This window comes from Streptomyces sp. NPDC003247 (assembly GCF_042888135.1).
Classification (GTDB): domain Bacteria; phylum Actinomycetota; class Actinomycetes; order Streptomycetales; family Streptomycetaceae; genus Streptomyces.
On the sequence record NZ_JBIAPF010000013.1, the window covers coordinates 1 to 57,671 of the forward strand.

The 57,671-nt window shown below is 73.0% G+C and carries 46 protein-coding genes (1 of these 46 running past the window's edge); 20 read left to right on the forward strand and 26 right to left on the reverse strand.

All coding sequences use genetic code 11. The features are described 5' to 3' along the window. The coding region (locus ACFYWQ_RS34410; protein WP_389522050.1) for a hypothetical protein at positions 1–250 on the forward strand (250 nt) is incomplete at its 5' end. Positions 251–426: 176 nt separating this feature from the next. On the opposite strand, the gene ACFYWQ_RS34415 is transcribed toward ACFYWQ_RS34410, so the two are convergent. Next, a complete protein-coding gene (locus tag ACFYWQ_RS34415) occupies positions 427–1,431 on the reverse strand; it encodes a stage II sporulation protein M (protein WP_389522052.1) in 1,005 nt (334 codons plus the stop codon). A gap of 126 nt (positions 1,432–1,557) precedes the next feature. On the opposite strand from ACFYWQ_RS34415, the gene ACFYWQ_RS34420 reads away from it, so the two are divergent. Beyond that, on the forward strand, positions 1,558–2,487 hold the full coding sequence (locus tag ACFYWQ_RS34420; protein ID WP_389522054.1) for an RDD family protein: 930 nt from the start codon (positions 1,558–1,560) through the stop codon (positions 2,485–2,487). Positions 2,488–2,505: 18 nt separating this feature from the next. On the opposite strand, the gene ACFYWQ_RS34425 is transcribed toward ACFYWQ_RS34420, so the two are convergent. The 9 genes from ACFYWQ_RS34425 to ACFYWQ_RS34465 form a co-directional block, all read right to left on the reverse strand. After that, entirely contained in the window at positions 2,506–3,120 is a 615-nt protein-coding gene (locus ACFYWQ_RS34425; protein ID WP_389522056.1) for a hypothetical protein, read from the reverse strand. 191 nt (positions 3,121–3,311) lie between these two features. Next, positions 3,312–4,772 (reverse strand): adenosylhomocysteinase, encoded by a 1,461-nt coding sequence (gene ahcY / locus ACFYWQ_RS34430; protein WP_389522058.1) that lies wholly within the window; start codon positions 4,770–4,772, stop codon positions 3,312–3,314. 369 nt (positions 4,773–5,141) lie between these two features. Beyond that, a complete protein-coding gene (locus tag ACFYWQ_RS34435) occupies positions 5,142–6,122 on the reverse strand; it encodes a cation diffusion facilitator family transporter (RefSeq protein ID WP_389522060.1) in 981 nt (326 codons plus the stop codon). A 135-nt stretch (positions 6,123–6,257) separates the two neighbouring features. Next, the gene (gene manA, locus ACFYWQ_RS34440) at positions 6,258–7,409 is read right to left on the reverse strand and encodes a mannose-6-phosphate isomerase, class I (protein ID WP_389522062.1); all 1,152 of its coding nucleotides are present in this window, start codon (positions 7,407–7,409) and stop codon (positions 6,258–6,260) included. A gap of 161 nt (positions 7,410–7,570) precedes the next feature. Further along, on the reverse strand, positions 7,571–8,704 hold the full coding sequence (locus tag ACFYWQ_RS34445; protein ID WP_389522064.1) for an SIS domain-containing protein: 1,134 nt from the start codon (positions 8,702–8,704) through the stop codon (positions 7,571–7,573). 70 nt (positions 8,705–8,774) lie between these two features. Continuing rightward, positions 8,775–8,945, reverse strand: coding sequence for a Trm112 family protein (locus ACFYWQ_RS34450; protein ID WP_078936097.1), 171 nt, complete (start codon positions 8,943–8,945; stop codon positions 8,775–8,777). A gap of 594 nt (positions 8,946–9,539) precedes the next feature. After that, positions 9,540–10,904, reverse strand: a complete 1,365-nt coding sequence (locus ACFYWQ_RS34455; protein WP_389522066.1) for a phosphomannomutase/phosphoglucomutase — start codon at positions 10,902–10,904, stop codon at positions 9,540–9,542. 149 nt (positions 10,905–11,053) lie between these two features. Continuing rightward, on the reverse strand, positions 11,054–12,670 hold the full coding sequence (locus ACFYWQ_RS34460) for an L-lactate permease (protein WP_389522394.1): 1,617 nt from the start codon (positions 12,668–12,670) through the stop codon (positions 11,054–11,056). 189 nt (positions 12,671–12,859) lie between these two features. Next, positions 12,860–13,282, reverse strand: coding sequence for a DUF3499 domain-containing protein (locus tag ACFYWQ_RS34465; RefSeq protein WP_389522068.1), 423 nt, complete (start codon positions 13,280–13,282; stop codon positions 12,860–12,862). A 295-nt stretch (positions 13,283–13,577) separates the two neighbouring features. On the opposite strand from ACFYWQ_RS34465, the gene ACFYWQ_RS34470 reads away from it, so the two are divergent. Beyond that, positions 13,578–14,027, forward strand: a complete 450-nt coding sequence (locus tag ACFYWQ_RS34470; RefSeq protein WP_389522070.1) for a metallopeptidase family protein — start codon at positions 13,578–13,580, stop codon at positions 14,025–14,027. 111 nt (positions 14,028–14,138) lie between these two features. On the opposite strand, the gene ACFYWQ_RS34475 is transcribed toward ACFYWQ_RS34470, so the two are convergent. The 3 genes from ACFYWQ_RS34475 to ACFYWQ_RS34485 all read right to left on the reverse strand — a co-directional run bounded on the left by ACFYWQ_RS34475 (position 14,139) and on the right by ACFYWQ_RS34485 (position 19,834). Beyond that, entirely contained in the window at positions 14,139–15,704 is a 1,566-nt protein-coding gene (locus tag ACFYWQ_RS34475; RefSeq protein ID WP_389522074.1) for a DUF5719 family protein, read from the reverse strand. Then, positions 15,701–19,369, reverse strand: coding sequence for a glycosyltransferase (locus ACFYWQ_RS34480; protein ID WP_389522076.1), 3,669 nt, complete (start codon positions 19,367–19,369; stop codon positions 15,701–15,703). Before ACFYWQ_RS34480 ends, ACFYWQ_RS34475 begins: the two co-directional genes overlap by 4 nt. A gap of 201 nt (positions 19,370–19,570) precedes the next feature. Next, the gene (locus tag ACFYWQ_RS34485) at positions 19,571–19,834 is read right to left on the reverse strand and encodes a WhiB family transcriptional regulator (RefSeq protein ID WP_030792866.1); all 264 of its coding nucleotides are present in this window, start codon (positions 19,832–19,834) and stop codon (positions 19,571–19,573) included. A gap of 711 nt (positions 19,835–20,545) precedes the next feature. On the opposite strand from ACFYWQ_RS34485, the gene ACFYWQ_RS34490 reads away from it, so the two are divergent. The 4 genes from ACFYWQ_RS34490 (at position 20,546) to ACFYWQ_RS34505 (ending at position 24,683) form a co-directional block, all read left to right on the forward strand. Next, entirely contained in the window at positions 20,546–21,064 is a 519-nt protein-coding gene (locus ACFYWQ_RS34490; protein ID WP_389522078.1) for a cysteine dioxygenase, read from the forward strand. Between the two features lie 234 nt (positions 21,065–21,298). After that, positions 21,299–22,258, forward strand: a complete 960-nt coding sequence (gene cofD / locus ACFYWQ_RS34495; protein WP_389522080.1) for a 2-phospho-L-lactate transferase — start codon at positions 21,299–21,301, stop codon at positions 22,256–22,258. Then, a complete protein-coding gene (locus ACFYWQ_RS34500) occupies positions 22,255–23,565 on the forward strand; it encodes a coenzyme F420-0:L-glutamate ligase (RefSeq protein ID WP_389522081.1) in 1,311 nt (436 codons plus the stop codon). Before cofD ends, ACFYWQ_RS34500 begins: the two co-directional genes overlap by 4 nt. 107 nt (positions 23,566–23,672) lie before the next feature. Beyond that, on the forward strand, positions 23,673–24,683 hold the full coding sequence (locus ACFYWQ_RS34505; RefSeq protein ID WP_389522083.1) for a DNA-3-methyladenine glycosylase family protein: 1,011 nt from the start codon (positions 23,673–23,675) through the stop codon (positions 24,681–24,683). A gap of 202 nt (positions 24,684–24,885) precedes the next feature. Here the strand turns inward: ACFYWQ_RS34505 and ACFYWQ_RS34510 are convergent, their stop codons facing one another. Then, entirely contained in the window at positions 24,886–25,968 is a 1,083-nt protein-coding gene (locus ACFYWQ_RS34510; protein WP_389522085.1) for a sugar phosphate nucleotidyltransferase, read from the reverse strand. A gap of 217 nt (positions 25,969–26,185) precedes the next feature. Beyond that, positions 26,186–27,694: a peptidoglycan recognition protein gene (locus tag ACFYWQ_RS34515; RefSeq protein WP_389522087.1), complete on the reverse strand. Its 1,509-nt coding sequence runs from the start codon at positions 27,692–27,694 to the stop codon at positions 26,186–26,188. 128 nt (positions 27,695–27,822) lie between these two features. Between ACFYWQ_RS34515 and ACFYWQ_RS34520 the strand changes: the two genes are divergently transcribed. The 4 genes from ACFYWQ_RS34520 to ACFYWQ_RS34535 all read left to right on the forward strand — a co-directional run bounded on the left by ACFYWQ_RS34520 (position 27,823) and on the right by ACFYWQ_RS34535 (position 34,386). After that, positions 27,823–28,581, forward strand: a complete 759-nt coding sequence (locus tag ACFYWQ_RS34520) for a TIGR03089 family protein (protein ID WP_389522089.1) — start codon at positions 27,823–27,825, stop codon at positions 28,579–28,581. Between the two features lie 656 nt (positions 28,582–29,237). Further along, positions 29,238–30,431, forward strand: coding sequence for an LCP family protein (locus tag ACFYWQ_RS34525; RefSeq protein WP_389522091.1), 1,194 nt, complete (start codon positions 29,238–29,240; stop codon positions 30,429–30,431). A 390-nt stretch (positions 30,432–30,821) separates the two neighbouring features. After that, positions 30,822–32,582 (forward strand): LCP family protein, encoded by a 1,761-nt coding sequence (locus ACFYWQ_RS34530; RefSeq protein ID WP_389522092.1) that lies wholly within the window; start codon positions 30,822–30,824, stop codon positions 32,580–32,582. A gap of 91 nt (positions 32,583–32,673) precedes the next feature. Next, positions 32,674–34,386 carry an LCP family protein gene (locus ACFYWQ_RS34535; protein WP_389522095.1) on the forward strand — a complete coding sequence of 571 codons (1,713 nt, stop codon included), beginning with the start codon at positions 32,674–32,676 and terminating at the stop codon, positions 34,384–34,386. A 219-nt stretch (positions 34,387–34,605) separates the two neighbouring features. Here the strand turns inward: ACFYWQ_RS34535 and ACFYWQ_RS34540 are convergent, their stop codons facing one another. After that, entirely contained in the window at positions 34,606–35,640 is a 1,035-nt protein-coding gene (locus ACFYWQ_RS34540) for a glycosyltransferase family 2 protein (protein WP_389522097.1), read from the reverse strand. A gap of 132 nt (positions 35,641–35,772) precedes the next feature. On the opposite strand from ACFYWQ_RS34540, the gene ACFYWQ_RS34545 reads away from it, so the two are divergent. Next, positions 35,773–37,242: an LCP family protein gene (locus tag ACFYWQ_RS34545; protein ID WP_389522099.1), complete on the forward strand. Its 1,470-nt coding sequence runs from the start codon at positions 35,773–35,775 to the stop codon at positions 37,240–37,242. Between the two features lie 42 nt (positions 37,243–37,284). On the opposite strand, the gene ACFYWQ_RS34550 is transcribed toward ACFYWQ_RS34545, so the two are convergent. Further along, the gene (locus tag ACFYWQ_RS34550; RefSeq protein ID WP_389522101.1) at positions 37,285–37,842 is read right to left on the reverse strand and encodes an acyl-CoA thioesterase; all 558 of its coding nucleotides are present in this window, start codon (positions 37,840–37,842) and stop codon (positions 37,285–37,287) included. 120 nt (positions 37,843–37,962) lie between these two features. On the opposite strand from ACFYWQ_RS34550, the gene ACFYWQ_RS34555 reads away from it, so the two are divergent. Further along, positions 37,963–39,258 carry an LCP family protein gene (locus tag ACFYWQ_RS34555; protein WP_389522103.1) on the forward strand — a complete coding sequence of 432 codons (1,296 nt, stop codon included), beginning with the start codon at positions 37,963–37,965 and terminating at the stop codon, positions 39,256–39,258. Next, positions 39,251–39,880 (forward strand): HAD family hydrolase, encoded by a 630-nt coding sequence (locus ACFYWQ_RS34560; protein WP_389522105.1) that lies wholly within the window; start codon positions 39,251–39,253, stop codon positions 39,878–39,880. Before ACFYWQ_RS34555 ends, ACFYWQ_RS34560 begins: the two co-directional genes overlap by 8 nt. Positions 39,881–40,017: 137 nt before the next feature. Here ACFYWQ_RS34560 and ACFYWQ_RS34565 read toward each other — a convergent pair whose 3' ends face one another. Further along, entirely contained in the window at positions 40,018–40,395 is a 378-nt protein-coding gene (locus ACFYWQ_RS34565; RefSeq protein ID WP_389522107.1) for a four-helix bundle copper-binding protein, read from the reverse strand. Between the two features lie 409 nt (positions 40,396–40,804). Here ACFYWQ_RS34565 and ACFYWQ_RS34570 point away from each other — a divergent pair, with 409 nt between their 5' ends. Next, complete coding sequence (locus ACFYWQ_RS34570) at positions 40,805–43,696, forward strand: hypothetical protein (RefSeq protein WP_389522108.1); 2,892 nt, start codon at positions 40,805–40,807, stop codon at positions 43,694–43,696. A gap of 201 nt (positions 43,697–43,897) precedes the next feature. Here the strand turns inward: ACFYWQ_RS34570 and ACFYWQ_RS34575 are convergent, their stop codons facing one another. Beyond that, positions 43,898–45,070 carry an acyl-CoA dehydrogenase gene (locus ACFYWQ_RS34575; protein ID WP_389522110.1) on the reverse strand — a complete coding sequence of 391 codons (1,173 nt, stop codon included), beginning with the start codon at positions 45,068–45,070 and terminating at the stop codon, positions 43,898–43,900. 205 nt (positions 45,071–45,275) lie between these two features. On the opposite strand from ACFYWQ_RS34575, the gene ACFYWQ_RS34580 reads away from it, so the two are divergent. Further along, complete coding sequence (locus ACFYWQ_RS34580) at positions 45,276–46,619, forward strand: UDP-glucose dehydrogenase family protein (protein ID WP_389522112.1); 1,344 nt, start codon at positions 45,276–45,278, stop codon at positions 46,617–46,619. A gap of 298 nt (positions 46,620–46,917) precedes the next feature. Further along, a complete protein-coding gene (locus ACFYWQ_RS34585; RefSeq protein ID WP_389522114.1) occupies positions 46,918–47,313 on the forward strand; it encodes a VOC family protein in 396 nt (131 codons plus the stop codon). 159 nt (positions 47,314–47,472) lie between these two features. Here the strand turns inward: ACFYWQ_RS34585 and ACFYWQ_RS34590 are convergent, their stop codons facing one another. Genes ACFYWQ_RS34590 through ACFYWQ_RS34600 form a run of 3 tightly spaced genes read right to left on the reverse strand, consistent with a single transcriptional unit; the run spans position 47,473 to position 50,326 of the window. Beyond that, complete coding sequence (locus tag ACFYWQ_RS34590) at positions 47,473–48,660, reverse strand: dipeptidase (protein ID WP_389522115.1); 1,188 nt, start codon at positions 48,658–48,660, stop codon at positions 47,473–47,475. 5 nt (positions 48,661–48,665) lie between these two features. Then, positions 48,666–49,190, reverse strand: a complete 525-nt coding sequence (purE, locus tag ACFYWQ_RS34595; protein ID WP_389522117.1) for a 5-(carboxyamino)imidazole ribonucleotide mutase — start codon at positions 49,188–49,190, stop codon at positions 48,666–48,668. Beyond that, positions 49,187–50,326 (reverse strand): 5-(carboxyamino)imidazole ribonucleotide synthase, encoded by a 1,140-nt coding sequence (locus ACFYWQ_RS34600; RefSeq protein WP_389522119.1) that lies wholly within the window; start codon positions 50,324–50,326, stop codon positions 49,187–49,189. The genes purE and ACFYWQ_RS34600 overlap by 4 nt, the downstream gene beginning before the upstream one ends. 246 nt (positions 50,327–50,572) lie before the next feature. Here ACFYWQ_RS34600 and ACFYWQ_RS34605 point away from each other — a divergent pair, with 246 nt between their 5' ends. After that, complete coding sequence (locus ACFYWQ_RS34605) at positions 50,573–51,097, forward strand: GtrA family protein (protein WP_389522121.1); 525 nt, start codon at positions 50,573–50,575, stop codon at positions 51,095–51,097. Positions 51,098–51,183: 86 nt separating this feature from the next. On the opposite strand, the gene ACFYWQ_RS34610 is transcribed toward ACFYWQ_RS34605, so the two are convergent. Both ACFYWQ_RS34610 and ACFYWQ_RS34615 read right to left on the reverse strand, forming a co-directional pair. Then, positions 51,184–52,458: an ATP-binding protein gene (locus tag ACFYWQ_RS34610; RefSeq protein ID WP_389522123.1), complete on the reverse strand. Its 1,275-nt coding sequence runs from the start codon at positions 52,456–52,458 to the stop codon at positions 51,184–51,186. A 159-nt stretch (positions 52,459–52,617) separates the two neighbouring features. Then, entirely contained in the window at positions 52,618–53,295 is a 678-nt protein-coding gene (locus tag ACFYWQ_RS34615) for a response regulator transcription factor (RefSeq protein WP_135787585.1), read from the reverse strand. Between the two features lie 513 nt (positions 53,296–53,808). Between ACFYWQ_RS34615 and ACFYWQ_RS34620 the strand changes: the two genes are divergently transcribed. Then, positions 53,809–55,305, forward strand: a complete 1,497-nt coding sequence (locus ACFYWQ_RS34620; protein WP_389522125.1) for an oligopeptide:H+ symporter — start codon at positions 53,809–53,811, stop codon at positions 55,303–55,305. Between the two features lie 458 nt (positions 55,306–55,763). On the opposite strand, the gene ACFYWQ_RS34625 is transcribed toward ACFYWQ_RS34620, so the two are convergent. Further along, the gene (locus ACFYWQ_RS34625; RefSeq protein ID WP_389522127.1) at positions 55,764–56,246 is read right to left on the reverse strand and encodes an ATP-binding protein; all 483 of its coding nucleotides are present in this window, start codon (positions 56,244–56,246) and stop codon (positions 55,764–55,766) included. A 429-nt stretch (positions 56,247–56,675) separates the two neighbouring features. Further along, the gene (locus ACFYWQ_RS34630) at positions 56,676–57,053 is read right to left on the reverse strand and encodes an STAS domain-containing protein (RefSeq protein WP_389522129.1); all 378 of its coding nucleotides are present in this window, start codon (positions 57,051–57,053) and stop codon (positions 56,676–56,678) included. A 236-nt stretch (positions 57,054–57,289) separates the two neighbouring features. Here ACFYWQ_RS34630 and ACFYWQ_RS34635 point away from each other — a divergent pair, with 236 nt between their 5' ends. After that, positions 57,290–57,671 carry the 5' end (the start) of an RNA polymerase sigma factor SigF gene (locus ACFYWQ_RS34635; protein WP_389522131.1) on the forward strand. Its footprint extends 566 nt past the window's final position, so the window shows 382 of its 948 coding nt (coding positions 1–382); it begins with the start codon at positions 57,290–57,292; its stop codon lies beyond the right edge, outside the window.

A 57,671-nucleotide genomic window follows, 5' to 3' on the forward strand; every position in this document is an offset into this window, starting at 1 on the left:
GGCGTTGATTTTTGGCACGCTGTTGAGTTCTCAAGGAACGGACGCTTCCTTTGTACTCACCCGAGAGACTCTCTCAGGCTTTCCTCCGGGCTTTTTCCCTTCGGCCTTGCGTTTCCGACTCTATCAGATCTTTTCTCGATCCGATTTCCTCGGTGCTTTCCAGGTTTCCACTCTCGCGGTTTCCTTTCCGGCGGTTCCGACTTTATCAGAAGTTCTGAGCCGGTCTGACCGGCCATTCATTTCCGATTAATCGGGGGTGGCTTCTATGGAAGAAGTGTTCCGAGAGGCCTTGTAGATTCTAACTCGTTGCCGACCGGACCCTGTCCAGTCCAGGCAACTGTTCGAATCTACCTCCCCACGCGCTCCGTGTCAACGGCTCTTGTGGGGCGAAGAGGAGACTAGCAGCTCTGCGGGGCCCGTCGCACATCACGCGGCCGTCGGCGCCGTGGCGCTGCGCTCGGCGTCGTCGAGGTCGCCCGTGTCCCCGGCGCGGACGGCCCTGGCGCCGAGGACGTAGACGTAGGCGAGGAAGGCCAGCTCGGCGGTGATGCCGATGGTGATGCGGGTCCAGGTGGGCAGGCCTGAGGGGGTGACGAAGCCTTCGGCGGCGCCCGAGACGAAGAGGACCAGGGCGAGGCCGATGGCCATGGCCACGGCGGCTCGGCCCTCCTCCGCCAGGGCCGTGCGTCGCGTGCGGGGACCGGGATCGATCAGTGTCCAGCCGAGCCGCAGGCCGGTGCCGGCGGCGACGAAGACCGCGGTGAGTTCGAGAAGGCCGTGCGGGAGGACGAGGCCTAGGAAGGTGTCGAGCCGGTCGGCCGAGGACATCAGGCCGATGCCGATGCCGAGGTTGAGCATGTTCTGGAAGAGGATCCACAGGACCGGCAGGCCGAGGAAGACGCCCAGGACCAGGCACATCGCGGCTGCCTGGGCGTTGTTCGTCCAGACCTGGGCGGCGAAGGAGGTGGCCGGGTGGCTGGAGTAGTAGGTCTCGTACCGGCCACCGGGCCGGGTGAGCTCGCGCAGCGCGGCGGGGGCGGCTATGGAGGACCGCACTTCGGGGTGCGTGGCGATCCACCACCCCAGTAGGGCGGCGACGGCGGTGGAGACGAGTGCGGTCGGGACCCACCAGTGGCGCGTCCGGTACACCGCGGCGGGGAAGCCCCGGGTGAGGAAGCGCGTGGCGTCGCGCCAGGAGGCCTGTCGGGTGCCCGTCACCGTGCTGCGCGCGCGGGCCACCAGGTGGCTGAGCCGTCCGGTGAGCTGTGGGTCGGGAGCGCTGGACCGGATCAGCGAGAGGTGGGTGGCCGTGCGCTGGTAGAGGGTGACGAGTTCGTCGGCCTCGCTGCCGGTGAGGCGGCGCCGGCGCAGGAGGGCGTCGAGGCGGTCCCATTCGGCTCGGTGCGCGGAGACGAAGACGTCGAGGTCCATCGGTGTCCCTGCTCCTCGGCTTCGTGGGCGGCCGGTCGTGTACGTCGGCTTGTCGTACTGCGGTGCGGTGGGTTCTCAGCTTGGCAGACTGGCCGTCGTCGGGGCGGGTCGGGAAGGGCGGCGGGCGTGAGTGAGCTGGTGACGGGCGAGGCGGTGGCGCTGGAACTGGAGCCTGCCAGGCTGCCCAGCAGGTCTTTGGCCGCGTTGCTTGATCTGACCGTGGCCGTGGTGGGCTACGTCGTCGTGAGCATCGCCCTGGTGGCGGCTACGGCGTCCCTGGACGAGGCCGCGCGGACGGCGGTGTCGATCGCCGCGTTCCTGCTGGTGCTGGTGGGTGGGCCGGTCGCGGTGGAGACGCTCACTCGGGGGCGGTCCTTGGGAAAGCTGGCGTGCGGGTTGCGGGTGGTGAGGGACGACGGCGGGCCGATCCGGTTCCGGCACGCGCTGGTGCGGGGCGCGCTCGGGGTGGTGGAGATCCTGCTGACGGCGGGGGTGGTGGCCTGTGTCGCCTCGCTGGTGTCGGCGCGCGGGCGGCGGCTCGGGGACGTGTTCGCCGGGACGCTGGTGGTGCGGGAGCGGGTGCCGGCGGCGCGGACCGGGGTCCTGCCTCCTCCGCCGCCGTGGCTGGCCGGGAGGTTCGCCGGGCTCGATCTGTCGGCGGTGCCGGACGGTCTGTGGCTGGCGGTACGGCAGTACCTGGGGCGCGTGGAGCAGTTGGATGCGCAGGTGGGCCGGTCGATGGCGGAGCGGCTGGCCGCGGATCTCTCGGCGCGTACGGGGGTGCCGGTTCCCCAGGGGGTGCCGTCGGCCGCGTATCTGGCGGCTGTTCTGCAGGAGCGGCAGGTGCGGGAGGCGCGGCGGGTGTACGAGTCCGGGGGCGGGAGGGGTGGGAGGGGTGGGAGTGGGGGTGGTGCCGGGCCCGGTGTGGTGCCGTCCGTACCTGAGGGTGGTGGCCGGGTGGCGCCGGAGGCGGGGGTGGGGGGCGGGTCGGCGTCGGCCGGGGAGGGGGTGCCGTCGGTGGAGCGTCCGGCGACCGGGTTCGTGCCGCCCGCGTAGGTGCCTTCCCGGTGGGGTTCAGGGGAAGGTCGACGGGGGTGAGGCGAGGTCTTCCAGCTCGACTCCGGGTGCCGCGAGGACCACGTCCCCGGCGATGTGGACGGTGTGCTGTTCCCCGGTGTCCAGGGCTGTGACCTGGTATTCGTCGACGATCAGGGGGCCGTTGTCAGTGGCGTGTGCTTCTCTGTCGACCAAGGCCCAGGACTGGTCCACGGTGCGCGGGGCGAGGACCGGGTCCGTGAAGGCGACGAGACGGACGCGGGTTGCGGAGGGGGGAAGGGTGAGACGCAGGAGTCGGGCGGTGGCGACGAGGAAGGCGGGGGAGGTGCCGGTGAAGGCGTGGGCCTGGACGTTGCCTTCCGTGGCGTGGGTGCCGGTGGGGTCGGTGCGGACCCAGGTGACGCCGTCGAGGGCCGCGCCGCGTACCTGCCAGCCGCCCGCGTGGAGTTCGAGTCGGAGAGGGCGGCCCAGGTCGTCGAGGGTGAGGTCGACGGAGCCGCTGTGATCGCCGGTGGGGGTGGTCAGCCGGGAGACGTAGCGCCAGCCGGAGGGACCGGGGGCGCACTGGAAGTGCTCATGGGCGAGGGGGGTGTGATCGTGCGGGTCGTGGAGCGCATAGCGGCCGCGGGGCATCGGGGTCCTGGGGGGTGACGGGCTGGTCCGGGCACCTCGCCGAGGTGGCCGGCACGGGACGGCCGGTGCGGCCGGAGACCGAAGGGGCAGGCCCCCGACACGGGGGTGCGGGGGCCTGCCTCGGAGGATCTGTCCGGTGCCGGGGGGCGCGTCGGTGCTCGGCTGCGCTCCCCGGCGGTGGGGCTGCGGACTCAGTAGCGGTAGTGGTCCGGCTTGAAGGGGCCCTCGACGTCGACGCCGATGTAGGCGGCCTGCTCCGGGCGGAGCGTGGTGAGCTTGACGCCCAGCGCGTCCAGGTGGAGGCGGGCGACCTTCTCGTCGAGGTGCTTGGGCAGGGTGTAGACGCCGGTCGGGTACTCGTTCGGCTTGGTGAACAGCTCGATCTGGGCCAGGGTCTGGTCCGCGAAGGAGTTGGACATCACGAAGGACGGGTGGCCGGTGGCGTTGCCCAGGTTCAGCAGGCGGCCCTCGGACAGGACGATGATCACCTTGCCGTCGGGGAAGGTCCAGGTGTGGACCTGCGGCTTGACCTCGTCCTTGACGATGCCGGGGACCTTGGCGAGGCCGGCCATGTCGATCTCGTTGTCGAAGTGGCCGATGTTGCCGACGATGGCCTGGTGCTTCATCTTGGCCATGTCCGAGGCCATGATGATGTCCTTGTTGCCGGTCGTGGTGATGAAGATGTCGGCCTTGTCGACGACCTCGTCGAGGGTCGTGACCTGGTAGCCGTCCATCGCGGCCTGGAGGGCGCAGATGGGGTCGATCTCGGTGACGATGACGCGGGCGCCCTGGCCGCGCAGGGACTCGGCGCAGCCCTTGCCGACGTCGCCGTAGCCGCAGACGACGGCGGTCTTGCCGCCGATGAGGACGTCGGTGGCGCGGTTGATGCCGTCGATGAGGGAGTGGCGGCAGCCGTACTTGTTGTCGAACTTCGACTTGGTGACGGCGTCGTTGACGTTGATCGCCGGGAAGAGGAGGACGCCGTCGCGCTGCATCTCGTACAGGCGGTGGACGCCGGTGGTGGTCTCCTCGGTGACGCCGCGGATCTCCGAGGCGAGCTGGGTCCACTTCTGGGAGCCCTCGGTGATGGTGCGGTGGAGGAGTTCGAGGATGACCCGGTGCTCCTCGTTCTCGGCGGTGTCGACGGCGGGGACCTTGCCGCCGGCCTTCTCGTACTCGACGCCCTTGTGGACGAGGAGGGTGGCGTCACCGCCGTCGTCGAGGATCATGTTGGGGCCGCCGGTGGGGCTGTCCGGCCAGGTGAGGGCCTGCTCGGTGCACCACCAGTACTCCTCCAGGGTTTCGCCCTTCCAGGCGAAGACCGGGACGCCCTGGGGGTTGTCCGCGGTGCCGTTCGGGCCGACGGCGATGGCGGCGGCCGCGTGGTCCTGGGTGGAGAAAATGTTGCAGGAGGCCCAGCGGACCTGGGCGCCGAGGGCGACGAGGGTCTCGATGAGGACGGCGGTCTGCACGGTCATGTGCAGGGAGCCGGTGACGCGGGCGCCGGCGAGGGGCTGGGTGGTGGCGTACTCCTTGCGGATCGCCATGAGGCCCGGCATCTCGTGCTCGGCGAGGGTGATCTCCTTGCGGCCGAACTCGGCCAGGGAGAGGTCGGCGACCTTGAAGTCCTGTCGGTTGTCGACAGTCGTCATGGTGAGCTGCTCCTCGGGGTTGGGGCGAGGTGTGGGTACGGCCGGTCTGCGCGGCGGCGGACACAGGGGTGTCCTGCGGGGACAAGGGTGTGCCCGCAGTGTGCGCGGCGCAGTCCGTCGGAGGCCCTCTCTCCCTCGGCCGGTCCGTCGTGGACCGCCCGACCGCCATCAGCAGCGACGTCTGGCTCCCTTCCAAGCTACACGGTGACCCGGTGAGGCCCCAGTCCGCCTCCGGCGGATCACCTCGGTCGCGGTGGGTGTGCGGGGGCGGGAAACGCGGCGGGGCCCGCCGTGGTCGGCGGGCCCCGCCGGGTGGCTGGGCGGTCGGTGGCTGGGCGGTCGGTGGCCGTCCGGTCGGTGGCCGTCCGGTCAGTGGTCGGCCGGGGAGTGGCTGGGGCCGCCCGGGGTCGCTTCGGGGTCGGCGCCCTTGGCGGCCTCGGTCTCGCTGTAGATGTCGGGCTCGAGGTAGATGACGCGGGCGATGGGGACGGCCTCGCGGATGCGGGTCTCGGCGGCGTCGATGGCGGTGGCCACTTCGGTGGCGGTGTCGTCGTGCCGGACGGCGATCTTGGCGGCGACGAGGAGCTCCTCGGGGCCGAGGTGGAGGGTGCGCATGTGGATGACGCGGGTGACGGTGTCGCCGTCGACGATGGCGGTCTCGATCTTGCGGACGTCCTCGACGCCGGCGGACTCGCCGAGGAGGAGGGACTTGGTCTCGGCGGCGAGGACGAGGGCGATGACCACGAGCAGCACGCCGATGCAGACCGTGCCGATGCCGTCCCAGACGCTGTCGCCGGTGGCGAGGGTGAGGCCGACGCCGAGCAGGGCGAGGATCAGGCCGACGAGGGCGCCGAGGTCCTCCAGGAGGACGACGGGGAGTTCGGGGGCCTTGGCGCGGCGTACGAACTCCTTCCAGGAGAGGTCTCCGCGCAGCGGGTCGGACTCCTTGATGGCCGTCCGGAAGGAGAACGACTCGGCGATGATCGCGAAGATCAGGACGCCGACGGGCCAGTACCAGTGCTCCAGCTCGTGCGGGTGGTTGATCTTCTCGTAGCCCTCGTAGATGGCGAACATGCCGCCGACGGAGAAGAGGACGATGGAGACGAGGAAGGCGTAGATGTAGCGTTCGCGGCCGTAGCCGAAGGGGTGTTGGGGCGTGGCCTCGCGCTGGGCCTTCTTGCCGCCGACCAGGAGGAGGGCCTGGTTGCCGGAGTCGGCGAGCGAGTGGACGCCCTCGGCGAGCATCGACGACGAGCCGCTGAAGGCGAACGCCACGAACTTCGATGCCGCGATCGCGAGGTTGGCGGCGAGTGCCGCCACGATCGCCTTGGTACCGCCTGACGCGCTCATGTGTTCGCGTGGTCCCTTCGTCCTCGGGTGGTCCTGGGGCGCTCGTGCCGTCGTCGGCTTTGCCCGTCCTTTGCGGTGCGCCATTGTTGCAGCCCGGTCCGTGAGGCGTGTGCCCGGTGGGCCGGGCGGGATGCGTCAGGCGACGACGGTCGCGCGGAAGACCGTGCCGGGTCCGGACACTTCGGCTTTTTCGCCCGCGGGGACGAAGGCGGAGTGGCCGGGGGTCAGGTCGTGGCCGCCCGCGCGGACGGTACCGGCGGTGCACAGGAGGATCTGCGGGGTCGCGAGGGTGAGGTCGTGGGGGGCGGTGCCCTCGGGGAGGACGTACCGGGAGAGGCGGAACTCGTCGATGGGGGTGTCGTAGACCTCTTCGCCGTCCGGGCCGGCCTCGGGGCGCAGGACGCGGGGGTCGCCGGGCTCGAAGCGGACGACGCGCAGGAGTTCGGGGACGTCGACGTGTTTGGGGGTCAGGCCGCAGCGCAGGACGTTGTCGGAGTTGGCCATGATCTCGACGCCGAGGCCGCTGAGGTAGGCGTGCGGGACGCCGGCGCCGAGGTAGAGGGCTTCGCCGGGCTGGAGGCGGACGTGGTTGAGGAGCATGGCGGCGATGACGCCGGGGTCGCCGGGGTGGTGGTGGGCGATGCCGGCGTAGGGGGCATGGTCGCCGCCGAGGCGGTCGCAGGCGGCCGCGGCGGCGGTGACGGTGCGGGTCATCTCGTCGGGGTCGGAGGTGAGGATCGCGGTGAGGACCTCGCGCAGGGCCGCCTCTTGGGGACGGGCGCGCAGGAGGTCGACGTACGGCTTGAGGGAGTCGACGCCGAGGCCGTCGAGGAGGTCGGCGGCGTGGGTGGGGGCGCGGAAGCCGCAGAGGCCGTCGAACTCGGTGAGGGCGCAGATGAGTTCGGGTTTGTGGTTGGCGTCCTTGTAGTTGCGCTGGGGGGCGTCCACGGGGACGCCCCGGCGTTCCTCGTCCTCGTAGCCCGCGCGGGCCTGGGCGAGGTCGGGGTGGACCTGGAGGGAGAGGGGGGCGCTGGCGGCGAGGATCTTGAGGAGGAAGGGGAGGCGGGGGCCGAACCGGGTGACGGCTGCCGTGCCGAGTTCGGCGCGCGGGTCGGCCTCGATGACGTCGAGGAGGGTGCCCCGGTCGGTGCGGGAGGGTGCGCCCGGGTGGGCGCCCATCCACATCTCGGCCTGTGGTTCGCCGGTGGGTTCGACGCCGAGGAGGTGCGGGATGGCGGTGGGGGAACCCCAGGCGTAGGGGCGGACGGTGTTGTCGAGGCGGTACATGCGGTGTCTCTGCCTGCCTGTCTGTCGGTCTGCCGCGGCTGCCGCGCGGGTGGCTGCCGCGGTCGGCTGTGACGGTCCGTCTGTCGCGTGGGCCGGCGCGTCGTGCTCGTTCGGGCGGCCCGCGACGGCGGTCGCCCGTGTGCGGTCTGTCGGTCGCCAGATCAGGCGCCCGAGGCGAGCGCCAGGTAAACGGCGGCGAAATCCGTGATGGCGATCAGTTCGGCCAGGGTGACGAGTTCGTCGCCGGGCTCCGGTTCGAGTTCGCTGATCGGCGTGTCGTGGCTGAGGGCGAGGTCGCGGGCGGCGGGAGCGGCGGTGAGTCCGCCGATCGGGCGGTCGCGCAGCAGCACCACGCGCGCGTGCAGGGCGGGCGGTTCCTCGACGCGGTCGCGGAAGAAGTCGTCCGGGTCGGCGCTGGCGGCGAGGGCGCCGGCGAGCAGGGTGCTGTGGGAGGCGAGGGCCTCGGGGAGTTCGGCGACGATGGCGGGGTGGCCGGAGAGTTCGGCGAGCGCGGCGGCGAAGCGGCGGCCGGCGGGGCCGGCGGAGTCGCCCTCGGTCCAGATGACGGGGAGGGCGTCGGCGAGTTCGGCGGCCAGCGTCTTGGCGGGGTTGCTGTAGGTCGCGATGGCGGGGCCGCAGCGTTCGGCGATGTGGTCGAGGCGGTCGGCGACCTGCTCCAGGGCGTCCGGCGGGGCGGAGAGCAGGGCGATCCGGTCGAGGAGCGCGAGGAGCGGGGTGAGCAGGGCCCACAGGACGCCGGGGGCGGACGCGGCGACGGGGGGCTGCTCGTCCTGTTCGTACGGTGCGGTCGCCAGCGGTACGAACAGGCCGTGGGCGCCTGCCACGGCCTCGGTGAGCGGGGAGCGGGCGGGCGCGACGGCGGCGACGGTGCAGCCGCGCCGGTAGGCCTGCTCGGCGAGGAGGGAGAGGCCGGGTTCGCTGCCGTCGGGGGTGGCGATGAGGAGGAGGTCGACGGAGCCGACCCAGCCGGGGAGTTCCCAGCGCAGGGCGCCCGCGGCGGGGGCCACGCCGGTGGGGGCGAGGCGGGTGACCGGGCAGGAGGCGCCGGCGAGGGTGCCGAGGAGGTCGGCGACGCAGGTGGCGGCCGCTCCGGGGCCGGCGATGAGGATCGCGCGCGGGCGGCCGTCCGGTTCGAGCTGGGGGACGCCGGCCTCGATGGCGTGCCGGGCGGCGGTGCGGACACGGGCGCCGGCCTCGGCGGCTCCGCGCAGGAGGGCCCGGTGGTCTGCCTCGGCCAGGGCCTCCGGCGTGTCGAGCAGCGATTCGTCGAGCATGGCGTCAGTTCTCCGATCGCCGGGTCGTCGTCGGTGTGCGGGCGCCGGGGGGCGTGGGGGGTGGCCGCCGTTACGCGGGGCGGCGGGCCTCGTCGACGAGGAGGACGGGGATGCCGTCGCGGACGGGATACGCCAGGCCGCAGTCCTGTCCGGTGCAGATCAGCTCGGTGTCCTGCTCCTCGAGGGGGGCGTGGCAGGCCGGGCAGGCGAGGATCTCCAGGAGGCCGGCTTCGAGCGGCATGGGGTGTCCTTCCGGGTGGGTCGGTGCCGTGGTGGCGGGTGTGGGAGGTGCGGATGTGCCTGGTCAGCGTACCGCTGGTGGGGGTGGGGTGTCGGGGTGGTCGCGGAGGGTTTCGCTCCTGGCTCCGTTGCCCGTTCTGGCGCGTGACACGCCCGTCGCGTGATGTGTGACACGCCTTGTCGCAGGCCGCGTGACGCGCCGTGTCGCAGGCCGGGTGACGCGGTGCGTCGCAGGCCGGGTGACGCGGCGCGTCGCGTGCCGGGTGACACGCCCTGTGCAGGCCTCCGGCCGCTGTGGTGGGGTTCCGGCCGCTTCGGCGCCCGTGAGCCCGTGAGCCTGCGGCCGACTCGGCGCCCAACGTCCGCCCCGCCCAGTGACCGGCGACAGGCGACCGGCGACAGGTGGCCGGTGGCCGGTGGCCACGATCTCGACCACCGCGCGCTCCGGCTGCCTCAGCGCCCGGCGTCCGCAGCCGGCTCGGCGCCCGTGACCAGTGACGGACGACCGACGACCGGCGACGGACGACCGGCGACCAGCGACGGGCGACCGGCGACCAGCGACGGGCGACCGCGTCGGCCGCGTGCTCCCGCTGCCTCAGCCCCGGATGATCCCCAGCACCTCGTCCCGGATCTTCCTCATCGTCGCCTCGTCGCGGGCCTCCGCGTTCAGGCGGAGGAGGGGCTCGGTGTTGGAGGGGCGGACGTTGAACCACCACTGCCCGGAGGAGACGGTGAGGCCGTCGAGTTCGTCGAGGGTGACGTCGTCGCGGGTGCCGTAGGCGGCCTTGATCGCGGCGATGCTGGCGGCCTGGTCGGCGACGGTGGAGTTGATCTCGCCGGAGCCCGCGTAGCGGTCGTACTGGGCGACCAGGGAGGACAGGGGGGCGTCCTGGCCGCCGAGGGCCGCGAGGACGTGGAGGGCGGCCAGCATGCCGGTGTCGGCGTTCCAGAAGTCCTTGAAGTAGTAGTGGGCGGAGTGTTCGCCGCCGAAGATCGCGCCGGTGCGGGCCATCTCGGCCTTGATGAAGGAGTGGCCGACGCGGGTGCGGACGGGGGTGCCGCCGTTCTCCTCGACCACTTCGGGGACGGTCCAGGAGGTGATCAGGTTGTGGATGACCGTGCCCCGGCCGCCGTGGCGGGCGAGTTCGCGGGCGGCGACGAGGGCGGTGATCGCGGACGGGGAGACGGGCTCGCCCTGTTCGTCGACGACGAAGCAGCGGTCGGCGTCGCCGTCGAAGGCGAGGCCGAGGTCGGCCCCCTCCTCGCGGACCCGCTTCCGCAGGTCGACGAGGTTGGCCGGGTCGAGGGGGTTGGCCTCGTGGTTGGGGAAGGTGCCGTCGAGTTCGAAGTAGAGGGGGACCAGCGTCAGGGGCAGGCCGGCGAAGACGGTGGGGACGGTGTGGCCGCCCATGCCGTTGCCCGCGTCGACGACGACCTTCAGGGGGCGGACGGCGGTGAGGTCGACGAGGGAGCGCAGGTGCGCCGCGTAGTCGTCCAACGTCTCGGCCCGGGTGACGGTTCCCGGGGTCGGGGCCGCTTCGGGTGCGCCCGACCGCGTCCACTCCTCGACCAGGTCGCGGATCTCCGCCAGGCCCGTGTCCTGGCCGACCGGGGCGGCGCCCGCGCGGCACAGCTTGATGCCGTTGTACTGGGCGGGGTTGTGGGAGGCGGTGAACATGGCGCCCGGGAGGTTCAGCGCGCCGGAGGCGTAGTACAGCTGGTCCGTGGAGCACAGGCCGATCTCGGTGACGTCGACGCCGCGGGCCGCCGCGCCGCGGGCGAAGGCTCGGGTCAGGCCGGGCGACGAGGGGCGCATGTCGTGGCCGACGACGATGGCCCCGGCGCCGGTCACGCGGGCGAAGGCCGCCCCGAACAGCTCGGCCAGGGACTCGTCCCACTGGTCCGGGACCAGCCCGCGTACGTCGTACGCCTTCACGATCTGCGACAGATCAGCAGCCACGGCCAAACCTTCCTGAAAGTCCTGTGAGTCACCACAAACTACCCGGAGCGACCGACAGCCCGCTGTGGGTCGGCCGTGTCCGACCCACAGACGTAACGAGGACGGCCCCCTGGTGGCGGAGCGGACCTCCGTCGCAGGTCACGGCGGGCCTACGGAAGCATCCAGTCCAGTACGGGCGAGCTCTGGCCGACGACGACGAGGCACATCACCAGCAGCAGGCCGAGGCTCCAGGGCAGCACCTTGCGCAGCAGGTCGCCCTCGCGGCCGGCGAGGCCGACGGCGGCGCAGGCGATGGTGAGGTTCTGCGGGGAGATCATCTTGCCGAGCACCCCGCCGGAGCTGTTGGCGGCGGCCAGGAGTTCGGGTGAGAGGCCCGACTCTCGGGCGGCGGTGACCTGGAGGGCGCCGAAGAGCGCGTTGGCGGAGGTGTCGGAGCCGGAGACGGCGACGCCGAACCAGCCGAGGACGGGTGACAGGAAGGCGAGTCCGGCGCCGGCCGCCGCCACGAAGTGCCCGATCGTCGCGGCCTGTCCGGACAGGTTCATGACGTAGGCGAGGGCCAGGACGGACGTCACGGTGAGGATCGCGAACCGCAGTTCGTGCACGGTCGCGGCCCACTCCTTGGCCGCCACGCGCGCGTGGACGCCGAGAACGGCCGCCGTGCCGATGCCGGCGAGCAGCACGAGCGTGCCGCCCGTGGAGACGACCGGCCAGGTGAAGAGGTTGGCGCCGACGGGCCGGCCGTCGGGGTCCACGACGTCGAGGAACGGCCAGTCGTACGTCCGCGTCGCCCGGGCGAGCCGGTCCTTGACGGCCGGGATCTGCGCGACGGAGAAGATCGTGACGATGAGCGCGTAGGGGGCGTAGGCGCGGACGACCTCCCGGCGGGGGTCGCGCTCGTCCAGCTCCTCGCTGCGCGTCCCCGTCAGCACGGACGCGCGGACCGCCTCGGGTGCGGGCACGCGCGCGTGCGGTACGGCGACCAGGGCGCCCGCGCCCGCGAGGGCGGCGCCGATGTCGGCGAGCTGGGCGGAGACGTAGTTGGAGGCGGCGAACTGGGCGACGGCGAAGGCGGTGCCGCACACGAGGGCGGGCAGCCATGTCTCGCGCAGGCCGCGCCGGCCGTCGACCAGGCCGACCAGGAGGAGCGGCACGACGAGGGCGAGCAGGGGTGTCTGACGGCCCACCACCGAGGCGACGGTGTCCAGGGGCAGGCCGGTGACCTGGGCCAGGGTCACCACCGGGGTGCCCATGGCGCCGAAGGCGACGGGCGCGGTGTTGGCGACGAGGGAGACCACGGCCGCGCGGACCGGGTCGAACCCGAGGGCGACGAGCATGACCGAGCAGATGGCGACCGGCGCGCCGAATCCGGCGAGCGCCTCCAGCAGGGCGCCGAAGCAGAAGGCGACGACCAGGGCCTGGATGCGCGGGTCGTCGGAGAGCCTGCCGAACGAGCGGCGCAGGACGTCGAAGTGCCGGGTGCGGACGGTCATCCGGTAGACCCACAGGGCGTTGACGACGATCCACAGGATGGGGAAGAGGCCGAACGCGGCTCCCTGGGCGGCGCTGGAGAGCGTCTGGCCGACCGGCATGCCGTAGGTGAGGCAGGCGACCAGAACGGCCGTCAGAAGGCCTGCCGGACCGGCCAGATGGGCCTTCATGCGGACGCCGCCGAGCAGGATCAGGACGAGGACGAGGGGCAGGGCGGCCACAAGGGCGGACAGGCCGAGCGAGCCGGCGACGGGTTGCAGTTCCTGGACGTACACGGGAGCCCCCGATTCCGTCATGCGGAAAGCGACTTCTCGCTCTGCGTCTGAACGGAATGGTGGCGTCCGCGCCGACGGCGCGTCAATGGGTGTGCGCCAGCCGGTGCGGCGGCCGTCAGTTGTCCAGGGACGGCAGCACGCGCAGACGGCCGTCAGCTGTCCAGGGACGGCAGCACGCGCAGACGGCCGTCAGCTGTCCGGGGAGCGCAGCACGCGCAGATGGCCGCGGCGGGCGACCTCCATCGGGTCCGCCCCGCGGCCCCCGCCGCCGGCCCCGGCGGCGCGCTCCTGCGGGCGGGCCGCCTCGCGGACGGCGTTGGCAAGCGCTTCCAGATCGTCGCCGCTGGGGCGCGCGGGAGCCGAACCGTCGAGGAGCCGGACGACCTCCCAGCCGCGCGGCGCGGTGAGTCGCTCGGAGTGCTCGGCGCACAGGTCGTAGCAGTGCGGTTCGGCATAGGTCGCGAGCGGGCCGAGGACCGCGGTCGAATCGGCGTAGACGTACGTCAGCGTCGCGACGGCGGGTCGGCCGCAGGCGGTGCGCGAACAGCGACGTACAGGGCTCACGACGTTGGACGGTACCGCACTCTTGAGCGGGCCGCGACGACTCTCCACCAGGTCACTCCACCGTGTCGTGTTGTGAAACGCCCCACAGGCCACTCCAGTCATACCCCGCTGACCTGCGCGAACGCCAGTCCTCACGGCAAGGAAGGTCGTCCGGTTGAGTCGCTGCCCGGTACAAACACCATCAATTGCCACGAGTTCGCCAGTCCCGGAGAGATACGGAATCGAGCCCGACCTTGGCCGGAATGGTCATGCCGCGACGTGTCGTGCGCGGCGGCCGGACGGCGTACGGGGTGCTGCGTGGGGCCGGGCGGGCGGGCGCGGCGGGGACTACGCTTCGGTAGTGATGGACAGCCCCGTACCGCCCCGTGCCACAGGCCCCGGGCCCCGCCGCCGTGATCGCCACGGCCGGGGCATGCGGGGGCCGATCGCGCCTCCTCAGGTGCCGTTGGCCGCGAGCCGTGCCGACCTGTTCGCGGACCTGGTGCAGGACTCCGTGGAGCGGCTGGAGCGGCGGTGGCCGCAGCTCGCCGACATCGACTTCCTGGTGCTGGAGGTGCCCCGGCTGGACGGGGCCGAGATCCCGTGGAACGACGAGGCGGTGCCGCTGGGCGGGACGGTCCCGGCGCGCGAGGGGCGCCGGGCGCGGGTGGTCGTCTACCGGCGGCCCGTCGAGATCCGCACCAAGGGGCGCGACGAGCGGGCCGCGCTGGTCCACGAGATCGTCGTGGAGCAGGTGGCGGAGCTGCTGGGGCTGACCCCGGAGACGGTGGATCCCCGGTACGGGGAGGACTGAGCGCCCGCCGGCCCGGCCGCCCGGCGTCGGCCGGACGGTGTGCGTCCGCCCGCCGCCGCGGCCGTGGCCCGCGCCTGAGGCGCCGTCACTTCCGGACGCGCCGCCCGGTCCTCATCTCTGGAGCACCGTCAGGTCCTCGTCCGCCTCCGGTACCGCCACCGTCCCCCGGTCGCCGGGGAGGGTCTGGACCGTGAAGCCCGGCAGTCCGTCCACCGACTCGGCCAGGGTGCGGGCGGCGTGGACGGGGGTGTCGGTGAGGGGTTCCACGGTCAGGGCGAAGGTGCCCTTCAGGCCGGCCGGGACGGGGATCTCGACGTCCTGGGTGGTGCCGGACTTGACCGTGTACGTCTTGGAGGCCGCCGTTCCGCCGCCGGTGCCGGCGGAGGCGGTGACCTTGACCTTGGCGGTGCCCTCGGGTGCGGTCAGGGAGAGCGTGGTGCCCTTGGCGGTGTTGCCGACGGCGGACGCGCGCGTGCCGACGGCGGCGGCGGCCGGGATGAACGCCGACTCCTGCTTCTCGCCCTCGCCGCGGACGACCCGGACGGCCGCGACGACCGGCACCGATCCGCCGGTGGGCGTCAGGACCAGCGAGCCGGGCTCGCCGCGCGTGATGTCGCCGAGGTCGACCGCGGTCGTCATGCCGCCCTTGATGCGCAGCGTCTCGTGTCCGGCGGGGGTGATCAGGCCGGAGCCCGAGGCCAGTTGGACCTTCAGGTCGGCGTCGGCGTCGCCCGGCACGAAGGCGACCAGGCGGACGGCCGAGGCGTCCTTGGGGATGCCGGGCACGACCAGGCTGCCCGCCGGGTCGGTGGACGCGGCCAGCCAGTCACCGCCGAGCTTGTCGTCCAGGGCCTGTACGGCGGCCCCGACGCGGCCGCTGCGGACGTTGACGTGGAGGGTGAGGTCGTCCTGCTTCTCGTCGGTGAGCGTGGACAGCAGGATCGGCTCGCTGGACCGGGCGGGGACCGTCAGCCCCTCCCCCACCGTGGTCGTCACGGCGCCGTCCGGGCCGTAGAGCTCGATGTCGGCGACGGCGGCGGAGTCGTCCGGGTTGGTGAGGTACACGTAGTCCGTGCGGTCGGCGGCCGTGCTGACGCCCGGGAACCAGAACTCGGTGTCGGGCGCGGTGCAGGTGACGCCGAGCAGGCCGCGGCCGGTGCCGGCGGAGACCTGCGTGGTCTCCTGGACCGTCCACCCCGGTGCGTACTTCCCCTCGGCGGTGCCCAGGAGCGCGGGCGAGTCGCCGCCGGAGACCTCGGCGGTGACGGGCGTGCCGGGGGCCTTGGGGGTGAGGACCGGCTCGGCCGCGGTCTTCTCCGCGTCGTCCTGCTCCTCGTCGTCCTTCTCCGTGTCGTCCGCGGCGCTGTCGTCGTCCGTCGCGCTGTCGTCGTCCGTCGCGCTGTCGTCGGCGGCGGATTCCGTGGTGGCGGCCAGGAGTTCGGCCGTGCCGTCGCTGTCCGTGCCCGCGGTGACCGGTGTGAAGGACGTGTACGTCGTCTCCGCGAGGTCGGAGCTGCTGGGCTGCGGGCACAGCAGGCTGGTGCGCTCCACGGGCAGCACGGCGGCCGCCTTGGCGGTGTCCGCGGCGGGGGCGGCCGGCTCGGTGAGCGTGGCCAGGCCGGTCACGGCGGCGAGCGCGGCCGTGCAGGCGATCAGGGACAGGGTGGTGCGGTTCACTGCTGGCTCCCGTCGGGGCGCTCGCTGCCGGTGCCGTGGGGGTGCTGCGCCGGGTCGTAGGCGGGGTCGTAGCCGCCCTGGCCGTACGACGCCGGGTCATAGCCCTGCTGGTAGCTCTGGTCGTACGCCGTCTGCGCCTGGCCGTCGTAGGCGTACGGGTCGTACTGGCCCGCCTGGTAGGGGTCGTAGGACTGCTGGTCGTAGGCGCCCGGCGGGTACTGCTGCCGGGTGTCCTGGTACTGCTGCTCGCCGGCCGGGGCGCCGTACTCGGCGGCCGCGTAGCTCGGGGTGTCCCACGCGGCGTCGGCGGGCGTCTGCTGCCGCGGCACCGTGACCGGGGTCTCCTCCGGCGCGGGCGAGGGGATTTCCTCGTCCTGGGCGGCTTCCTCGGTCTCGGCCTGGGCGCGCAGCCGGCGGGCGCGGCGGCCCTCCCCGGTGGCCTGGGCGGGCACGAGCTGCTCCTCGGGCAGGTCGTCGTCGACGTCGCGGCGGCGGCCGGGCAGGGCGAGGACGACGAGGACCAGGGCGAGGAAGCCCTGCGCCCACAGCCAGAGGGTGTGGGTCATCGGGTCGTCGTAGGTGACGTCGAGCCGGCCGCCGGAGGCGGGCAGTTCGAAGCCCTGGGCCCAGCCGTCGACGGTGGTGCGGGTGAGCGGCTCGCCGTCGAGCGTGGCCGTCCAGCCGTCGGCGGCGGCGTCGGCCAGGCGCAGGACGCGTCCGTCGGAGCCGTCGGGGATCGTGGTGTGGATCTCGACCGGGCCCGCGGCGACGGCGGTCGGGGTGCCCTTGCCGGAGGCCGTGACGATGGCCGCGCGGGAGACCTCCTGGTCCACCCGCCACAGGGCGCTGCCGTCCTGCTGGCTGAGCCGGGACAGGCCGGGCGTGGCGTCGAGGACGCGGGTGACCTCGCGGGGCGCGCCCTTGTGGACGAGGACGTAGCGCACGGCGAACTTGCCGAGCTGGTCGGACTGGTCGGCGCCGGAGCCGGCGACGAGGTTGGCGACGACCTTGTCGAGCGTGGCGTTCTCCCCGTCGGCGGAGGCGAGTTCGGCGTCGCCGAGGCGGGCGCCGGAGCCGCGGACCAGCATGTAGCCGACGTGGGCGGTGGAGTCGCTGTCGAGGACGAGGGTGCGCGCCTGGTCGCGGGTGCCGCTCTCCTCGGCCACGAACGCGGGGACCTGGACGGGGTCGCGGCGTTCCAGCGGCCCGTCGGCGCCGCCGATCACCCAGCCCGCGGCGACGAGCAGCGGGCCCGCGGCGGCGGCGAAGGCGATGAGGGCGGCGACCGGCTGGCGCCAGCCGAAGCTCTGCTCGGCGACCCGCGCGCGTGCGCCGTCGGCGCCGATGACGGCGGCGGCCAGCAGCGCGATGCCGTAGACGAGGGTGGCGGGGCCGGCCCAGGCGGAGCTGTTGGACAGGACCGCGAAGACGAGGCCCACCAGGGCGACGGCCCAGGCCGCCAGGACGCCGGACCGGCGCTCCGAGCGCAGCAGGGCGGCCAGGGCGGCGAGGACGACGCCGATGAGCATCAGTCCGTCGACCGTGCCGGGCCCGCCGGGGCTGGCGCCGAGCAGGTCGGTCGCGGTGGCCGCCGAGGGGCCGTACTCCAGGCCGGCCTCAGTGAAGAAGCCGAACGGCAGCAGCGTCAGGGACCAGGGGGCGAGGACCAGCAGGGGGGTGCCGAGCTGGGCGAGGAAGCGCAGTCCGTAGGGGGTGATGTCGGTGCGGCGCACGGCCAGGACGGCGAGGCCGAGGACCAGGGCGATGGGCCACACGATCGGCGTGAACGCGGTGGTGACCGTCAGCAGCAGCGCGTACGCCCAGGTGGCGCGCCAGCTGCCGCGCGCCCCGGAGGAGTGGGCGAGTCCGCTCGCGGCGACGCCCGCGCGCGCGATGAGCGGCAGCAGGACGGCCAGGACGGCGGTGCCGAGGCGGCCGCCGGCGAGGGCGCCGGCGGCGGCGGGCAGGAAGGCGTAGCCGACGGCGGCCCAGGCGCGCAGGAGGCGGGACTCCACGAGGGGCCGGGAGGCGAAGTAGGCGGTGAGGCCGGCCAGGGGCACCGAGCAGACGAGCAGGACGGTGACGGCGAGTCCGGTGGAGCCGAACAGCAGGGAGGCCAGCAGGGCCACGACGGCGAGGTAGGGCGGGGCGGACGGGGTGCCGCCGGCGCCGACCGGGTGCCAGGCGTCCAGATAGCGCGACCAGAGTTCGGAGGCGTCGGCGGGCGCGGGCAGCAGGGCGCCGCCCGCGAGCGCGCCGCTGCCCAGGAGGTTGCGGCAGGCGGCCAGGGAGACGAGCAGCAGCACCAGGAAGAGCACCGGGCCGGGCTTGCGGGCGATGCGCTTGAGGCGGGCGAACTGCTCGATCTCCAGGAAGTCGGCGTCGTCGCCGCCGGGTCCGGACTCGATGGCGCCGCCGTGCCGGCCGGCGCCGGTGGTGGTCTCGGCGTCGGAGGCGCCGAGGAGGCTGCCGGCGGCCTGCTCGACGGTGGCCCGCACGGTCGCGCCGGGCGGCGGGAACAGGGGGCGCAGCTCGTCCTTGTCGACCTGGGGGCGGCCGCGCCGGCGCCGGCCGGCGACGATCCGCTCGGGCCGCAGCAGGGTGCCCAGCAGGCCGCGGATCTCGTCGACGGCCTGGCCGGGGACCTTCCCGACCAGGTAGGCGACGGTGCGCAGGAGCGTGCCGAGGACCAGGCGGACCAGGATCCAGGGCAGCAGTGCCGTACGGCTGTTGACGAGGAGGGTGTAGACGGCGCCGGCCTTGTCGACCTTGTGGGGGGAGGCCGTGGTGCGGCCCGCGCAGTCGACGGCGCGCCGCTCCCGGGAGGCGGCCTCGGCGTGCCGTACGACGGCGTCGGGGGCGACGAGGACGCGGTGGCCGGCGGTGTGGGCGCGCCAGCACAGGTCGACGTCGTCGCGCATGAGGGGCAGGCGCCGGTCGAAGCCGCCGAGTTCCTCGAAGACGTCGCGGCGGACCAGCATGCCCGCGGTGGACACGGACAGCACGGGGCGGACGTGGTCGTGCTGGCCCTGGTCCTGTTCCCGGCGGTCCAGGCCGGTCCAGCGGCGGCCGGAGTGGGCGATGGTGACGCCGACCTCCAGGAGCTGGCGACGGTCGTACCAGCCGCGGAGCTTGGGGCCGACCACGGCCACGTCGTCGCGGCCGAGCTCCAGTTCGTTGTCCACGACGCGCAGCAGTTCGGCCAGGGCGTCGGGTTCGGGGGCGCAGTCGTCGTGCAGCAGCCACAGCCACTGGACGGGTTCGCCGTGCGGGAGCTCGGGCAGGTCGTAGGCGTCGTCGCGCCAGGTGCGCGTGACGGGGTCCCAGCCGCTGGGGCGCTTGAGGTACGGCAGTTCCTCAGGGGTGAGGTGGGGTGCCGTGCGGTGGGCTTCCTCGACGGCCTGGCCGAATCCGGTGCGCCGGGCGAGGTGCAGGACGCGGTCGGCGCCGAGGGCGTCGGTGACGAGCTGGGCGGAGTCGTCCGCGCTGCCGGTGTCGGCCGCCATGACGGACTGGACGGGGCGTTCCTGGCCGAGCAGGCCGGCGAGCGCGTCGGGCAGCCAGCGGGCGCCGTCGTGGGAGACGAGCACCGCGGTCACGACATGACGCGGGAACTCAGGTGTGGCAGCGGCCTCTTGGGCTGCCGTATGGCTGTGCACGGACATCGAGGTACGGGCCCCGGTTCGGTGGACTGTGGTGGACACCTGCGCCGTGTGGGGGCGGCGGGGCGTCTCGGACGAGCGACCACACTATCGGCTGGGCATGACCACGGCCCGCCGCCTGTGGATAACCCACCTGCGACGGGCCGTTCGTGACGTCGTGCTGTCGCGGAAGGGCGGTTTTCGGACAGCCGCCTTCCTCAGCCTTCAGACGGCCGCCTTCTTCAGCCGGCGCCGTTCCCGTTCGGAGAGGCCGCCCCAGATGCCGAAGCGTTCGTCGTTGGCGAGGGCGTATTCCAGGCACTCGGAGCGGACCTCGCAGGCGAGACAGACCTTCTTGGCCTCCCGGGTGGAGCCGCCCTTCTCGGGGAAGAAGGACTCGGGGTCGGTCTGGGCGCACAGCGCGCGCTCCTGCCAGCCGAGTTCCTCGCCCGCGTCGTCGACCAGCAGTTGCTGCACCAGCTCGGTCATGTGCGCCCCTCGCTCTGTCTTTCGCGTCCCCGTGACGTGGCCGTTTACCCATCACGGCTGAACGACACGAGTGAAATTACAAGTGTGCTGCTCCGGGCGAGTCAAGCCGGGATCTGCTATTGGGCCCCTTATTCACTCTGCGGAACCAAGGCCGTGCGGTAAGTGTTCAAATCGGCATAAACCTCGACACGCAGAGAGGCCCCCGTGAGGGCCCGAGGTCTCGCACACACCCGTACGAGAAAGGACGCTCACAGGTTCGATCCCGTTCCGACGCGCGAGCGGAAGCGAACCGGATCACAGTCGATCCCGGGATCCCGGCGAGGCCCACGCGCCCGGCTTGGACGCCATGTGTCCCGGTGACGGCATGCACAAACCTTTCGCCTCACAGATGAACCGGAAGAGATGAACCGGTCCCACATGCCGATCCCCGAGTTGACACCGCAGGTGTAAACCGGTGTCCTAGTGGGCATGCTCGCGAACTTGGCACTCACCTCGACCCGCACCGCCGGGTCCCACGGTGCTGCCCGCGCTCGCTGTAGCTGTTGCTGTTCCAGCTGTTGAGCCCAACGCGCTCCGGCTGACACCGGGCCCACCGAGGCCCGGCCGCCCGTTCCCGCGCCCGGACCCGGGCATCCCTCCCGCCCGTGACCCGGGCGGACGGTACGCGACACCCCCGCTCGTCTCGTCTCCCGCCGAGGAACCACCGCACCCATGAACAGCGACAGCGACCTCCAGATCGCCGGCGACATCCTCGAGGTCCCGCACCTCCTCCAGGCTCCGCGCGAGCACCCGTCCACCGTCGCCGAGTTCGTCGGCCTGGCCCGCTCCCTCGCCGCCGACCGCTCCCGGTGGGAGCACCTCGTCCGCTACGACGCGACCGCCCGCTGGTACCACCGGCTGAGCACCGGCCCCGGCTACGAGGTGTGGCTGCTGTCCTGGGTGCCCGGCCAGGGCAGCGGGCGGCACGACCACGGCCGCTCCTCCGGGGTGCTCACCGTCCTGAACGGCACGCTGACCGAGCGCACCGGCCGCGGCGAGCGAGCGCTGGCGACGGGGGCGCAGCGGGTGTTCGCCCCGGGCTACGTGCACGAGGTCGTCAACGACGCGCTGGAGCCCGCGGTCAGCCTGCACGTCTACTTCCCGGGCCTGACCGAGATGCCCATGCACACCGCCCCGCACTGCGACGGACGCGCCGGGGAGCGCGCCGGGGCGCATGCCGTGACCGCCTGACGCGGGCCCTCCCGAGGCGGACCGTCCCGACGCGGACCCTCCCGAGGCGGACCGTCCCGGCACGGACCCTCCCGGCACGGACCCGTCCGGCACGCGGGCGCCCGACGCACGGGCGTACCCGCGCACGGGCGTACCGGCGCACCCGCGCGGCCACGCGCCCGCCCGTACGCCGTGCCGCCCCTCACCCCGCCCCGCCCCTCAACGGGCCGGCGGGCCGGCTGACACACTGTTTCCATGCGCATTGTGGTTCTGGCAGGCGGCATCGGCGGTGCCCGGTTCCTGCGTGGTCTGAAGCGGGCCGTGCCGGACGCCGACGTCACGGTCATCGGCAACACCGGGGACGACATCCACCTCTTCGGGCTGAAGGTCTGCCCCGACCTCGACACGGTGATGTACACGCTGGGCGGCGGCATCAACGAGGAGCAGGGCTGGGGGCGGGCCGAGGAGACCTTCCACCTGAAGGAGGAGCTCGCGGCGTACGGCGTCGGGCCCGAGTGGTTCGGGCTGGGCGACCGGGACTTCGCCACCCACATCGTGCGGACGCAGATGATCGGCGCCGGATACCCGCTGAGCGCGGTGACCGAGGCGCTGTGCGACCGGTGGAAGCCCGGCGTGCGGCTGATCCCCATGACGGACGACCGGGTCGAGACGCACGTCGCGGTCCGGGTCGACGGCGAGCGCAAGGCGGTCCACTTCCAGGAGTACTGGGTCCGGCTGCGGGCGTCGGTGCCGGCCGAGGCGATCGTGCCGGTCGGCGCCGAGCAGTCGAAGCCGGCGCCGGGCGTCCTGGAGGCGATCGCGCAGGCGGACGTCGTCCTGTTCCCGCCGTCGAACCCGGTCGTCTCCGTCGGCACCATCCTCGCCGTGCCCGGCATCCGGGAGGCGATCGCCGGCGCCGGGGTGCCGGTGGTCGGCCTGTCCCCCATCGTCGGGGACGCGCCCGTGCGCGGCATGGCCGACAAGGTGCTCGCGGCGGTCGGCGTGGAGTCCACGGCCGCGGCGGTCGCCGAGCACTACGGCTCGGGGCTCCTGGACGGCTGGCTCGTGGACACCGTCGACGCGGGCACGGTGGAGCGGGTCGAGGCCGCCGGGATCCGCTGCCGGGCCGTACCGCTGATGATGACCGACGTGGACGCCGCCGCGCAGATGGCCCGGGAGGCGCTGGCGCTGGCGGAGGAGGTGCGGGGGGCGTGAGCGGCGCGGAGGGGAACGGCTACCGGGTCTGGGCCGTGCCGGGTCTGCCCGAGGTGCGGGCCGGCGACGACCTCGCCAAGCTGATCGCCGCCGCCGAGCCGGGGCTCGCCGACGGGGACGTGCTGCTGGTCACCTCGAAGATCGTGTCCAAGGCGGAGGGCCGTGTCGTCCGGGCGGACGACCGGGAGGCCGCGATCGACGCCGAGACCGTCCGGGTCGTCGCCCGGCGCGGAACCCTGCGGATCGTCGAGAACCGGCTGGGCCTGGTGATGGCGGCCGCCGGCGTGGACGCCTCCAACACGCCCGCCGGGACGGTGCTGCTGCTGCCGGAGGACCCGGACGGCTCCGCGCGCGCGATCCGCGACGGGCTGCGCGCCGCCCTCGGCGTCGACGTGGGGGTCGTCGTCACCGACACCTTCGGACGCCCCTGGCGCGCGGGGCTCACGGACGTGGCGATCGGCGCCGCCGGCGTCCGCGTCCTGGACGACCTGCGCGGCGGCACGGACGCGTACGGCAATCCGCTCGGCGCGACCGTCGTGGCGACCGCCGACGAACTGGCCGCCGCCGGCGACCTGGTCAAGGGCAAGGCGGCCGGGCTGCCGGTCGCCGTCGTGCGCGGGCTGCCGCACGTGGTGGCCGACGGCGACGGGGACGGCGCGCGGGCCATGGTGCGCGGCGCGCGCGACGACATGTTCCGGCTCGGTACGTCCGAGGCGGTCCGGCTGGCCGTCACCCAGCGTCGGACGGTGCGCTCCTTCACGGACGAGCCCGTGGACCCCGGTGCGGTACGGCGGGCCGTCGCCGCGGCGGTCACCGCGCCGGCGCCGCACCACACCACACCGTGGCGGTTCGTGCTGCTGGAGTCGGAGGGGGCGCGGGTCCGGCTGCTGGACGCGATGCGGGACGCCTGGATCGCGGATCTGCGGCGGGACGGCAGGAGCGAGGAGTCCGTCGCCCGGCGGGTGCGCCGCGGGGACGTCCTGCGGAACGCGCCGTACCTGGTGGTCCCCTGCCTGGTGACGGACGGAGCGCACCCGTACGGGGACGCCCGGCGGGACGCGGCCGAGCGCGAGATGTTCGTGGTCGCCGCCGGGGCCGGCGTGCAGAACTTCCTGGTCGCGCTGGCCGGGGAGCGGCTGGGCTCGGCGTGGGTGTCGTCGACCATGTTCTGCCGGGACGTGGTGCGGGAGGCGCTGGAGCTGCCGCGCGAGTGGGATCCGATGGGCGCGGTCGCTGTCGGCCATCCGGCGGAGGAGCCGAAGGCCCGGGCGGAACGGGACGCGGGGGCGTTCGTCGAGGTGCGGTGAGACACGCGGCGGCCGTGTCGTTGTTCCGACACGCGTGCTCTCCGCCGTGTGCGCCTACCCTCGTAGGGTCGCTTCCGCTCCTTCGCCGCTGCCCCAGGACGTCACCCGTGTCAGGACGATTCGCTCCCCGGCCCACCCGTACGACCGTGCGCGGGGGGCAGGTCGTCGTGCCCGCGGGGGTGCCGCGGCAGGCGGGTTCCGGGGCGGGGCGGGTGCGGACCTGGGTGCCCGAGGGGCCGCTCGACCTCGGGCTGGTGCTGGGGCCGCTCCGGCGCGGGCCCGGCGATCCGACGTTCCGGGCGATGCCCGACGGGTCGGTGTGGCGGGCCAGCCTGACGCCCGCCGGGCCGGGAACCCTGCGCGTCGTCGCGGCGTCCGGGGGCGGTGCGGTGCGCGGGGAGGCCTGGGGGCCCGGCGCGGAGTGGCTGCTGGAGCGGCTTCCCGAGCTGCTCGGGGCCTCGGACGATCCCGCCGCCTTCGTGCCCCGGCACCGGGTGGTGGCGACGGCGCGGCACCGGCGGCCGGGGCTGCGGCTGACGCGGACCGGGCTGGTGCTGGAGTCGTTGATCCCGTCGGTCCTGGAGCAGAAGGTCACGGCCGTCGAGGCGTACCGGGCGTGGCGGCTGCTGGTGCGCGCGTTCGGGGAACCGGCGCCGGGGCCGGCGGGCGGGCGGCTGTGGGTGATGCCGGCGCCCCGGGCCTGGGCGCTGATCCCGTCGTGGGAGTGGCATCGCGCCGGGGTCGACGACAAGCGGGCGTCGACGATCCTGCGGGCGGTGCGGGTCGCGGGGCGGCTGGAGGAGACCGTCGGCATGGAGCCGGCGGCCGCGCGGGCACGGCTGGAGGTCGTACCGGGGATCGGGCCGTGGACGTCGGCGGAGACGGTGCAGCGCAGTCACGGCGCGCCGGACGAGGTGACCGTGGGGGATCTGCATCTGCCGGGGATCGTGGGGTGGGCGCTGGCCGGGGACCGGTCGGCGGACGACTCGGCGATGCTGGAGCTGCTGGAGCCGTACGCGGGGCAGCGGCACCGGGCGGCTCGGCTGATCCTGCTGAGCGGGCGGGTGCCGCCCCGGCGGGGGCCGCGGATGCCGGTGGGGGACATCGGGCGGTGGTGAGGGGGGCGTGCGGGTGCGGGGTGCGGGTGCGGGGTGCGGTGGCTGCGGTACGGGGTGGGCGTCGAGGGTGTTTCGCCCCCGCCGCCCCTTCCCGTCCCGTCCTCGGGGGCTCCGCCCCCGGGCCCCCGTTCCGGCCCTGGACGGGCCTCGTCCTCGAGCGCCGGACGGGCTGGGATGAGCCCCGCCCGGATGAACGATCCGCCTACTGGTCCGACGAGAAGCGCACCGCGCCCGCCGGGATGCGTGCGTCGCACCAGATGCGGGCGCCCTCGCGGAGTTCGTTGTCGGGGCCGACGACCGCGCCGTCGCCGATGACCGTGCCGGTGAGGACGGAGCGTTCGCCGACGCGGGCGCGGGTGCCGATGAGGGAGTCGGTGATGACCGCCCCCGGTTCGATCACCGCGCCGGGCAGGATCGTGGAGCCGAAGACGCGCGCGCCCTCGGCGACGAACGCGCCCTCGCCGACCACCGTGCCGCCCGTCAGCTTCGCGTCGGGGGCGACCGTGGCCGTCGGCAGGATCAGGCGGTCGCCGCAGCGGCCGGGGACCGCCGGGGAGGGGGCCCGGCCGAGGACGAGGTCCGCGGAGCCCCGCACGAAGGCGGCCGGGGTACCGAGGTCCAGCCAGTACGTGGAGTCGACCATGCCCTGGAGGTGCGCTCCCGCCGACAGGAGGTCGGGGAAGGTCTCGCGCTCGACGGAGACCGGGCGGCCCTGCGGGATCGTGTCGATGACCGAGCGGCGGAACACGTACGCGCCCGCGTTGATCTGGTCGGTGACGATCTCCTCGGGGGTCTGGGGCTTCTCCAGGAAGGCCAGCACCCTGCCCGTCCCGTCGGTGGGGACCAGGCCGTAGGCGCGGGGGTCCGTCACCTTGGTGAGGTGGAGGGAGACGTCCGCGCACGTGGATTCGTGGGTGGCGACCAGCCGGCGGATGTCGAGGCCGGTGAGGATGTCGCCGTTGAAGACGAGGACGGGGTCGTCGGGGCCCGAGTGCAGGCGGGAGGCGACGTTGCGGATCGCGCCGCCGGTGCCGAGGGGCTCGTCCTCCGTGACGTACTCGATGTGGAGGCCGAGCGCCGAACCGTCGCCGAAGTGCGGTTCGAAGACCTCCGCCAGATAGCTGGTGGCGAGGACGATGTGGTCCACGCCCGCCGCTCTGGCCCGTGCCAGCTGGTGCGTCAGGAACGGCACGCCGGCCGCCCGGACCATGGGCTTGGGCGTGTGCACCGTGAGCGGGCGCAGCCGGGTGCCCTTGCCGCCGACCAGGAGGATCGCTTCTGTCACCTTCGTCTCTGCTTCCTGCCGGGACCGGCCGAACTGTCTTTCGGCCGGCCAGTGTATGCAGACCGTTGCGTGGCAACTTCGATGGCCGTGCGGTGTGGCATGCGGTGTCCCATGCGCTGTCCCCCCGACGGCTGGTGGAATGTGCCCCCCGCTGGACGTGACTCCGCGTCCTCCGGGTCGCCGGGGCCTCCCCGGGCCCCGGGCGCCCGGGCCCGCGTCAACGGCCCTGGTAGCGGGCGGCTGTCGAGCGGGCCGAGCCGAGCTTGCCGTAGAGCTGCTTTCCTGGGCATTCCGTGGCGAAGCCGTCCCGGTGACCGGAGATCACGTTCAGTCGTACGTTCTTACCTTTTGCGTAGAGATTGCCACCGCCGGACTTCAGATATGTCTTTCCGACCGGATTGGCCCCGAACAGACCCAACTTCCACGCCGTCAGACGGGCGACGGACGTCACCGCGGAGGCGGCCGGCTTGGTGGAGGAGAACGTACCGATCACCGCGATGCCCATGCTGTTGCTGTTGAAACCGAGGGTGTGGGCACCCAGGACCGCTTTGGTCACTCCCCCGGCGCGGCCCTCGTAGATGGTTCCGCACTTGTCGACGAGGAAGTTGTAGCCGATGTCCCGCCAGCCCATGCTCTTGACGTGGTAGCGGTAGATACCACGGATGACGGAGGGCGCCTGGGAGCAGGTGTAGTTGTTGCCCGACGCGGTGTGGTGCACGAAGGCCGCCTTGACCTTCGTCGTGTAGCGGAAGCCGCTCTCCCGCAGGCTCTCGTCGGCGCCCCAGCCGCGGCGCGTGACGATGCCCGGACGGGGGCCGATGTACGGCTTGGCCCTCTGGCTGCTCGTCAGGTCGGCGCCGCGCAGGGTGAGGAGTTCGCGTTCGGTGCCGGCGCGGTCGAGAGGGGGGATCGCGGTGGCGCCGAGGGGGGCGAGGTCCAGGTTGGCCGCGGAGGCGGCGTTCGCCGCGGTGGTCGTCGTGGTGGTCGTCGTCGCGGTGGTGGTCGCGGTGGTGGTGGTCGCGGTGGTCGTCGTGGCAGCCGTGTCCGGCGCGTCGACGGGGAGGGGGGCGGTCAGGGAGTGGCTGCGGGGCGGGCCGACGGGCGCGTGGCCGGGAGCGGCCGTCGCGGGGTCGGACCGGCCGGGGTCGACCAGTTCCAGGCGCAGGCCCGAGGGGAGCGGGGCGGCCGAGCTCGCCGTACGCGGGCCTCGGGCGGTGTCCTCGTCACGGACCTCGGTCGTGGGGGTGACGCGGACCTCCACGCCGTCGGAGGCGCCCACCCACAGGGGTGCGGTGGCGCCGCGGACGCGGCCGGAGGCGCGCTCGGCCGTCTCCGGGTCGGCGCTGTGGTCGGCGTTGTGGGTCTCCAGGTCCTGCCAGCCGGACCAGGTGCCGGTGCCGGTGGCGCGGGTACGGGCCTGGACCCGGCCGTGCAGTTCCGCGTCCGGGTCGTCCCAGACGACGCCCAGGAGGGAGAAGGGGGCCACGTCCCTGCGGGGCAGGCCCTGCTCGGCGCCGGGGGCGCGGTCACGGGCGAGGGGGGTCAGGGGCAGCGACCGGGTGCTGCCGGGGAGCGGGGCGGCGGGGCTCATGGCCCGGGCCGCGGCGGTCGCCGACTCCGCGGCCGGCGCGGGCGGCGCCGTCGCCGCGATGGCGGGCGGCGTCAGCGGGAGGGCGAGAGCCGCCGCGCAGGTGACGCCGATCGAGGTAGCAAGCAATCCACGCATGGCACTGATCCTGGGCACCGCCCCAGCGCGTCCGCACATCGAGAACCTGACGGTCCGTCGCCTTCGTTGCGCCGAACCGGTGGCCCGGCGGCGGGTGTCCGGCGCGGGCGGCGCGTACGCTTGCGCGGGTGAACGCCACCGATCGCACCCCTGCCGACCTGCTGCGTTCCGCGCTCGCCGCGGATCCCGCGCGCCCGCTGGTGACCTTCTACGACGACGCCACCGGCGAGCGGGTCGAATTGTCCGTGGCCACCTTCGCCAATTGGGTGGCCAAGACCGCGAACCTCCTCCAGGACGGCCTGTCCGCCGAACCGGGCGACCGCGTCGCGCTGTTGCTGCCCGCGCACTGGCAGACGGCGGTGTGGCTGCTGGCGTGTTCGTCCGTCGGTGCCGTGGCGGACGTGGCCGGTGATCCCGCGCGCGCGGACCATGTCGTGGCCGGGCCCGGCCTGTTCGAGGCGGGGCTCGCCTGCCGGGGTGAGCGGTACGCGCTCTCCCTCGCGCCCCTCGGCCGGCGCTTCGTGCCGGCGCCGCCGGAGGGGTACGCCGACTACGCGGTGGACGTCCCGAGCCACGGCGACCGCTTCGTCCCGTACGCACCGGTCGACCCGGAGGAGCCCGCGCTGATCGTGGCGGGCGCGGAGTACACGGGCGCGGAGATCGTGGAGCGCGCCCGCGCGGACGCGGCGGGCCTCGGCCTGACGGGCCCCGGCTCCCGCCTTCTGTCCGCCCTCCCCTACGACACCTGGGACGGCCTCAGCGCCGGTCTGTACGCCCCCCTGGCCAGCGGCGGCTCCGTCGTCCTCTGCCGGCACCTGGACCAGGCGACCGAGGACACGGTGGCCCGGCGGATCGAGAGCGAACGGGTGTCGGCCACGGCACGGTAGGGGCGGCGGCGGAGGCCCTGGGGGCGCCCTGGGGGGGGCGGCGGGCCGGGGGACGGTCGTTCCCGGGACGGTCGGCCGGGAAGGGCATCGTCCCGGCGACGGCCGACCCGGAGGGCCCGGGGAAGGCCACCTCGGAGGCCGTCGGCCCCGCGGGAACCGCCGGCCCGAAGACATCCAGCCCGGACGCCGACAGCCCGAGCAACCGGCCCCGAAGGGCGTCGGCCCTAGACAGCCGGCCCAGAGGCCATCGACCAAGAGGAACCGCCGGCCCGAAGACGGCCGGCCCGAAGGCCGCAGGTCCGAGCACGGTCGGCCCCGAGACGGCGAGCCCGGACGGCGTCACCCCGGAGACGGTCTGCCCGGTGACCACCGGCCCGGCCACCGCCCGGCCGGTGACCACCCGCCCGGCAACCCCCCGTCCGAGGACGGCCGGTGACCACCCGCCCGGCACCCCCCGTCCGAGGACGGCCGGTCCAAGGACCGGTCGCCGCGGGCGCCCCGCCGCAGGGCACCCGTTCGGCCCACCCCCGCCCGCGTCCCCACCCCGCCCGCGCCATCGTCGTAGGAGCACCACGAGACGTTGTGGGAGCACCACGAGACGTTGGCAGGGCGGGCGGGCGGTGTGTCCGTACCGCGGGCAGGAGGGGGAGGGCGGCGTGAGAAGGGACGCAGGCGCAGCCGGGCCCCTCGGGCCGGGGGTGGGGGCCTCCGCCCGGGGGGCGGGGTCCGCGCGGCGGCGCCGGCGGCGGTGGGTGCGGTACGGGGCGGGGGCGGCCGCCGTGCTCGTGGTGGGGGCCGGGGTGGCGGGGTGGGCGGTGTACGCCAAGCTCGAGGGGAACATCACGCCCGACGAGGCCGCCGCGGCGGAGCTGGCGCGGTACGCGCAGGAGCGGCCGACGGCGCTGGTGAAGGACGCCCGGAACATCCTGCTGATCGGATCGGACACACGTTCGGGTTCCGGTAATCGCGCGTACGGGCGGGACTCGGGCACCGAGCGGTCGGACACGACGATCCTGCTGCATCTGGCCGCCGGGCGGCGCGGCGCCACCGCCGTCTCCCTGCCCCGCGACCTGATGGTGGACGTGCCGGCCTGCCGGCGCGCGGACGGGAGCCGGACCGAACCGATGTTCGCGATGTTCAACTACGCCTTCCAGACGGGCGGCTCGGCGTGCACGGTCCGCACGGTGGAGAAGCTGACCGGGATCCGGATCGACCATTACATGGTCGTCGACTTCAGCGGGTTCAAGGAGATGGTCGACGCCGTGGACGGGGTCGAGGTGTGCCTGAAGGAGCCCGTCCGCGACAAGGCCGCCAAGCTGCGGCTGCCCGCGGGCCGGGTGACCCTGGACGGCGAGCAGGCCCTCGGGTACGTGCGCGCCCGCAAGTCGCTCGGCAACGGCAGCGACACCGACCGCATGGACCGGCAGCAGCGGTTCCTCGGAGCGCTCGTCAACAAGGTGCGCAGCGACGACGTCCTGCTGAACCCCGCGAAGCTGTATCCCGTGCTGGACGCCGCGACGTCCGCCCTCACCACCGACCCGGAGCTGGCGAGCCTGCGCGGCCTGTACCGGCTCGTGCGCGGCCTGCGCGACATCCCCACGGACCGGGTGCGGTTCCTCACCGTTCCCCGGGAGTCGTACGTCTACAACGCCAACCGTGACCAGCTGGTGGAGCCCGAGGCGGAGCGGCTCTTCGGCCTGCTGCGGGCGGACGCGCCGGTGCGGGTCGCGCGGGGCGGCTCCTCGGCGCCCGGCTCCGCGGAGCCGCCCGGCGACGGCGCGTCCCGTTCGCCGAGCCCGTCCCCGCCCGTCTTCCGCGGGAACACGGCCGCCGAGGACGGCTGCGTCTGAGCCCCGACCGCGTTCCCGCGCGGTCGCAGGCGGTCGCACGCAGTCCCGCACGGTCGCAGGCGGTCGCACACGGTCCCGCGCGGTCGCACACGGTCCCGTGCGGTCCCCTCACGTCTTCCTCGGGTAAAGCGCTTCCCAAGCGCAAGTGTCCCGGCGAAGGCGAGTTCAAGGAAATAGGACGGATTGCCCGGTTGTAGGGACGTGGAATTTGTCACCGCCGTCGTTCGACGCTGAACTGGGCGGATAGTGTGAGCGATCCGGTGCACCCGGCCGATAGGTCCGTCCTGGGGTCGTGCACTGAGTGACCGATTGACTGAGTGACCGAGACGACCCGAGCGCCTCCTGAGGGGAAGAGGCGCCGCGTGGCCCCGACGGAGGATTCGGACAACCGTGGACGCGCAAGGCCGTGGGCGGGCGGACAACATCGACCCCGCAGACCAGTGGGTGCTCAATCCGGACACCGGCGAATACGAACTGCGACTGACCCCTTCCGCACCGCAGTCGGCGGTCCCCGGACCCCGCAGGGCCGACCGGCGCGCCGGAAAGGCCAAGGGCGGGTCGGAAGCGGTCCGCAGCCGGACGCCGGCACCGGAGCAGGACACCCCGCAGACGCCGGAGGTGCCCGGCCCGCGCCGGCGCCGCGGCACCCCGGAGGAGGCGCCCGCACGGCGCGGCCGCCGGCCGGCGAAGAAGAAGTCGAAGGGCCGGAAGGTCCTGCTGTGGACCGGCGGGACCATGGCCTTCGTCCTGGTGGGCACGGCCGCCGCGGCCTACCTCTACCTCCAGCACCTCAACGACAACATCACCTCCGTCTCCGACGACGGCGCGAGCACCGGTGGCTTCAGCAAGGACAAGGCGATCAACCTGCTGCTGATCGGAACCGACAAGCGCACCGGCTCGGGCAACGAGGGCTACGGCGACTCCGGCAGCGTCGGCCACGCCGACACCACGATCCTGCTGCACGTCTCCAAGGACCGCACGAACGCGACCGCGCTGAGCATCCCGCGCGACCTGATCGTGGACGTCCCGGACTGCGAGACCACGCAGGAGGACGGCAGCACGAAGGTCATCGCGGGGACCGAGAACGTCCGCTTCAACACCAGCCTCGGCCAGAGCGGCCGGACGCCGAGCTGCACCATGCGCACGGTGACGGAGCTGACCGGGATCACCCCCGACAACTTCATGGTCGCCGACTTCAACGCGGTCAAGACGCTGACGACCGCGGTCGGCGGGGTCGAGGTGTGCCTGGCCAAGGACATCGACGACGAGGACTCGCACCTGAAGCTGTCCAAGGGCACGCACACCATCCAGGGCGAGCAGGCACTGGCGTTCCTGCGCACCCGGCACTCGGTGGGCTTCGGCGGCGACCTGAGCCGGATCGAGCTCCAGCAGCAGTTCCTCAGCTCGCTGATGCGCAAGCTGAAGTCGAACGACACCCTCACCAGCCCCAGCAAGATGATCAAGCTGGCGGAGGCGGGCACCAAGGCGCTGACCGTCGACTCCCAGCTCGACAGCATCGGCAAGCTGAAGGACCTGGGTCTGGAGCTGGGCAAGCTCAACGTCAAGAACCTGACCTTCACCACCGTCCCGGTGGTCGACAACCCGGCCGAGACGGTCGCGTCCACGGTCGTCCTCAACGACTCGACCGCGCCCACCGTGTTCCAGATGATCCGGGAGGACATCTCCTTCACCGAGGTGAAGCAGAAGGCCAAGGCGTCCAAGGACGCGGCGTCCGCGGCCGCGGCGGCCCGCCTCGAGGGCACCCAGTCCGAGGCCTCCGAGGTGCGGGTGCGCGTGATGAACGGCGGGGCCCCGGCCGGCAGCGCACAGGAAACTCTTAACTGGCTGCAGAATGATGAGGGCGTGACGAAGTCCGAGAACGCGGGCAACGCACCCGAGGACCTCAGCAAGACGACGCTCGAGTACGCGCCCGACCAGGCGGCGCAGGCCCGCAAGCTCGCCGCCATCATGGGGCTGGCCGGGACCGCGCTGAAGCCGGGTGAGAGCGTCACCAACTCCCAGGGTCTGCCGACGATGACGCTGACGCTGGGCAAGGACTTCAAGGGCGCGGGTGTCTCGCTCACGGCTTCGACGACGGTGCCCGACACGGTCCAGAAGTCCACGGCGGACAAGGTCGAGTGCGCCAAGTAATCGCCAAGTAGGTAACCCTGCGGGCCCGTCGAGCGTCTGACGTGACGCGGGACGGGCCCGTGTCAGGCGCACGGCGGGGAGGGCAGGGGAAGTGGCGCGGAGCAGTGTGCGGGGGAAGGTTCCCGAAGTCGAGGACGCGATGTCCCCGACGGCGGTGGACCGGGACTCGATCGAGGACGGGCACGGCGGCGGCAGCGCCGGTGACAGCAGCGGCGACGGACAGCACGGAGACGGCACCGGGTCCGGTGCGGGCGACGGCGGCACGGGCGGGAGCGACGACGGGCGCAGATCCGGCCGCGGCCCGGAACGCGGCCGGCGCAGGCGGCGGGTGCTGCGCTGGTCGGCGACGGTGCTGTCGCTGGTCATACTCGGCGGCGCGGGCGCCGGTTACCTCTACTACCAGCACCTCAACGCCAACATCAAGAGCGACAGCCTCAACCTGGGCGACGCCAAGGACCGGGCGGCGGAGACCAAGACCAACGCGGCCGGTCAGAAGGCGCTGAACATCCTGCTGATCGGCTCGGACGCCCGTGACACCGCGGAGAACCAGAAGCTCGGCGGCGCCAAGGAGACCTACGGCGGCACCCCGCTCGCCGACGTGCAGATGCTGCTGCACGTGTCGGCGGACCGCAGCAACATGTCGGTGGTGAGCATGCCGCGCGACACCCTGGTGGACATACCCAAGTGCACCGACCCCGACGACGGGGAGGTGTACTCGGCGACGACGCGGACGATGACGAACCAGTCCCTCGGGCGCGGCGGCCCGGGCTGCACGGTGGCCACCTGGGAGAAGCTCACCGACATCCACATCGACCACTTCATGATGATCGACTTCGCCGGTGTGGTGTCGATGGCGGACGCGATCGGCGGTGTGCCGGTGTGCGTGGACGCCAACGTCTACTCGCACACCAGCACCGGCAAGGGCTCCGGGCTGAAGCTGGCGGAGGGCACGCACGCCATCAAGGGCGAGCAGGCCCTTCAGTGGCTGCGCACCCGCTACGGCTTCGAGGACGGCAGCGACCTGGCCCGCGCCAAGGCGCAGCACATGTACATGAACTCGATGGTCCGTCAGCTGCGCTCCGAGGCGAGGCTGTCCAACCCCAACGCGCTGCGCAAGCTCGCCGAGGCGGCCACCGAGGCGATCACCGTCGACGACGGCCTGGACAGCATCAAGAAGATGTACGACCTGGCGACCGAGCTCCAGAAGGTGCCCACCGAGCGCATCACCATGACGACGATGCCCAACCGCTACGTCGGCAGCCGGGTGGAGCCCACCGAGGACGCCACGCAGCTGTTCCGGCTGGTGCGCGAGGACATCGCCCTGGACGGCAAGGACACCGCGAAGGCGACCGCGTCCGCGAGCCCGTCGCCGACGGACACGGACCCGGCCGCCGCGGACGGCGAGATCGCCGTACAGGTCCACAACGGCACCTACACCGACACCCTCGGCGCCGCGAGCGGGCGGGCGGCCGCGGTGGCGCAGCTGCTGGCCGGCAAGGGCTTCACCCAGGCGGTGGCGGACCCCTCGGCGGCCACCTCCGAGGAGACGACGGTGATCCGCTACCCGAGCGCCGACCTCCAGGGGGACGCCGAGCGGGTCGCGAAGGCCCTCGGCATCCCGACGGGCCAGGTGGAGAAGTCCACCGAGGTCACCGGGATCACCCTGTACGTCGGCGCGGACTGGCGGTCGGGGTCGGCGTACGAGGTGCCGGAGCAGGACGACACGACGCCCGAGTCGGCCGAGTCGATGAACGCCTCCGACACCAGCCAGTGCATGCACGTGGACCCGGACTACACCTACTAGCCGGGTCCCGGTGGGGCGCCGTCCGACGGCGCCCCACGGCCTCGGTACGCCCCACGGCCTCGGTACGCCCCACGGCCTCGCTACGCGGCACGGCCTCAGTACGCCACACGGTCGCGGTACGCCGTACAGCCGCGGTGCGCGCCTCGCCGTCTCAGCGCGCGCCCCGCGGCCTCAGCGCCCCACGGCCTCAGCGCACCGCCGTGTCAGCGCCCCGCCGCGTCAGCGCGCCTCGACGTCGAGGACCGCCGGGCGGCGGGAGGCGATGACCTTCCTCGCCAGCGACTTCGGGCTGGTCAGGAAGCCCCAGCCCCACGACATGTGCATGGTGGCCAGGGCCACGGGGATCTGGAGCCGCGCCTTCAGCGGCAGCCCCTTGCCGGCCGGCACCGACCCGGCGACGATCGCCGCGAGGTAGCCGCCGGGGATCACGAAGCCGAGCGGGGTGACGGCCGCGCCCACCACGATCCCGGCCGCGATCGCGCACACGGCGGTCGGCGGGGCGAGGTAGCGCAGGTTGATGGAGCCCTCGTGGTAGCGGGCGACGACATGCCGCCAGCGGCCGTAGTCCTTGTACTGCTTGGCGAGCGCCTTCACGCTGGGCCGGGGCCGGTACGACACCTTCAGCTCGGGCGAGAACCAGATCAGCCCGCCCGCCTCGCGGATGCGGAAGTTCAGCTCCCAGTCCTGGGCGCGGATGAACTCCTCGTTGTAGCCGCCCTGTTGCTCCAGCGCCTCGCGCCGGAAGACACCCAGGTAGACGGTCTCGGCGGGAGCCGCCTGACCACCGGTGTGGAAGGCGGCGTTGCCGACGCCGATCTTCGAGGTCATGGCGGCGGCGACGGCGTGCTCCCAGTCGTTCTCGCCCTCGGCGTGCATGATGCCGCCGACGTTCTGCGCGCCGGTCTCCTCCAGGAGCCGTACGGCGGTGGCGATGTAGTTCGGGGAGAGCATCCCGTGCCCGTCGACGCGGACGACGACCGGATGGCGCGAGGCCTTGATCGCGGCGTTGAGCGCGGCGGGCGTGCGTCCCGTCGGGTTGGGGACGGTGTGCACGCGCGGGTCGTCGGCGACGAGCTCGGCCGCGATCTCGTCCGTGCGGTCCGTGGACGGACCGAGGGCGATCACGACCTCCATCTCGCCGTCGTACTCCTGCGCGAGGATCGCTTGGACGGCTCCGCGCAGATGCCGCTCCTCGTCGAGGACGGGCATGATGACGGACACGGCGGGGAGCTGCACGTCGGACTTGGCGTTCATAGGACGCTCACGTTACCGCGAACGGGGGACACGCTCGCGCCCCGCCGGGTGTGCTGCCCCGGACCGCAGATCGTATGGGCCTACGGTGCTCACGGCTCCCCCTCGTACGGCCGTCGCCCGGAGGTGACCCGCATGTCCCCGACCCCGCACCGGTCGTCCGGCCCCCGGCCCGCGCGCCGTCCGCCCGCACTCCCGATCCCGCCCGCACTCCCCCTGCGGAGGAAACGTCCCCGCTGGGCCATGCGGGCCACGATGACCCTCTCGGTCGTGATCCTGGCCTCCGCCGGCATCGGCCACTCCGTGGTCAGCAGCCTCGACGCGGACATCGCCCGCGTCGACCCCTTCAAGGACATGAAGAACCGCCCGCGGGCCGGCCACGGCATGAACGTGCTGCTGGTCGGCACCGACGGACGGGACCGGATCACCGAGCGGGAGCGCCGGCGCTTCCGCCTGGGCGGCGCGCCCTGCCACTGCACCGACACGCTGATGATCGTGCACATCTCGGAGGACCGGGAGCGGGCGAGCGTGATCAGCCTGCCGCGCGACTCCTTCGCCCAGACGCCCCCGCACACCGACCGCGCCACCGGCCGGACGCACCAGCACCCCCTGAGGATCAACGCGGCGTACGCGGAGGGCGGGCCGCAGCTGACCGTGCGGACCGTCGAGCACATGACCCGGGTGAAGATCGACCACTACCTGGAGGTCGACTTCACCAGCTTCATGCGGACGGTGGACGTCCTCGGCGGGGTGCGGATCTGCACGGCCCGGCCGCTCAAGGACCGGTTCACCGGCCTGGACCTGCCGCCCGGCACGCACGCCCTCAAGGGCGGCCAGGCCCTCCAGTACGTCCGCTCCCGGCACATCGACGCCGACTCCGACTTCGGGCGGATGAAGCGCCAGCAGCGCTTCCTGGCGGCCCTGGTCGACCACGCGACCTCCTCGGGCATCCTGCTCAACCCGCTGAGGTTCCGTGACGTGGCGCGGGCCGTGCTGGGCTCGGTGCGGGCGGACCGCGGCTTCGGCGCCGACGAACTCCTCGACCTCGGCCGCGCCATGCGCACCTTCTCCCCGTCGTCGTCGGAGTTCACGACCGTCCCCGTGGCCCAGATGGGATACGTCGTGAAGGGCATCGGGTCGACCGTGAAGTGGGACCCGGTGAAGGCCGAGCGCCTCTTCCGGGCGGTGCGCGAGGACAAGCCGCTCGCGACGGCGCCCCGGGCGCGCAGCACGGCCGTACGCGTCGAGGTGGCCCCGCAGCAGATCCGCGTCCACGTCGAGAACGGGACCACCACCGTGGGGCTGGCCAAGGAGGTGGACGCGGGTCTCGCGGCCACCGGCTTCCGCACCACCGGCCGCCCGACCACCGCCGCGAACCGTGCCACGCGCCGCACGGTCATCACCTACGACCCCCGCTGGGACCGCTCCGCCCGGTCGCTCGCGGCGGCCCTGCCCGGCAGCGAGATGCGCGCGGTCCCCGGTCTGGGGCCGACGCTGCGGGTCACCGCCGGCGCGGACTTCCGGGAGGTCCGCAGGGTCCGCGCCGAGAACCCGGGCCAGGGCGAGTTCGGCGTGGTGCGGGGCGACGAGGTGGGCTGCTCCTGACCCGACCGGGGGACGACGGACCCGCCCCGGACCGCAGGGGGCTCAGTCCTCGAAGCCCTCCGCCGCCCGCCGCTCCCGGAGTTCCATGATCGCCCGGCGGCGGGCCAGGCGGTGGGTGCGGCGGATCTGGGCCTCCTGGTGGCGACGGCGGTCCCGGTCGGTCTCCGGCAGGACCGGGGGCACCCGGCGCGGCTTGCCGTCGGCGTCGACGGCGGCGAAGACCAGATAGGCGGAACCGACCTGGGTGGGCGGCGCCGACTCGTTCCAGCGCTCGGCCAGGACCCGGACGCCCACCTCCATGGAGGTCCGGCCGGTCCAGTTGACCTGAGCCTTCACATGGACGAGGTCACCGACGCGGACCGGCTCCAGGAACGCCATCTCGTCCATGGACGCGGTGACGGCGGGCCCGCCGGAGTGCCGGCCGGCCACGGCGCCCGCCGCGTCGTCGACGAGCTTCATGATCACACCGCCGTGCACCGTGCCCAGGAGGTTGGTGTCGTTGTGGGTCATGATGTGGCTGAGGGTGGTGCGGGACGCGGAGACGGGCTTGCCCGGGATGTCCGAGGTGCCCGGGTCCACTGCGGTGACCTGGTCTGTCATGACCTCCACCTTATGCCGAGGGGAGGAACCCGAGGTTTTGTGTCGACTTGGCAACAGCGGGCCCCCGATTTTCCGACGGCCCTTGTACGGCATACAGCCGTTCCCTGCACACTGGGGCGCATGAACGATTGGCCCGAGGGACCGTCCGACGACAACCGCGGCACCCGGCACGGAAGCGGCAGCGCCAGCGCACGGCCCGAGGGCGCGCGCGTCATGCGGCAGGTCCGCCGCGGCCGTCCCGCCCCGCCGCAGAGCCCCGGCATCCCCCAGCAGCCGTCGTACGTCGACGGCCGGGGACACGGCGACTTCACCGACGCCCGGGGCTCCGGGTACGACAGCGGCTACAACACGGGCCAGGTCTACGGCACGCCCGGCGGGGGCGGACCCGGCGGCGGAGGTGGAGGCGGATTCGGCGGGGGCCGCGGCCCGCGTCCGGCGCCGAACTGGCGGCGCCGTATCAAGGTGACCTCGATCACCGTCGCGACCGTGCTGGTCGTGACGACCGTCGGCACCTACTTCTGGGCCGACGGCAAGCTCCAGCGCGAGGTCGACCTGTCGAAGGTCATCGACCGGCCCGACGAGGGCGAGGGCACCAACTACCTGATCGTCGGCTCCGACAGCCGTGAGGGCATGTCCGCGGAGGAGAAGAAGGAGCTGCACACCGGCTCCGCCGACGGCAAGCGCACGGACTCGATGATGATCCTGCACACCGGCTCCAACGGCGACACCCTCATCTCCCTGCCGCGCGACTCGGACGTGGAGATCCCGACCTTCGTGGGCTCGGAGTCCGGCAAGACCTACGAGGGCACCGGCCGGCACGTGAAGCTGAACGCGGCCTACGCCGAGGACGGGCCCGAACTGCTCGTGCGCACCGTCGAGTTCAACACCGGCCTGCGCATCGACCACTACGTGGAGATCGGCTTCGCCGGCTTCGCGAACATCGTGGACGCCGTCGGCGGGGTCGAGATCGACATCCCGCAGGACATCAAGGACACCAAGTCCGGGGCGGACTTCAAGAAGGGCAAGCAGACCCTGAACGGCGAGGAGGCCCTCGCCTTCGTCCGCACCCGGTACGCGCTCGCGGGCTCCGACCTCGACCGCACGAAGAACCAGCAGAAGTTCCTCGCGGCCCTCGCCAACCAGGTGGCCACGCCGGGCACGCTCCTCAACCCGTTCAAGCTCTACCCGACCATGGGCGCGGGCCTCGACTCCCTGATCGTCGACAAGGACATGGGCCTGTACGACCTGGCGTCCATGTTCTTCGCGATGAAGGGCGTCAACAGCGGCGACGGCAAGTCCATGAACATGCCGATCTCCGGCTCCACCGGCGGCAACCTGGTCTGGGACGAGACGAAGGTGAAGCAGCTGGTCGAGCAACTGAAGAACGACGAGAAGGTGACGGTGTCGGGTGACTGACGCCCCCGGAGGCAGACCGCCGTTCTCCGCGGTCCTGTGTGACATCGACAACGTGGTGCGGCACTTCGACTCCAGTCACCTGGAGGCGCTGGAACGCTCCGCGGGGCTGGCGGAGGGCACGACGAAGAAGGTGGCGTTCGCCCCCGAGGTCGACGGGCCGCTGCTGCTGGGCCGGATCACGGAGCAGGAGTGGGTGGAGTCCATCGCCCGCGGCCTGGCCGGCCTGGTGGACGAGGAGACGGCCTGGGCGCTCGGCACCACCCTGCTGGAGTCGCCCTTCCACGCCGACGAGACCGTGGTGACCCTGCTGCACCGGGCCCGGGCCCGGGTGCCGGTGGTCCTCGTCTCCAACGCCACGCTCGGCCTGGAGCAGGACCTCGACGCCCTCGGCCTGGCCGGACTCGCCGACCACGTCGTCAGCAGCGCCCGCGTCGGCCTCGCCAAGCCCGACCCGCGCATCCTCGCGCTGGGCGCCGAGCGGGCGGGCGTACGGCCCGAGCGGTGCCTGTTCGTGGACGACACCCTGGAGAACGTCGAGGCGGCCGCGGCGCTGGGCATGACCGCCGTGCACTTCCGCGGACCGGCCGACCTGGAGCGGGCGCTGGAGCCGCTGTTCGCCTGAGAGCCGGCGGCCGTCCGGCTCCCCGGCTCCGGCCCCGGCTGCGGCTGCGGCTCCGCCCGACCGCGCCCGCCCGCATGCACGCATGCACGCACGACGAGGGCACCCCGAGGGGTGCCCTCACCGGCCGTCCGGCGGCGTCACATCGCGGCGCCCGCCATCGCGCGGCACATCTCGGCACAGCGGCGACAGGCGTCGGCGCAGCGCGCCATGCCGGCGTCGTCCGGCATGGCCATACACGCCTCGGCGCACATCTCGCACGCCTTGGCGCACATCGCGCACATCTCGGCCGCCATGGGTGAGCGGCGCATCATCATGTCGGCGCACATACGGGTCGTCTCGGAGCAGTCCATCAGCGCGCGCATGATCTGCAGCTGGGCCTGGCCGCCCATCTGCAGACAGGCGCTCATGGTCTCCTCGCACACACCGTGGCAGGACATGCACGCCTCGACGCAGTCCTGCATCTCCTTACTCATGGCGGTCATGGTTCCGGGCTGGGTCGTTCCGGGCTGGGTCATGGCTCCTCCTGGGGAGAGAGGCGGGCCGGGGCCCGGGCGGCCCCCGGCCCGTCCTTCCGTCGTACGCCTCCCCGTCGCCGAGCGCCATCGGACGACGGCGCGGACGGCCCCCGGCGCACCGCCGGAGGCCGCCCGCCCGCAGGTCAGCCGCCTACGAGGCGTGGCGTCGGCCGAAAACAGTTACGCAGGGCCCTCCGCTGGCCCGTGATCGTCCGCGGTCCGCCACCGCCGCGGGGACACACCCGGGGCGGCGGGACGGCCGAGTGGCGTCCGCGCCCTGCCGGCACCGGAGTCGGCGGGTGTTTCGCGAAGAGGGCTCCCGGGGTGAGCGGGACCGGCTACGGTGCCACCCGAAGCGGGCAGGAGGGGCTGCGGGGAACAGCTCGTCGGGTGACGGACGGGACGGGGGATGGACCGGACAAGGGTCGTGGAGGTCTGGAACCCCGTCCTCGGCACATCGGGCAGCGGGTACCTGATCGGTGACGACGTGGTGCTCACCGCACTGCACGTGGTGGAGGGGGCGCACGCGCGCGGCGGTGTGGAGGTCCGGCCGTTGGATCCGGGGGGCGGTACCGTCTGGACGGTCGCCGAACTGGTGTGGCCGGCGGGAGCGACGCGGGCGTCGCCCGGCGCGGACGCGGCGCTGCTGCGGATCACCGGACCGGAGTGGCGACCGCCGATGGCTCCTCCGGTGCGCTTCGGGCGGATCGTGGGCAAGGACCGCGTGCCCTGTCTCGGACTGGGCTTCCCCGACGCGGTCGCACGTCCGGGCCGCACGCGGGACACCATGCCGATACGCGGCCACGTGGATCCGCTGCACGGCATGAAGTCACGGATGACCACCGTGCACGTCGACGTGGGCATCGTGCCGGACCGCTCGGGCTGGCAGGGCGGTTCGGGCACGGGACTGTTCTGCGAACCGCACCTGGTCGCGGTCGTGACGAAGGCGATGGGCTTCGCGTCCGGCGTGCTGGAGGCCGTACCCGTGGACGTCCTCGCCGAACTGCCCGGGTTCGAGCAGAGCTTGCGCACCCATGGTGTCCCCTTCGTCGTCGAAGACATCGGCGGGGCGCCGCCGGACGGCGAGGACGACTCGGACGTCCCGCCGATCGCCCTGCCGCCGCCGTCCCTGCCGCGCCGCACGAGGAAGCTGCTGCTGACCGCGGCGGCGGGAGCCCTGACCACCCTCGCCTTTTTCGCGCTCTCCCCGCCGGAGCCGGGCATCACCTGGCCGCTCGGCTCGACGCTCTCCGGTGTCCTGACCGCCTGGGGCATCGGCTGGCTCCGCGGCCCGCAGTCGCCCGGGGCCGGCCGGGAAGCCGCGGTACGCCGTCTGGGCACGGCTGTCCGGGACGAGGTGATCCGGCGCCGCTGGCAACTGCTGGGCAACGACAAAAAGGCCATCAACGTCACCTTCGTCACCGTTCCGCAGGGCGGCAGGGACGCGGACCGGGCCTGGCCGCGCGGAGACTTCGACGGCATCGCCCGTTACCTGGACGGTCTGCGACCGCAGCGCCTGGTCATCACGGGCGGCCCCGGCTCCGGCAAGACGCTCCTGGCCCACGAGCTCGTCCACCGGGTCCTGGCCCGCAGACGCCACGACGGTCCGGTGCCCGTGCCGGTCGGCCTGTCGGAGTGGGACACCGGCATCGCGTTCGCGGACTGGTTCAGCGAGCGCGTGGCCCACGACTACCTGGGCGGTTCGCAGAGCACGGCACGGGACCTGCTGGCGCACGGACACGTCATGCCGGTCCTGGACGGCCTCGACGAGATGGACCTGCCGGGGACGGGACGGCCCCGGGCCGTCTCCGCGCTCGCCCAGCTCAACCGATTCGCCGGGCCGCTGGTGCTGACCTGCCGTGGGGAGGAGTACGCCGAGCTCAGCGGGGCCGACCAGCGCCTGCTGGACTGCGCGACGGTGCGGATCGAGGCCGTCCCGCCCGTCAGCGGACGCCGCTACCTCGTGGAGCGGAGCACGAACCGCGCACGGCTGGCCGGCCTCCAGGACGATCTCTTCGCACCCGGGACGGTCACGAGGGAGGTGCTGTCCTCACCCTGGATGCTCACGCTCGCGTCCCTCGCGTCCCGGACCGAAGCCGGGGCCGCCGCACTCCGCTCGTTCGTCGGGGTGACGGCCGCGAGCGGCCGGGAGCACGAGGATCTGCACGCGGTGCTCATCGAGGAACTCATACCGTCGGTGTGCGCGCCGGATCCCGCCGACCGGCGTCCGCGCTACCCCGCGCAGGCCGTGACCCGGTGGCTCCGGCTGCTCGCCTCCGGTCTGCGCGGTGGACGTGCGGCGCCCGCCGCCGGCAGCGGTGCCGTCGTACCGTCCCGGGACCTGGCCGTCCACACGCTGTGGCCGATCGCCGGGCCGCGCAGCGCCCGCTACGCCGCCGCGGCGATCACCCTCGCCTGCTGGCTGCCGGCGCTGCTCCTCCTGGCGGTCTGCCTCCACCACAACCGCGCGCTGCCCCTGCCGGGCGCCGTTCTGCTCGGCCTTCTGACCCCCGCGCCGCTCCTGTCCGCCTGGAACGCGCGTGCGCGGTACGTCCAGCCCCGCCGCATCCTGTTCCAGCGGCTGCGCAGCAGACTCGGCTGGAGCCGCATCGCCCTGGGCGCCACGCTGGGCGGTGTTCTCATGCTGCCCTTGACGTCCCTGTTCGGCGAGGGCTTCGCGCTGGCCGCCGGCTCCGGGTTCGCCGTCGTCTTCGGCTTCGGCCTGGCGCTGTCGGTACGGGCGGACATCGACCGTCGCTTCCTGGTGGCGGTCGGCGCCCCGTCCGCGCTGGCGGTGACCGTGGCGGCCGGGTTCCTCGCCGGCCGGCTCGGCGATTTCGTCGGCCTGACCGCCGGGTGCGGCGCCGGAGCGGTCGGGCTCGTGGTGGGGGTGGCCGCGGGACTGCGCGCCGCCCGACGCGGCAACGGAGGAGAGCCCGACCCCGACCCGCCCGGTGTGCTCACCCCCTTGTCCCCGCTGCGCAACGACGCGATGGCCGGAGTGGTGTCCGGCACCGTCGTGGCGGCGCTGACGATCTACGGGACGCTGTTCGTCGAGTGGCTGCGCGTGCCCTGGCCGCTCGCCCTCGTCACGGCCCTGGCCTGCGGTGTGGCCGCCGGGCCCGGCTTCGTCGCGGTCACCAGCCGCCAGTACCTCGGCCTGCTCGTGGCCCTCCACGGCAAGCTGCCGTGGCGGCTGGCCGCGTTCCTCCGGTGGTGCCAGGAGCGCGGTCTCCTGAGGTCGGCCGGCACCGTCTACCAGGTGCGCCACGACGAACTGCTGAAGTGGCTCCAGCGCTGACCCCTGCCCGCCACGGTGACGCCACGGCGGTGCCGGGGCGGCCGCCGCCGGGGCGGCCGCCGCCGGGGCGGCCGCCCGGTCGGCCCGCGGCCAACAGCACCCCGGCGCGGGGCCGGGGTGCCGGGTGTCCGGGCCGGCCGGCAGCCGTCGTCGTCCGCTCCGGTCGGGGGCGGTCACCGGCCGGGGCGGTCGTCGGCCGGGCTACGGCAGGTTCCGCGCCATGACGATCCGCTGGACCTGGTTGGTGCCCTCGTAGATCTGCGTGATCTTGGCGTCGCGCATCATGCGCTCGACCGGGTAGTCGCGGGTGTAGCCGTAGCCGCCGAGGAGCTGGACGGCGTCCGTGGTGACCTCCATCGCCACGTCCGAGGCGAAGCACTTGGCGGCGGCGCCCTGGAAGGTCAGGTCCCCTTCTCGACCTCCGGCGGCGACGCGCTCGGACTTGGCCGCGGCGGCGTAGGTGAGCTGGCGGGCGGCCTCGATCTTCATGGCCATGTCGGCGAGCATGAACTGGATGCCCTGGAAGTCGGCGATCGGCTTGCCGAACTGCTTGCGCTCCTGGACGTAGCCCTTGGCGTAGTCGAAGGCACCCTGGGCCACGCCGAGGGCCTGGGCGGCGATGGTGATGCGGGTGTGGTCGAGGGTCTTCATCGCCGTGGCGAAGCCGGTGCCCTCCTCGCCGATCATGCGGTCGGCGGGGATGCGGACGTTGTCGAAGTAGACCTCGCGGGTCGGGGAGCCCTTGATGCCGAGCTTCTTCTCCGGGGCGCCGAAGGACACGCCCGGGTCGGACTTCTCGACGACGAAGGCGGAGATGCCCTTCGAGCGCTTGGCGGGGTCCGTCACCGCCATGACCGTGTAGTACTCGGAGACGCCCGCGTTGGTGATCCAGCGCTTCACGCCGTCGAGGACCCAGTGGTCGCCGTCGCGGACCGCCCTGGTCCTCATGCCGGCCGCGTCCGAGCCGGCCTCCGGCTCGGAGAGGCAGTAGGAGAACATGGCGTCGCCCTTGGCGAGCGGGGTCAGGTACCGCTTCTTCAGGTCCTCGGAGCCGGAGAGGATCACCGGCAGGGAGCCCAGCTTGTTCACCGCGGGGATGAGCGAGGACGACACACAGGCACGGGCGACCTCCTCGATCACGATCACCGTGGCGAGCGCGTCGGCGCCCGCGCCGCCGTACGACTCGGGTACGTGCACGGCGTGCAGGTCGTTCGCGACGAGCGCGTCGAGGGCCTCCTGCGGGAAGCGGGCCTCCTCGTCCACCGCGGCGGCGTACGGCGCGATCTTCGCCTCGGCCAGCGAGCGGACGGCGTCGCGGAGCATGTCGTGCTCCTCGGACGGGCGGTACAGGTCGAAGTCAGCCGATCCGGCCAAGGTCTCTCACGCTCCAAAACACTGGGGTGATTCCGCTAATTACCGTTAAGTAACTCAAAGTTTAGGGGGCTGCTCACAGGAGTGTCACGTGACCTTGACGACAGGGGGGAGAGCACAGGAGAACTGCCCGGTGAGAGGCTCCCTCACGCCCCGACTATGCTCGGGCGCGCCATCCTGATCCCCGTCCAGCCCAGGAGCTGCCCCCATGGCCCTCAAGATCACCGTGATCGGCACCGGTTATCTCGGCGCCACGCACGCCGCGGCCATGGCCGAGCTGGGCTTCGAGGTCCTCGCGCTCGACGTCGTGCGCGAGAAGATCGAGATGCTGGAGCGGGGCGAGACCCCGATGTACGAGCCGGGCCTGGAGGAGCTGCTGCGCCGGCACGTCCCGGGCTTCGAGGGGTCCACCGGACGCCTGCGCTTCACCCAGGACTGGGCGGAGGTCGGCGCCTTCGGCGACGTCCACTTCGTCTGCGTCAACACGCCCCAGAAGCACGGCGAGTACGCCTGCGACATGTCGTACGTCGAGTCCGCGATCGCCTCCCTGGCCCCGCATCTGCACCGGCCGGCCCTCGTCGTCGGCAAGTCGACCGTGCCCGTGGGCTCCGCCGACCGGCTCGCCCGCACCGTCGCCGGGCTGGCCCCGGCCGGTGCCGACGCCGAGCTGGCGTGGAACCCGGAGTTCCTGCGCGAGGGCTACGCCGTGCGGGACACACTGCACCCGGACCGGATCGTCGTCGGCGTCCGCAGCGAGCGGGCCGAGAAGCTGCTGCGGGAGGTGTACGCCACGCCGATCGGCGAGGGCTCGCCGTTCGTCGTCACCGACTTCCCGACCGCCGAGCTGGTGAAGACCGCCGCGAACTCCTTCCTCGCCACCAAGATCTCCTTCATCAACGCCATGGCCGAGGTGTGCGAGGCCGCCGACGGCGACGTCGCCAAGCTGGCGGAGGCCATCGGGCACGACGACCGGATCGGCAAGAAGTTCCTGCGGGCGGGGATCGGCTTCGGCGGCGGCTGCCTGCCCAAGGACATCCGGGCGTTCATGGCGCGCGCCGGCGAGCTGGGCGCCGACCAGGCGCTGACCTTCCTGCGCGAGATCGACTCGATCAACATGCGCCAGCGCGGGCAGATGGTGGAGCTGGCCCGGCAGGCGCTGGGCGGCGGGCCCTTCCTGGGCCGCCGGGTCGCCGTGCTGGGCGCGACGTTCAAGCCGGACTCGGACGACGTCCGCGACTCGCCGGCACTGAACGTCGCCGGCCAGATCCACCTCCAGGGCGGCCAGGTGACCGTCTACGACCCGAAGGGCATGGAGAACGCCCGCCGGGTCTTCCCCACCCTCGGCTACGCCGACACGGCCCTGGAGGCGGTGCGGGGCGCCGACGTCGTCCTGCACCTGACCGAGTGGCGGGAGTTCCGTGAGCTCGACCCGGCGGTGCTCGGGGAGGTCACGGCCGCCCGGGTGCTCCTGGACGGGCGCAACGCGCTCGACCCGCAGCTGTGGCGGAAGGCCGGCTGGACGTACCGCGCGATGGGCCGCCCGACCGCCTGACGGGACCTGCGGCCTGAGGGAGCGGCCGGTCGGCGGGAGCGGCCGGTCGGCGGGAGCGGCCGCTCGCCGTGCGCTGGCGGACGGACGACGCCGGTTCGGCCGAGGCTCAGTCGGCCGAACCGGCGTACGCGTGCATTCTGCCGCACCCGGGTGGCCCGCGCGGCGTGAACTCCCTGTGGGTCACGACCGTGGGTCACACCTGTGGGTCCGGGCTGCGGGTCACTGCTGTGGGTTACCGGGCGCGCACGGCTGGGCACCCGTGTCCTCGTCCGTCCGCCGGCCAGCGAGGAGACTGCCCATGGCACCCGTCGTCCGTGTCCGTTCCGTCGTGCTCGACTGCCCCGACCCGCATGCGCTCGCCGGCTTCTACGCGGCTGTGCTGGGCGGCACGCCGGAGGCCGAGGAGGGGGACGACTGGGTCGTCCTCGAGGTGCCCGGAGGCCCCCGGCTCTCCTTCCAGGAGGTGGCGGACCTCACCCCGCCCGAGTGGCCGCGGGGCGACCGCAACGCGCAGCAGTTCCACCTCGACCTCGACGCCGGCGCCACCTGGGAGGAGCTCGACGCGGTGCACGAGCGGGTGGTGGCGCTGGGCGCGCGGCCCCTGGACCTGGAGGACCGGGAGAAGAAGGACTTCCAGGTGTACGCCGATCCGGCGGGACACCCGTTCTGCCTGTGCCGGATCGAGCGTCCGTGAGCGAGCGCCGCTGAGCGAGCGCCGCTGAGCGGGCGCCGGTGAGCGGGCGCCGGTGGTACGGGAGCCGTACCGGGGGTCTCGGGTACGGGTCCCGTCACCGGCGTCCGTGAGCGGGGCGGCGGCCGGAGGCGTCGGCCGGTCCGCCCCGCGCGGGCCGGGTCAGCCGTCCAGCGACTCGATCGTCGCGTTCGACGGGCCGCGCGTCGCCTTCAGGCCACCGGCCACGTCCTCCGCCGCGCCCAGCACCCGGACCGCGTTCTGCCAGGTCAGCTTGGCGAGGTCGGTCCTGGACCAGCCGCGGTCGAGGAGTTCGGCGATGAGGTTCGGGTAGCCGGAGACGTCGTCGAGGCCCTCGGGGGTGAAGGCCGTGCCGTCGTAGTCGCCGCCGATGCCGAGGTGGTCGACGCCGGCCACCTCGCGCATGTGGTCCAGGTGGTCGGCGACCGTGGCGACCGTGGCGGTCGGGCGCGGCCGGCGCTCCTGGAAGGCGCGGTGGACCGCCATCGCCTCCGCGGTGGTGTCGAGCGGGTGGAAGCCGTGGGCGCGCATGTTCTCCTCGGCCTCGGCCGTCCAGTCCACGGCCGCCTGGAGCACGAACTTCGGCACGAACGTCACCATCGCGACGCCGCCGTTGGCGGGCAGCCGCTCCAGGACGTCGTCCGGGATGTTGCGCGGGTGGTCGCAGACGGCCCGGGAGGAGGAGTGGGAGAAGATCACCGGCGCGGAGGACGTGTCCAGCGCGTCCCGCATCGTCGTCGCCGCCACGTGGGAGAGGTCGACGAGCATGCCGAGCCGGTTCATCTCCCGCACGACCTCGCGGCCGAACGCCGTCAGCCCGCCGGCCCTCGGCTCGTCGGTCGCGGAGTCCGCCCAGTCGACGTTGTCGTTGTGGGTGAGCGTCATGTAGCGCACGCCGAGCGCGTACAGGCCGCGCAGGGTGCCCAGGGAGTTGGCGATGGAGTGGCCGCCCTCGGCGCCCATGAGGGAGGCGATACGGCCCTCCGCGCGGGCCGCCTCGACGTCGGCGGCGGTGAGCGCGGCGCGCAGGTCGCCGGGGTGGCGGTCGATGAGCCGCCGTACGCAGTCGATCTGCTCCAGTGTCGCCGGGACCGCGTCGGGCTGGTCCGCGCGCACGTACACCGACCAGTACTGCGCGCCGACCCCGCCCTCCCGCAGGCGGGGGATGTCGGTGTGCAGGTGGGCGCGCTGGTCGACGGCGACGTCCCGGGCGTCGAGGTCGTAGCGGACCTGCTCGCGCAGCGCCCAGGGCAGGTCGTTGTGCCCGTCGACGACCGGGAACCCGCGCAGGAGCTCGCGGGCCTCCTCCAGCCTGTCCGGCCTGGTCACGGTCGTCACTTCCCGAAGCCGAAGCCGTTGCCGGCGCCCTCGACCTTGGCGCGCAGCCGCTTGCCCTTCTCGGTGGCCTGGTCGTTGAGGTCCTGCTGGAAGTCGCGCATGCGGGCCAGGAGGTCCTCGTCGTGGGCGGCCAGGATGCGGGCGGCGAGCAGGCCGGCGTTGCGGGCGCCGGCGACGGAGACCGTGGCGACCGGCACACCGGCCGGCATCTGCACGATCGACAGCAGGGAGTCCATGCCGTCGAGGTACTTCAGCGGCACGGGCACGCCGATGACCGGCAGCGGGGTGACGGAGGCGAGCATGCCGGGGAGGTGGGCGGCGCCGCCAGCGCCCGCGATGATCACCTTCAGGCCCCGGTCGGCCGCCTGCTCGCCGTACGCCACCATCTCGCGCGGCATGCGGTGCGCGGAGACGACGTCGACCTCGTAGTCGATCTCGAACTCGTCGAGGGCCTTGGCGGCGGCCTCCATGACGGGCCAGTCGCTGTCCGATCCCATGACGATGCCTACGACGGGGCTCATTCGGTGATCGTGCCTCTCAGGTAGCCGGCAGCGTGACGGGCGCGCTCCAGCACGTCGTCCAGGTCGTCGCCGTAGGTGTTGACGTGGCCGACCTTGCGGCCGGGCTTCACGTCCTTGCCGTACATGTGGATCTTGAGCTGGGGGTCGCGGGCCATGCAGTGCAGGTACGCGGAGTACATGTCCGGGTAGTCGCCGCCGAGGACGTTGACCATGACCGTCCACGGGGCGCGCGGGCGCGGGTCGCCCAGCGGCAGGTCGAGGACCGCGCGGACGTGGTTGGCGAACTGGCTGGTGACCGCGCCGTCCATGGACCAGTGGCCCGAGTTGTGCGGGCGCATCGCGAGCTCGTTGACGAGGATGCGGCCGTCGCGGGTCTGGAACAGTTCCACGGCGAGGTGGCCGACGACGCCGAGTTCCTTGGCGATGGTCAGGGCCATCTCCTCGGCCTGGAGCGCGAGGGACGCGTCGAGGCCGGGCGCCGGGGCGACGACCGTGTCGCAGACGCCGTTGACCTGCTGGGACTCCACCACCGGGTAGGCCACGGCCTGGCCGTGCGGGGAGCGGACGACGTTGGCGGCGAGTTCGCGCACGTAGTCGACCTTCTCCTCGGCGAGGACCGGCACGCCGGCCCGGAAGGGGTCGGCGGCCTCCTCGGCGGAGTCGACGACCCACACGCCCTTGCCGTCGTAGCCGCCGCGGACGGTCTTGAGGACGACGGGGAACCCGTCGCCCTCGGCGGCGAAGGCCGCCACGTCCTGCGGGTCGCTCACGAGACGGTGGCGCGGGCACGGCACACCGATCTCGGTGAGCTTCGCGCGCATCACGCCCTTGTCCTGGGCGTGCACGAGCGCGTCGGGGCCAGGGCGGACGGGGATGCCCTCCGCCTCCAGCGCCCGTAGATGCTCGGTGGGTACGTGTTCGTGATCGAAGGTGATCACATCGCACCCCCGCGCGAAATCACGCAGGGTGTCCAGGTCGCGGTAGTCGCCTACGACGACATCGCTCACCACCTGGGCCGCGGAATCCTGGGGAGTGTCACTGAGGAGCTTGAACCTGATGCCCAACGGGATGCCCGCCTCGTGTGTCATCCGAGCGAGCTGACCCCCGCCGACCATGCCGACTACCGGGAATGTCACGCCCCTAGGGTATCGGGCCTCGCCGGACGGCCGGTTTCCGCGCCTCTCCGGAGGTCCTCCGCCGTCGTCCCCCGGGCTCCGCGCCGCCGCTCCCCCGCCGTTGCCCCGCCGCTCCGGCAACACTTTGGCGGCACTGCGGCGGCCCGCTCGCGGATCTCGTGAGGCGCACCACAGGAAACCTGCAAGGGGGGTGGTTAGCATGGCTGGGTTGACGAAACCGACACCCGGACGGGGGCCTGTACGGCCATGGCACAAGGTTCCTCGGATGGTTCCACGGGGGATGGGCGGCTGCGGAGAATAGCCCGCGAGCTCGTCCGGTTCGGCGCCGTCGGCGGAGCGGGCCTCCTGGTCAACCTCGCCGTGTTCAACTTCGTGCGGCACGTCACCGATCTGCCGGTGGTGCGGGCCAGTGTCATCGCGACCGTCGTCGCCATCGTCTTCAACTACATCGGGTTCCGCTACTTCGCGTACCGCGAGCGCGACAAGGGCGGGCGGACGCGTGAGCTGACCCTGTTCCTGCTGTTCAGCGCGGCCGGACTGGTCATCGAGAACGGGCTGCTGTTCCTGGCCACGTACGGCTTCGGGTGGGACGGCCGGCTCCAGAGCAACGTGTTCAAGTTCCTCGGCATCGGCGTCGCCACGCTGTTCCGGTTCTGGTCGTACCGGACGTGGGTGTTCCGGGCGATTCCGGTGCGGGAGGCCGTGGCGGGGGCGGAGTCGGTGCTGGCGACGGAGGCGCGGCAGCCGCAGCCGACGCAGCGGGTGAGCTGAGCGGGCGGCACCGCACCCGAATCCGTGTGACCGGCGCCTCACCTCAGCAGCGCCTGGCGTGACCGGCGCCACGGCGCACCGTCTGCTCAGCGCACCGTCGGCTCGTCCGCGGCGGACGTCCTCTTCTCGGGAGCCGTCCGGGACAGGAACAGGCCGAAGACCGGGGGCTGGGCCTGGAGCATCTCCAGGCGGCCGCCGTCGGCCTCGGCGAGGTCGCGGGCGACGGCGAGGCCGATGCCGGTGGAGTTGCGGCCGCTGATGGCGCGCTCGAAGATACGGGCGCCGAGGTCGGCCGGGACGCCGGGGCCCTCGTCGGTGACCTCGATGACGGCCTGGTTGCCGGTGACTCGGGTGCGCAGGGCGACGGTGCCGCCGCCGTGCATGAGGGAGTTCTCGATCAGGGCCGCCAGCACCTGGGCGACCGCGCCCGGGGTGCCCACCGCCTGGAGGTGGCGTTTGCCGGAGCTGACGATCGCGCGGCCCGCGCTGCGGTAGGCGGGGCGCCACTCGGCGAGCTGCTGCTGGATGACCTCGTCGAGGTCGAAGGTGACGGCGGAGCCGGTGCGCGGGTCGCGGGAGTTCGTCAGCAGGCGCTCGACCACGTCCGTGAGGCGTTCCACCTGGGTGAGCGCGATGGTCGCCTCCTCCTTCACCGTCTCCGGGTCGTCGGTGACGGTGATCTCCTCCAGCCGCATGGACAGCGCGGTCAGGGGCGTCCGCAGCTGGTGGGAGGCGTCGGCGGCGAGGCGCCGCTCGGCGGTGAGCATACGGGCGATGCGTTCGGCGGAGGCGTCGAGGACGTCCGCGACCCGGTCCAGCTCGGGGACGCCGTAGCGCTTGTGGCGGGGGCGCGGGTCGCCGGAGCCGAGGCGTTCGGCGGTCTCGGCGAGGTCGGTGAGGGGGGAGGCGAGCCGGTTGGCCTGGCGGATGGCGAGGAGCACCGCGGCGATCACCGCGAGCAGCGCCACCAGCCCGATGATCAGCAGGGTGCGGCCGACCTCGCGCGTCACGGAGGAGCGCGGCTCCTCTATGACGACCGTCTCGCCCTCCTCGCCCCGCGCCCTGCCGCGGATGACGTCGCCCTCGGGCCGGTCGCCGACCTCGATGGCCCGCTGCCCGGGGATGCGGATCACGGCGTAGCGGTCCTGGGTGACCTGGTCGCGGAGGACCTCCGCGTCGACGGTCCCGGCGCCCAGCAGCCGGCTGTCCACGATGCTGGCGAGCCGCGCCGCCTCCAGCTCGACCCGCTCCTGCGCGCTGTTGCTGATCGTGCGCGTCTCGACGATGACCAGCGACACGCCGAAGACGGCGATCACGACGAGGACCACGGCGAGGGTGGACTGGATCAGACGGCGACGCACTGGGATCTCCGGACGGTGACGCTACGGGACGGTGTGGGCGACCCCGCCCAGGGGTGCGGGGAACGGCGCGACCGGCCGTTCACGGCCCGCACCCGCGGTGCGGCACGGGCGTCGGCGGCCGTGTCGCGCGTCGGCGCGGGTCCCGTCGAGCACGGGCGGTCAGCTCTTCTCGAAGCGGAACCCGACTCCGCGCACGGTGGCGATGTAGCGGGGGTTGGCCGCGTCGTCGCCGAGTTTCTTGCGCAGCCAGGAGATGTGCATGTCCAGCGTCTTGGTCGAGGACCACCACGTGGTGTCCCAGACCTCGCGCATCAACTGGTCCCGGGTGACGACCCGGCCGGCGTCCCGGACGAGGACCCGCAGCAGGTCGAACTCCTTGGCGGTGAGCTGGAGCTCCTCCTCGCCCATCCAGGCGCGGTGCGACTCGACGTCGATCCGCACGCCGTGGGTGGCCGGCGGCTGCTGGGGCTCTGCGGAGCCGCGCCGCAGCAGGGCCCGGACGCGCGCGAGCAGTTCGGCCAGCCGGAAGGGCTTGGTGACGTAGTCGTCGGCGCCCGCGTCCAGACCGACGACGGTGTCCACCTCGTCGGCGCGCGCGGTGAGGATCAGGATCGGCACGGCGTGGCCGTCGGCGCGCAGCCGGCGGGCCACCTCCAGACCGTCCATGCCGGGCAGGCCGAGGTCCAGCACGACCAGGTCGACGCCGCCCTGCAGGCCGGCGTCGAGCGCGGACGGTCCGTCCTCCCGCACCTCGACCTCGTACCCTTCCCGGCGCAGTGCGCGGGCCAGCGGCTCCGAGATGGACGCGTCGTCCTCGGCGAGCAGTACACGGGTCATGAGCCGATGGTAGTCCGCACGGGGCGGGGCCAGAGGTGTGACGGCCGACCCGGCCTCTTACCCAGGGACATGACGGACATTCACCCCGCGCGACACGACAGATCATGGTCCGGACCTGGGGTCCGGGGATGTCATCCTGGTATGGACCTTGAAAAGTGACCCCTGGTTCCTGGATCACCTGTGATCCGTGTCTCAAGTCCTTCCATATCCGGCACTGTCCTGCCGTATGGTGAAAGGACGCCTGTAGCACCGCGGGGACCCTTGGCGCTCGACGAACTGACGCCAGGGGTCTCTTGCGTGTGCGGGCTGGTTCTCACCAGCCCTGGAAAGGAATGACCTGTGGCCGGGCCCCCTGCGCGGGGGCGTGGATCCCGGTGGTCGCCGTCCGCCGTTCCGAGACCCGGAGCGGACTCCCCGTGGGCGTGCGGGGTGGGCGGGCCGAACGCCGGTGCCGGCCGCCCCCACCGGGCGCGTAACGCTCCACTCATGCGTCCCGACCAGCAAGGAACGACCATGGCGTCCAGCCTGACGAAGGACTCGGTCCGTCCGGGCACCCCCGGCTCCGGGAAGACCTTCTTCGGCCACCCCCGCGGACTGGCCACTCTCTTCATGACCGAGATGTGGGAGCGTTTCTCCTACTACGGCATGAGGGCTCTGCTCCCGCTGTACCTCGTCGCCCCGGGCGGGCTGCACCTGAACGCGGCCGCCGCGACCGCAATCTACTCGGTGTACGTCTCCCTGGTGTACCTGCTCGCCATGCCGGGCGGCTGGTTCGGCGACCGGGTCTGGGGACCGCGCAAAACCGTCGCCGTCGCCGGCGCGGTCATCATGCTCGGCCACCTCACGCTGGCGCTGCCCTCGTCGGGCACGTTCTACGCGGGTCTCGGTCTGGTCGCCATCGGCTCGGGTCTGCTGAAGGCCAACATCTCCACGATGGTCGGCCACTTGTACGACGGCCCGGACGACCCGCGCCGCGACGGCGGCTTCACCGTCTTCTACATGGGCATCAACCTGGGTGCCTTCGCCGCGCCGCTGATCATCGGCACCATCGGTGAGAACGTCAACTGGCACCTGGGCTTCGCGCTCGCCGCGCTCGGCATGGCCCTGGGCCTGGTCCAGTTCCTGATCGGCAGCCGCCACCTGGACGCGCGCTCCAGCGTCGTCCCGAAGCCGCTGTCCGCCGACGAGAAGGCCGCGACGCTGCGCAAGTCCGCGATCTGGGCCGCCGTCGCCGTCGTCTTCTACGCGATCGTCGGGTTCTCCGGCCACTACACCCTGAACTGGGTCCTGGTCCCGCTGACCCTGCTCGGTGTGATCATCCCGGTGATGGTGCTGGTCAACATCAAGCGGGACAAGGACCTCGACCGCGCCGAGCAGTCGAAGATGTCCGCGTACATCTGGTTCTTCGTCGCCGCGGCCGTCTTCTGGATGATCTACGACCAGGGCGGCTCGACCCTGTCGATCTTCGCCGACTCCTCGGCCGAGAACAGCGTGCTGGGCTGGGACTTCCCGGTCTCCTGGTACCAGTCGGTCAACCCGGTCCTGATCATGGCGCTGGCCCCGGTCTTCGCCTGGATCTGGCTGGCGCTCAACCGGCGCGGCAAGGAGCCGAGCACGATCGTGAAGTTCGCCTCGGGCCTGGTGCTGATCGGCGCGTCCTTCTTCCTCTTCATGGCCCCGCTGTCCATCGCGGAGGGCGGTCACAAGGCGGCGGCGCTGTGGCTGGTGGCGATCTACTTCGTGCAGACCGTCGGCGAGCTGACGCTCTCTCCGGTCGGCCTGTCGGTCACCACGAAGATGGCGCCCGCCAAGTACGCCTCGCAGATGATGGGTGTGTGGTTCCTGGCCGTCACCGCCGGTGACGCCACGACCGGTCTGCTCTCCATCGCCGGCGTCGACCTGAACAAGACGGGCATCGTCGCCCTGGAGGCCACGCTCGCGGTGGTCGCCGGTGTCGCGGTGTGGATGTACCGCAACAAGGTCAAGGAGCTCATGGGCGACGTCCGCTGACGTCCGGCCACGACCTCACGGAGGGCCGTCGCACCGACAGGGTGCGGCGGCCCTCCGGGCTTTTCCGGGCTTTTCCGGGCTTTTCTGGGCTTTTCCGTGCTGCTCCGTCGCCTGTGCCGTGTGCCGCCCGCCGTGCGGACGTTGACGGCGCGTCACGGTGCGGCGGGGAGGGCGGAGGAGGATGAGGGGGACACGGACACGCCGGAGGGGTGCGGCTCGGCCCCGTACGCGCGCCTCGGATCGGGCGCCCCGGTCGGGCGGCGCGGGCAGCGTGGCTCAGCCCGCTTGGCCCGGTCGGGCGGCTCAGGCCGTGTGGCCCGGTCGTGCGCAGCCCGCGTGGCCCGGTCGGGCGCAGCCCGCGTGGCCCGGTCGTGCGCAGCCCGCGTGGCCCGGTCGTGCGGCGCGGGCAGCGCGTGGCTCGGTCGGGCGGCTCCGACAGCGTGGCTCGGTCGGTGCCGCTACGCCGGGGCGCCGAGTTCGGCCCAGACCGTCTTGCCCGAGACGCCCGGCGTCCGGACGACCCCCCAGTCCAGGGAGAGCCGCTGGACGATGAACATGCCGTGACCGCCGGGGCGTCCGGCGCGGTGCGGGGTGCGAGGAGTCGGCTGGCCGGTGCCGCGGTCGGAGACCTCCACCCGGATGACCTTGTTGTCACAGCCCAGGAAGAGCTGATCGGGGCCCTCGGCGTGCAGGCAGGCGTTGGTGACCAGTTCGGAGACGACGAGCAGCACGTCCTCGGCCGCGGCCCGCCGGTCGGCGGTCGCGGCGGGCAGCCAGCCCCACGCGTGCAGCGCCTGGCGGGCGAAGTCGCGGGCGAGCGGGACCACGCCGCTCTCGCCGTCCAAGCTCAGCCTGCGGACCTGACGACCCTCCGACGCCCCGGAAGCGCCGCTGGGCTCCGGGCCGCGGTCGCCCGGCGAACAGGGCCGGGTGGTGCTCATCAGCGCTTCACCTCACCGATTCACCAGTTCGCGATGGACACGATTCGAGATTCCCGGAGTGCACGAGCTCCCACGGGCACCGGATCCAGTACACACGGTCGACGGCCGTCGCACGGTCGGTCCGCTCATCCCGCCCCTCCTCGAGCTTGCGGAGCTCCTCGCGCTCCTCGTGCCGTACGTGGCGTACGGGCCGCACCACGCGTGTGTCATCGACATGTTCAGGATGTCTCCTGCCCGACGGAACCGGCGGAACACCCCTCGTTCGCCCGCAGGTGAGCCGTCCCGTCCGCCCGGCCGTCCCCGCGGCAGCCCCTCCCGCACCCCTCGCGCGCCCGTCCCGTGCGCCCCCGTACGCCCTTCGACGCGGGTGTGACGCGCGTAACGCGCCGTCCGCGCGGGACGTGGGGAAGCCGGGGGGCACTCGCCGGGTCAGCCGTCGCCGTCGGCGAGGGCGGCCTCGACCGTGTCGTGCACGGTGAAGACGGCGTCCGCGCCGGTGATCTCGAAGACCCGGGCCACCACGGGCTGCATGCCCGCCAGGTGCACCGCGCCGCCGGCCGCCTCCGCCTTCAGGCGGGCGCCGAGCAGCACGTTGAGCCCCGTGGAGTCGCAGAACTCCAGCCGGGAGCAGTCCACGACCAGTCGGCTCAGCCCTTTCTCGAGGCAGCCCTCGAGCGGCTCACGCAACAGGTCGGCCGTGTGGTGGTCGAGCTCACCCGCCGGTGTCACGACGGCGCTGGAGCCCTCTTCCCGCACCTCCACCAGAAGCCGGCCAGACTGTGCGCTGCCGACCGTCCCGCGGTCCATGCCGTGTCTCTCCCGAGGTCGTGACTGCTTGCTGACGCCCTCGAACACTACGCCTTCGATCCGCGCTCCAACAGCCGAACAATCACCCACAAACGGACATAACTCAACAAAACGCACTTGCGATCGATCGAGCAAAGCGGGTAGGGCTAGGAGGAACACGTACCCGACACGCCGGCTTCGGAGGCGCCGCACACCGTAGTGCACGCACTGGCTTCGGCAGCCATATGCCGAGAACGATGGAGGACATCATGTCATCCCGGCTCGACGCACCGCATACCCACAGGGCGACGTCGACACCCCCACCGGACCATCTGGATCCCATCGCACTTCTGGATCCCGTCGCACAGGACAGCGACGCCACCGCGGACCCCGCCGACGCGCTCGCCGGGCTCCCGGAGATTCCGCCGTACGACGAGGTCGGACCCGTCGACGCGCGCGCTTTGTCCAAGACCCTCTTCGAGCGGCTGGAGTCGCTGGAGGAGGGGACGTACGAGTACTCGTACGTCCGTAACACCCTCGTCGAGCTGAACCTCGCGCTGGTCAAGTTCGCGGCCTCCCGCTTCCGCTCCCGCAGCGAGCCGATGGAGGACATCATCCAGGTCGGGACGATCGGCCTGA

Excerpts from the sequence above, each read along its gene's own strand:
- ACFYWQ_RS34415 (WP_389522052.1), bottom strand. The coding sequence starts at position 1,431 with ATGGACCTCGACGTCTTCGTCTCCGCGCACCGAGCCGAATGGGACCGC.
- ACFYWQ_RS34425 (WP_389522056.1), bottom strand. The coding sequence starts at position 3,120 with ATGCCCCGCGGCCGCTATGCGCTCCACGACCCGCACGATCACACCCCC.
- ahcY (WP_389522058.1), bottom strand. The coding sequence starts at position 4,772 with ATGACGACTGTCGACAACCGACAGGACTTCAAGGTCGCCGACCTCTCC.
- ACFYWQ_RS34435 (WP_389522060.1), bottom strand. The coding sequence starts at position 6,122 with ATGAGCGCGTCAGGCGGTACCAAGGCGATCGTGGCGGCACTCGCCGCC.
- manA (WP_389522062.1), bottom strand. The coding sequence starts at position 7,409 with ATGTACCGCCTCGACAACACCGTCCGCCCCTACGCCTGGGGTTCCCCC.
- ACFYWQ_RS34445 (WP_389522064.1), bottom strand. The coding sequence starts at position 8,704 with ATGCTCGACGAATCGCTGCTCGACACGCCGGAGGCCCTGGCCGAGGCA.
- ACFYWQ_RS34450 (WP_078936097.1), bottom strand. The coding sequence starts at position 8,945 with ATGCCGCTCGAAGCCGGCCTCCTGGAGATCCTCGCCTGCCCGGCCTGC.
- ACFYWQ_RS34470 (WP_389522070.1), top strand. The coding sequence starts at position 13,578 with ATGGACAGCCCCGTACCGCCCCGTGCCACAGGCCCCGGGCCCCGCCGC.
- ACFYWQ_RS34480 (WP_389522076.1), bottom strand. The coding sequence starts at position 19,369 with ATGTCCGTGCACAGCCATACGGCAGCCCAAGAGGCCGCTGCCACACCT.
- ACFYWQ_RS34485 (WP_030792866.1), bottom strand. The coding sequence starts at position 19,834 with ATGACCGAGCTGGTGCAGCAACTGCTGGTCGACGACGCGGGCGAGGAA.
- ACFYWQ_RS34490 (WP_389522078.1), top strand. The coding sequence starts at position 20,546 with ATGAACAGCGACAGCGACCTCCAGATCGCCGGCGACATCCTCGAGGTC.
- cofD (WP_389522080.1), top strand. The coding sequence starts at position 21,299 with ATGCGCATTGTGGTTCTGGCAGGCGGCATCGGCGGTGCCCGGTTCCTG.
- ACFYWQ_RS34515 (WP_389522087.1), bottom strand. The coding sequence starts at position 27,694 with ATGCGTGGATTGCTTGCTACCTCGATCGGCGTCACCTGCGCGGCGGCT.
- ACFYWQ_RS34540 (WP_389522097.1), bottom strand. The coding sequence starts at position 35,640 with ATGAACGCCAAGTCCGACGTGCAGCTCCCCGCCGTGTCCGTCATCATG.
- ACFYWQ_RS34545 (WP_389522099.1), top strand. The coding sequence starts at position 35,773 with ATGTCCCCGACCCCGCACCGGTCGTCCGGCCCCCGGCCCGCGCGCCGT.
- ACFYWQ_RS34550 (WP_389522101.1), bottom strand. The coding sequence starts at position 37,842 with ATGACAGACCAGGTCACCGCAGTGGACCCGGGCACCTCGGACATCCCG.
- ACFYWQ_RS34555 (WP_389522103.1), top strand. The coding sequence starts at position 37,963 with ATGAACGATTGGCCCGAGGGACCGTCCGACGACAACCGCGGCACCCGG.
- ACFYWQ_RS34565 (WP_389522107.1), bottom strand. The coding sequence starts at position 40,395 with ATGACCCAGCCCGGAACGACCCAGCCCGGAACCATGACCGCCATGAGT.
- ACFYWQ_RS34570 (WP_389522108.1), top strand. The coding sequence starts at position 40,805 with ATGGACCGGACAAGGGTCGTGGAGGTCTGGAACCCCGTCCTCGGCACA.
- ACFYWQ_RS34580 (WP_389522112.1), top strand. The coding sequence starts at position 45,276 with ATGGCCCTCAAGATCACCGTGATCGGCACCGGTTATCTCGGCGCCACG.
- ACFYWQ_RS34585 (WP_389522114.1), top strand. The coding sequence starts at position 46,918 with ATGGCACCCGTCGTCCGTGTCCGTTCCGTCGTGCTCGACTGCCCCGAC.
- purE (WP_389522117.1), bottom strand. The coding sequence starts at position 49,190 with ATGAGCCCCGTCGTAGGCATCGTCATGGGATCGGACAGCGACTGGCCC.
- ACFYWQ_RS34605 (WP_389522121.1), top strand. The coding sequence starts at position 50,573 with ATGGCACAAGGTTCCTCGGATGGTTCCACGGGGGATGGGCGGCTGCGG.
- ACFYWQ_RS34615 (WP_135787585.1), bottom strand. The coding sequence starts at position 53,295 with ATGACCCGTGTACTGCTCGCCGAGGACGACGCGTCCATCTCGGAGCCG.
- ACFYWQ_RS34620 (WP_389522125.1), top strand. The coding sequence starts at position 53,809 with ATGGCGTCCAGCCTGACGAAGGACTCGGTCCGTCCGGGCACCCCCGGC.
- ACFYWQ_RS34625 (WP_389522127.1), bottom strand. The coding sequence starts at position 56,246 with ATGAGCACCACCCGGCCCTGTTCGCCGGGCGACCGCGGCCCGGAGCCC.
- ACFYWQ_RS34630 (WP_389522129.1), bottom strand. The coding sequence starts at position 57,053 with ATGGACCGCGGGACGGTCGGCAGCGCACAGTCTGGCCGGCTTCTGGTG.